The sequence below is a fragment of the Rugosimonospora acidiphila genome (assembly GCF_039543385.1).
GTDB classification, from domain to species: domain Bacteria; phylum Actinomycetota; class Actinomycetes; order Mycobacteriales; family Micromonosporaceae; genus Rugosimonospora; species Rugosimonospora acidiphila.
In genome coordinates this window covers 27988-85658 of sequence record NZ_BAABJQ010000019.1, presented here as the reverse complement: position 1 = coordinate 85658, position 57671 = coordinate 27988, and the positions used below count along the sequence as shown (strand labels likewise).

At 70.8% G+C, this 57671-nt stretch carries 25 protein-coding genes (1 of these 25 running past the window's edge); 9 read left to right on the top strand and 16 right to left on the bottom strand.

The features are described from left to right. From dgoD to ABEA87_RS27565, 6 genes are all read right to left on the bottom strand, one after another. A protein-coding gene (gene dgoD, locus ABEA87_RS27590) for a galactonate dehydratase (protein WP_345634431.1) crosses the window boundary here: on the bottom strand, positions 1 to 1140 show its 5' portion. It extends 6 nt beyond the left edge of the window; only the first 1140 of its 1146 coding nucleotides appear in the window; it begins with the start codon at positions 1138 to 1140; the stop codon falls past the left edge of the window. After that, positions 1140 to 2066: an NAD-dependent epimerase/dehydratase family protein gene (locus ABEA87_RS27585; protein WP_345634429.1), complete on the bottom strand. Its 927-nt coding sequence runs from the start codon at positions 2064 to 2066 to the stop codon at positions 1140 to 1142. Before ABEA87_RS27585 ends, dgoD begins: the two co-directional genes overlap by 1 nt. Then, positions 2063 to 2953: a carbohydrate ABC transporter permease gene (locus tag ABEA87_RS27580; RefSeq protein WP_345634427.1), complete on the bottom strand. Its 891-nt coding sequence runs from the start codon at positions 2951 to 2953 to the stop codon at positions 2063 to 2065. Before ABEA87_RS27580 ends, ABEA87_RS27585 begins: the two co-directional genes overlap by 4 nt. Then, positions 2950 to 3825, bottom strand: a complete 876-nt coding sequence (locus ABEA87_RS27575) for a carbohydrate ABC transporter permease (protein WP_345634425.1) — start codon at positions 3823 to 3825, stop codon at positions 2950 to 2952. The genes ABEA87_RS27580 and ABEA87_RS27575 overlap by 4 nt, the downstream gene beginning before the upstream one ends. A 77-nt stretch (positions 3826 to 3902) precedes the next feature. Continuing rightward, positions 3903 to 5174: an ABC transporter substrate-binding protein gene (locus ABEA87_RS27570; RefSeq protein WP_345634424.1), complete on the bottom strand. Its 1272-nt coding sequence runs from the start codon at positions 5172 to 5174 to the stop codon at positions 3903 to 3905. A 57-nt stretch (positions 5175 to 5231) separates the two neighbouring features. Then, positions 5232 to 8102 (bottom strand): carbohydrate binding domain-containing protein, encoded by a 2871-nt coding sequence (locus ABEA87_RS27565; protein ID WP_345634423.1) that lies wholly within the window; start codon positions 8100 to 8102, stop codon positions 5232 to 5234. Positions 8103 to 8224: 122 nt separating this feature from the next. On the opposite strand from ABEA87_RS27565, the gene ABEA87_RS27560 reads away from it, so the two are divergent. The 5 genes from ABEA87_RS27560 to ABEA87_RS27540 all read left to right on the top strand — a co-directional run bounded on the left by ABEA87_RS27560 (position 8225) and on the right by ABEA87_RS27540 (position 14886). Continuing rightward, complete coding sequence (locus ABEA87_RS27560) at positions 8225 to 9964, top strand: class I mannose-6-phosphate isomerase (RefSeq protein WP_345634422.1); 1740 nt, start codon at positions 8225 to 8227, stop codon at positions 9962 to 9964. 13 nt (positions 9965 to 9977) lie between these two features. Next, positions 9978 to 11021 carry a LacI family DNA-binding transcriptional regulator gene (locus ABEA87_RS27555; protein WP_345634420.1) on the top strand — a complete coding sequence of 348 codons (1044 nt, stop codon included), beginning with the start codon at positions 9978 to 9980 and terminating at the stop codon, positions 11019 to 11021. Further along, positions 11018 to 11914 carry an ROK family protein gene (locus tag ABEA87_RS27550; protein ID WP_345634418.1) on the top strand — a complete coding sequence of 299 codons (897 nt, stop codon included), beginning with the start codon at positions 11018 to 11020 and terminating at the stop codon, positions 11912 to 11914. The genes ABEA87_RS27555 and ABEA87_RS27550 overlap by 4 nt, the downstream gene beginning before the upstream one ends. Before the next feature lie 341 nt (positions 11915 to 12255). Beyond that, the gene (gene ispH, locus ABEA87_RS27545) at positions 12256 to 13200 is read left to right on the top strand and encodes a 4-hydroxy-3-methylbut-2-enyl diphosphate reductase (RefSeq protein ID WP_345634416.1); all 945 of its coding nucleotides are present in this window, start codon (positions 12256 to 12258) and stop codon (positions 13198 to 13200) included. 114 nt (positions 13201 to 13314) lie between these two features. Beyond that, positions 13315 to 14886 (top strand): AMP-binding protein, encoded by a 1572-nt coding sequence (locus ABEA87_RS27540; RefSeq protein ID WP_345634414.1) that lies wholly within the window; start codon positions 13315 to 13317, stop codon positions 14884 to 14886. 496 nt (positions 14887 to 15382) lie between these two features. Here ABEA87_RS27540 and ABEA87_RS27535 read toward each other — a convergent pair whose 3' ends face one another. Beyond that, a complete protein-coding gene (locus tag ABEA87_RS27535) occupies positions 15383 to 16591 on the bottom strand; it encodes a uroporphyrinogen-III synthase (RefSeq protein ID WP_345634412.1) in 1209 nt (402 codons plus the stop codon). Positions 16592 to 17208: 617 nt separating this feature from the next. Between ABEA87_RS27535 and ABEA87_RS27530 the strand changes: the two genes are divergently transcribed. Genes ABEA87_RS27530 through ABEA87_RS27520 form a run of 3 tightly spaced genes read left to right on the top strand, consistent with a single transcriptional unit; the run spans position 17209 to position 20896 of the window. Next, positions 17209 to 18516, top strand: coding sequence for an ABC transporter substrate-binding protein (locus ABEA87_RS27530; protein ID WP_345634410.1), 1308 nt, complete (start codon positions 17209 to 17211; stop codon positions 18514 to 18516). Next, positions 18513 to 19979 (top strand): carbohydrate ABC transporter permease, encoded by a 1467-nt coding sequence (locus ABEA87_RS27525; RefSeq protein ID WP_345634408.1) that lies wholly within the window; start codon positions 18513 to 18515, stop codon positions 19977 to 19979. The genes ABEA87_RS27530 and ABEA87_RS27525 overlap by 4 nt, the downstream gene beginning before the upstream one ends. Next, positions 19976 to 20896 carry a carbohydrate ABC transporter permease gene (locus ABEA87_RS27520; protein ID WP_345634406.1) on the top strand — a complete coding sequence of 307 codons (921 nt, stop codon included), beginning with the start codon at positions 19976 to 19978 and terminating at the stop codon, positions 20894 to 20896. The genes ABEA87_RS27525 and ABEA87_RS27520 overlap by 4 nt, the downstream gene beginning before the upstream one ends. On the opposite strand, the gene treS is transcribed toward ABEA87_RS27520, so the two are convergent. From treS to ABEA87_RS27480, 8 genes are all read right to left on the bottom strand, one after another. Beyond that, complete coding sequence (gene treS / locus ABEA87_RS27515; RefSeq protein ID WP_345634405.1) at positions 20857 to 22575, bottom strand: maltose alpha-D-glucosyltransferase; 1719 nt, start codon at positions 22573 to 22575, stop codon at positions 20857 to 20859. The genes ABEA87_RS27520 and treS overlap by 40 nt on opposite strands. Before the next feature lie 231 nt (positions 22576 to 22806). After that, positions 22807 to 23703 (bottom strand): carbohydrate ABC transporter permease, encoded by an 897-nt coding sequence (locus ABEA87_RS27510; protein ID WP_345634403.1) that lies wholly within the window; start codon positions 23701 to 23703, stop codon positions 22807 to 22809. Further along, entirely contained in the window at positions 23700 to 24683 is a 984-nt protein-coding gene (locus ABEA87_RS27505; RefSeq protein ID WP_345634401.1) for a carbohydrate ABC transporter permease, read from the bottom strand. Before ABEA87_RS27505 ends, ABEA87_RS27510 begins: the two co-directional genes overlap by 4 nt. A 73-nt stretch (positions 24684 to 24756) precedes the next feature. Then, the gene (locus tag ABEA87_RS27500; RefSeq protein ID WP_345634399.1) at positions 24757 to 26043 is read right to left on the bottom strand and encodes an ABC transporter substrate-binding protein; all 1287 of its coding nucleotides are present in this window, start codon (positions 26041 to 26043) and stop codon (positions 24757 to 24759) included. 929 nt (positions 26044 to 26972) lie between these two features. Beyond that, on the bottom strand, positions 26973 to 28967 hold the full coding sequence (locus ABEA87_RS27495) for a hypothetical protein (RefSeq protein WP_345634397.1): 1995 nt from the start codon (positions 28965 to 28967) through the stop codon (positions 26973 to 26975). Next, a complete protein-coding gene (locus ABEA87_RS27490; protein WP_345634395.1) occupies positions 28960 to 29781 on the bottom strand; it encodes a sigma-70 family RNA polymerase sigma factor in 822 nt (273 codons plus the stop codon). The genes ABEA87_RS27495 and ABEA87_RS27490 overlap by 8 nt, the downstream gene beginning before the upstream one ends. 185 nt (positions 29782 to 29966) lie before the next feature. After that, positions 29967 to 30647 carry an alpha/beta fold hydrolase gene (locus ABEA87_RS27485; protein ID WP_345634393.1) on the bottom strand — a complete coding sequence of 227 codons (681 nt, stop codon included), beginning with the start codon at positions 30645 to 30647 and terminating at the stop codon, positions 29967 to 29969. A 122-nt stretch (positions 30648 to 30769) separates the two neighbouring features. Next, positions 30770 to 33028: an ATP-binding protein gene (locus ABEA87_RS27480; RefSeq protein WP_345634390.1), complete on the bottom strand. Its 2259-nt coding sequence runs from the start codon at positions 33026 to 33028 to the stop codon at positions 30770 to 30772. 475 nt (positions 33029 to 33503) lie between these two features. Here ABEA87_RS27480 and ABEA87_RS27475 point away from each other — a divergent pair, with 475 nt between their 5' ends. After that, positions 33504 to 34058 (top strand): RidA family protein, encoded by a 555-nt coding sequence (locus ABEA87_RS27475; protein WP_345634388.1) that lies wholly within the window; start codon positions 33504 to 33506, stop codon positions 34056 to 34058. A gap of 152 nt (positions 34059 to 34210) precedes the next feature. Here ABEA87_RS27475 and ABEA87_RS27470 read toward each other — a convergent pair whose 3' ends face one another. Further along, positions 34211 to 54904 carry a hypothetical protein gene (locus tag ABEA87_RS27470; RefSeq protein ID WP_345634386.1) on the bottom strand — a complete coding sequence of 6898 codons (20694 nt, stop codon included), beginning with the start codon at positions 54902 to 54904 and terminating at the stop codon, positions 34211 to 34213. Positions 54905 to 57671: the final 2767 nt, after the last annotated feature.

Sequence of the window (57671 nt, the reverse complement as noted above, 5' to 3'; positions counted from 1 at the left end):
CTCCGCGAACCCGCCGTCGGGGTAGTGCCACACCGGCGATCCCGGCGCGAGGTGGCCGTCGTCGACCGCCGCCCGGACCGCGTCCTCGTTGACCTCGATGCCCAACCCCGGGCCGGTCAGCCGGGGTATCCGCCCGTCCACCGGGACGAGTATCCGCGGGTCGACGAGGATCCTGGTGACCGGTGAGGGCCCGAGGTGCAGATTGAGGGACTGTTCCTGGGCGTAGAAGTTCGGTACCGCGAAAGCCAGTTGCAGGCTCGCCGCGAGCGCCACCGGCCCGAGTGGGCAGTGGGGTGCCAACTGGGCATCGTACGTCTCGGCGAGGGTGGCGATCCGGAAGCCTTCGGTGATGCCGCCCGCGTGGCAGACGTCTGGTTGCACGATCGCGACGCCGGCCTCCAGGACGCGCCGGAACTCCGCCCGGGAGTAGAGCCGCTCACCGGTCGCGATCGGCACGGGAGAGCGCCGGACCAGGTCGCCGAGCAGGTCACTGTGTTCGGGACGGACCGGCTCCTCGGCGAAGACCACGCCGAGCGCCTCGAGCCGGGGCAGCAGCCGGCGCGACAGCGGGAGGGAGAAGCGTCCGTGCAGGTCGATGGCAATGTCAACGCCCGGGCCGACCTCGGCCCGCAGCCGGGTCAGGTCGGACAGGAGCCCGTCGAGGTGCTCGGGCCGATCCAGGAACTCGATCCGCTGCTGTGGTGCCACCTTCAGTAGGTCGATTCCGGCGTTGACGTGGGCCCGGGCGCGCTGCGGATCTCCGGTGCCGGCGGGGGCGTTCGCGTGCGCGTAGACCCGCGCGTGGTCCCGCGTCGGGCCGCCCAGCAACTCGTGGATCGGCACGCCCAGCCACCGCCCCTTGATGTCCCACAGCGCCTGGTCCAACCCGGCGACCGCCGAGGACAGCACGGGCCCGCCGCGGTAGTAGCCGCCCCGGGCGAGGGTCTGCCACAGTCCGGTGATGCCACGTGGGTCGGCGCCGATGAGATGTTCCGACATCCGCTCGACGGCGGCGGTCACCGTGCGAACCCAGTTTTCCAGGGTGTGCTCCCCCCACCCGACGACGCCTTCGTCGGTGGACACCTTCACCAGCGCGTGCCGGTTGCTGAGCACGAACGTGTCCACAGCAGTGATGCGCATCAGTCGTCCCTTCCCGGGTGGCGGCCCGCATGCGCGGCCGCTACCGGCTCGTGCACGGACTGGCGGGGGGTGAAGCCGAGCACCTGCTGGGCCCGGGCGGTGTCGACCAGTGCCTCGTGCCCGACGAAGCCCCTCCGGCGCGGCACCGTCGGGGCGTACGCGTCGAGCAGTTCCTCGGTGGGGCGGGGCAGGAGGGTGTCCGCCGCGCTGAGTCCGACGACGTGCGCGCCCGACAGCGGTGCCCGCAGGGCAGCGAGGACGGCCCGGGCGGCGTCGTGGTCGGTGAGGTACGCCCACCCGGTGCGCACCATGCTGACCGGATCTCGGGTCACCTCGGCCCGGATCGCGTGTAACTGGTCGCGCGTCTTGACCAGCGGAAATCGCAGCGCGACGACGTCGGTTCCCCAGGCCCGCGCGGCCGTGGCTGCCGACAGCTCGTCGACCTGCTTGGACAGCGAGTAGGCGTCGGCGAGGTCGGCGGGCAGCTGTTCGTCCAGCGGGAAGTACGCAGGCAGGGGCTGGTGCGGGTTGAGGTTGACCCCTGAGGCGTTGATGCTGCTGGCGATGACCACCCGGCCGATGCCGTGCCGCGCGGCCAGGGCGAGGACGGTGAAGGTGGAGATCACGTTGTTGCCGAACACCCGCAGCGGCGTGCCCAGCGACGGGTGCGCCAGCGCGGCGAGGTGCACGACCGCGTCGCAGCCGTCCATCGCCTGCCCCATGGCGATCTCGTCGGTCGCATCGAGCGTGAGGTACCGCACCGGGGATGGCCACGGCGCGGATTCGTCGACGGCCACGGCGGTCACCGCGATGCCGTGGGCGAGCAGGTGCCCGACCGTGGGCCGGCCGATGCCTCCGCTGGCACCGGTGACCAGTACCCGGCGGGGAAGGGGTCCGGGTTGCCGCGCGGGCGCGTGTTGGTTCACTTCACCGCCCCCTGGGTCATGCCCTCGACCACCTGACGCTGGAAGACCAGGAACAGCAGGAACAGCGGCAGCGCGCCCAGCAGGGCGGCCGGGAACAGCTGAGTCGGCTGCAGAGTGTGCGGGTCGGCGAAGGAGTACGCGTTGGCCATCACCGTGCTCTTCGACGCATCCTGCAGGAACACCAGTGGGACCACCAGGTTGTTCCAGACCTGCAGCGACACGAAGGTCAGCAGGGTTCCGGTGATCGGGCGCAGCAGCGGGAACACGATGGAGAAGAAGGTGCGCAGCGGTCCGCACCCGTCCAGCGCCGCGGCCTCCTCCAGTTGTACCGGGATCTGGCGCACGAAGCTGGTGTAGAAGAACACCGAGACCGGCAGGTTCAGCGCAGTGTAGATGATGACCAGCCCGATGCGGCTGTCCAGCAAATGCAGGTCGCGCATGAGCAGGTACAACGGGGCGATGATGACGAAGATGGGGATAGTCAGGCCGATGACGAACAGCCGGTAGACCATGGAGCTCAGATGCGAGGTGAGCCGGCCCAGCGGGTAGCTGGCCGCCGCCCCGATGATGGAGACCGCGACGCAGGACGCCAGCGTGAGCAGCAGGGTGTTCAGCACGCTGCTGCCGTACCGGATCTGGTCGATGGAGGTGCGGTAGTTGGCGATGGTGAGGTGGTGCGGCAGGCCCAGCGGGTTGCGGGCGATGTCCCCGGAGGTCCGGAAGGATGCCACGAGGGTGAACAGGAACGGCGTGATGAAGGCCAGCGCCACCAGTACCAGCAGGCAGTCGACGACCACGCCGCGACGGCGGCGGGGCCGCACCGCCACGGCCGGCGGCGGTGGCGCCGCCGGGCGGGTGACGGTGGAGGTCAGGTCGGTGTCGGTCACAGCACGCGCTCCCGTCGGCGCAGCACCGCACTGGCCGCGCTGGATACCACGACGACGAGCACGAGCAGCAGGACGGCCGTCGCCGCGCCCATCGCGAAGTCGCTGTTGTTGAAGATGTCCCGGTAGATCAGCAGCGCCAGGGTGTTGGTCGACCCGACCGGGCCGCCGTTGGTCAGCACTAGCGGGAAGTCGAACACGCCCAGCGAGCCGATCAGGCTGATCGTCACGTTGACGGTCAGCGAGGGGGCCAGCATCGCCCATTCGACCTTGCGGAAGCGCTGCCACCGGGTGGCACCGTCGATGTCGGCGGCGTCGAGCAACTCGGCCGGGATGCCGGCGTACCCGGCGAGGAAGATGACGCACGAGTAGCCGGCGAACATCCAGATGTTCACGGCGGCGATCGCGTACAGCGCGATGGAAGGGTCGCCCAGCCAGGTCTGGCGCAGCACGCCGAGGCCGACGTCGCCCAGCAGGGTGTCGATCCCGCCGTCCGGGCGGTACAGATAGGACCAGATGAACGAGGCCATCACCGGTGAGATCAGCGCGGGCAGCAGCAGCATGCTGCTGACCACCCGCCGGATGTGCGGCCTGCGGGACAGCAGAGCCGCCGCGGACAGACCCAGCCCGGTCTGCACGACGAGCACCACCGCGGCGTAGATGACGGTGTGCCGCAGCGCCTGCAGGGCGGTCGGATCGTGGATCAGCGCGCTGTACTGTTTGAGCCCGACGAAGGCGTCGGTGGGTCCGCCGGTGTTGTCGGTGAAGCTCAGCAGCACGCCCCGCACGAGCGGGTACAGGATGAACAGCCCGTACACCGCGAGGGCGGGAAGGATTAAAACGATCGACGCGTAGCGGCCTCGTCGCCTGAACACGAGACGTCCTCCGTTCTGTTCGGGGGTGGCGCCACGGCCGGCGCCACCCCCGGGTCGGTCTCATCCGAGCGGGATGGTCAGGACTTCGCGCTCGCCGCGGCGGACTGGATCGCGGTCAGGGTCGCTGCGACGTCGGTCTTGCCGAGCAGGAAACCCTGCAGGATCGACCGGATCTTCGTCTCCGGGTCGGCCAGGTCCCAGGTGTTGGTGGGGAACAGCGCGAACTTGCCGGCGCCGTAGGCCGTGGCCATCGTGGACATCAACGGGTCGGTACCCGCGGCGCCGCCCTGGAACGGGCTGATCGCCGCCTCGGCCGACAGGTACGGCGCCAGGTTCTGCGACTGCGACCAGAAGTCGACGTACGCCTTGGCCGCGGCCGACACCTTGCTCCGGGCGTTGACCGCCCACATGGTGCCGGGGAACATCAGGGCGCTGGGCGAGGTACCGGTCTCGCCACCGGGCCAGGGGACGAAGGCCAGCTTGAAGCCGGGCTTCTTGATGGCCGCGGCCAGCCACGAGCCGCCGGCGTAGAACGCGGACTTGCCGGCGATGAAGTCGGGCTCACCGGTGGTCGTCTCGTCGGTGCCGACGGCGTTCTTGAAGTTGACGTACCCGTCGGCGCCCAGCTGCTGGATCTGCTCGAGCGGGGTCTGGAACGCGGTGGAGAAGTCCACCTTGCCGGCCATGAACTGCTGGTCCCAGTCCGGCGTCTGCTGGTAGACCGTCGTCGCCGCGGACAGCAGCATCGCGAACTCAGCCATGTAGCCCTGCGAGTCGGGAAAGGCGAAGCCGGGCTGGTTGGCGGTCTTGAGCTTGCCGAGATCGGCCAGCAGCGTCGGGAAGTCGGTGGGCGCCGCGGCGATGCCAGCCTTGGCGAGGATGTCGAGGTTGACGTAGATGCCGACCGGGCTGAGTTCCATCGGCGAGGCCAGCACCTTGTTCTGGTAGCTGACGAACGGCTTGAGCGGCCCGGCGATGCCCCCGGCCCAGCTCTGGCCGCTGAGGTCGGCGAGGTAGCCGGACTTGCCCCACGTCTGGACCTTCTGCGGGTCGACCATGATCACATCGGCGGCGGTGCTGGCTAGCAGTTGGGACTGCAGCTTCTGCTGGTACACGTCGTTGGGCGGCACGTAGCTGAAGTCCAGCTTGATGTTCGAGTTCGCCTTCTCGAAGGCGGCGTTGACCTGGGCGACGTTGGCCGGTTCAGCGCCACCGCCCTTCCAACCCTCCACATGGAGGATGGTTCTGCCCGACGAGTCGGTGGACGATCCTGAGCCGCAGGCGGTCAGGGACCCGCCGGCGACCAGTAACGCGGCCGTCAGTGCGAGGGTGGGGCGGATGAAACGCATGGGAGCGACCTTCCGGAAGGGAAAAGGGAGAGCGCGAATTTCGCCGGTCGTAGCGGGCTACGACTGGTAGATGCCGACGGCGTCATAGACCATCCAGGAACCGATGGTCTTGGTCAGCGTGACGGTATTCTTTCCCGCCGACAGCCCGGACGCGGGCAGCGGCACGGTGAACTGGGTGGGCTGGTCGCCGGAGGTGAGGGCGTCCGGGGCGGCGTAACCGCTGCCGCTGCCGGCCGGCAGCGTGACGGTGGTGGGGCTGCCGCCGCCCAGCGTCACCGCGACGGCGCCCGGTGCGGTGTTGTGCGTGTCGAGCAGGAAGACGACCAGTTGCAGATCGTGGGCGGGTGCCGTGGGAAGAGTGAAGTTGAGCGTGAAGGTGTGCGTGCGACCGCCGGCCCACCCGTCGTCGGGCCCCGGGTGGATGTACGGCCAGGACTGGGCGGGATCGTCGACGCCGACGGTGAAGGAGACGTCGTCGGGGAACCGCGTCGGGTAGTCGCCGTAGCCATCGGGGGCCAGGGCCAGCTCTCGGGAGCTCCAGTCGACCGTCCCGACAGTCGCGACCGCCACGTCCGGCACCTCGATGACCACCACCGAACAGACCAGCCGGCCGACCACCCGCTGACCGTCGGTGACCTGGGTGATGAGGGTGTTCTTGCCGAGGTCGAGGTCGCCGACCGGAATCGTGGCCGGCACCTGGACCCGCTGTCCCCGAGGCGCCCGCACCGGGGTGGCCACGCCCAGGGTGGTGAAGGTGAGCTCGGCCGGTCGCGACGAGGCGCTGTTGTCCAGCACGTAGGTCAGCGTGACGCTCTGGTCCGAGGTGTGCGCCAGTTGCGGCGCCGAGACGTCCACCGTCGTGCTGGCCGTGACGAGTCCGGGCCGGTCGGCCAGACGCGGCGCCCGCAGGTACACCGGGGTACCGGTGAGGGTCAGGTACACGTGCCCGTCGTAGGGCGTCAGGGTGTGGCTGGTGCCGGCCACGTCGAGGAGGGTCAACGGCGAGGTGGTGGCCACGGCCACCGCCTCGCGCGCGTTGGTGCTCCACAGCACCGCGAGGTCGTCGTCGGCGGGGTGCGGGCCGGCGAAGACGTAGCTGCGGATCCCGGCCGACTGCAGATCGCCGGTGCTGGCCAGGGTCCGGCCGGTGAGCAGGCGGATGGCCGCCGCGTAGGCGACGAACGCGGGGCGGGGCGTGTAGTCCGGGCCGTCCTGGTTGAGCAGCCCGAAGTTCTGGTCGCCGACGAGGTCATACCAGAAGAATTTCTGCACCCCACCGGCCAGCGCGAGCACCAGGCCGCGGACCAGATATCCGGCGGTGGTCAGCGGGTCGCCGAGCGACCAGCCGAGTTCGGAGACCCAGACCGGCTTGGCGGCGCCGCCGTTGTACTGCTGGATCAGCTGGGTCACTTGGCGTTCGGCCTCGTCGAGCGGGGTGTCGTCCTCGGGTGCGCCGGTGTACGGGTGGTTGGAGACCGCGTCCAGGTGGTGGATGCCTCCGGCCTCGAACATGGCGGTGAGCCAGTCGAGGGCGGTGCCGTAGGTCACGCCGCCGACGACGGTGACAGCCGGGTCGACGCTCTTCACCGCGTCGTAGGTGCTGGCCAGCAGCGCCGCGTAGGCGGTCGGGTCGGCGCTGGCCGGGCCGGTGGTGAACCACCCCGCGTTGTACTCGTTGTAGACCTCGACCGCGGTGAACTGGTGCCGGTAGTGGCGCATGACCGCGGTGGTGTAGGCGGCGAACGCGGTCCGGCCGGCGTCGTCGTAGGGGGTCAGGCCACCGTCGTACTTGGGGTTGGCGTAGTCGAGGATCGGCAGCGGGTGGATGCCGTGGTCGGCCAGTGCGCTCAGGTACGGGGTGAAGGTGTCGAAGGTGTACCCGGTGACCAGGCCCTTCTCGAAGCCGGGGTTGGTGAGCAGGTTGGTGTCGGACCCCGCGGCCGTGACGCTGGCGTCGTCCATCCACGCGGCGGCGGTGGCGTCGCTGGACAGCAGCCGGAACGTCAGGGTGGTCTCGGTGGTGGTGGTGTACTGGAATCGCACGCGCGTCCAGCCGTAGGTGCCGCTGGGCGCGTCGGTGCGGGAGCCCCAGTCTGGCTGCAGGGTGAACTGCAGGGCCCGGACGTCCTGCCCCTTGACCCAGGCCGAGAAGGTGTAGGTGGTGTTGGGCTGGACTGTGATGTCCTGGGAGATGGTGGCGTAGTAGTTGTCCTGCTTGGCGGACCGGTTGACGATTTTGACCGAGGCGTGGCCGGAGTGGGCCACCGTCTTGTCCAGCGTCACCGACGCGTCGGCCTGGTACACGTCGGTGGTCCAGCCGGCCAGCGGGGGCGGCTCGATCTCCGTCCAGGTCAGGTCCGTACGCGCCCAGGTGATGCCCAGCGTCGCCATCAGCGGAACCATCGCGGCGGGCTGCAGGTGCGTGTTCGCGCCGAAGGGTGAGTCGGCGGGCAGCCGGTACGCGGTGAGCACGGCGAAGGAGCTACGACTCTCGGCGACCGGCGTAGCGCCGCGCACGGCCGTCACGTCCAGCGTGTAGTAGCCGGCCGCGTCGACCGGCAGGCGCAGCGTGGCTTTGCCGCCGCGTACCGGCTGCGTGCCCGCGCGCACGATCGCGCCCCACAGGTCCCGCACGGTCCACCGCAGCGTGTCGGCGTTGACCTCGACGGTGAACTGCCGGGCTCCGCCGCCGACGTACACGCCGGCGAGGCTGGCGGGGCGCACGGTCATCGTCACGCTGGTACCCGCGCCGTTTCCGGTACCGGTAACGGCGCCGTCACGGGTCGCCGTGCCGGCCCAGGCCGGTGCGCCCACCGGGGCGAGTACCGCGATGGACAGGCCGGTCAGCGAGGCGGCCAGGAAACCACGACGTGACAGCTGCCTATGTTCCGTGTCGCGGCAAGCCGCCACCTGGTCATCAGTGCCCATGGGGCCACCCTTCGACGTGATCGTTTGCGGTTGGCGCCAGGCACGTTATCGATAACGTGATTTGAAAGCAATAGGCCCAGGATAACTTGGCGGTACCGATAACGAAATGTAGAGTCGCCGCCGTGGCGCTCTCCCTTATCGATCTGCCCGATTCGTCAACCCCGTCCTACGACCCGTTACCCCACTACCCGCCGGTCGGCGCGGCCGTAGCCAGTGGCTGGGCGGCCGCGGTCGCGACATTGCCCACCACGCTGCGCACCCTCGCCATCGACGGCCCCGCGGTGCTCGACTGGGCGCAGGTCGCGCAGGCGGTGACGGCGCACCTGTCCGCACGTGGCGCGGTCGAGCTGGTGGACCTGCGTGAGGCCGGGCTGTCCTGGGAGGAGATCCAGCGGCGGACCCGCTCCGCCGAACTCGCCGACGACCCGCACTTCGAAACCCTCGCCGAGGGCACCCTCGCCGACCTGCTCGATCCCGACCGCCTACCGGGAAACCCGGTGCCACCCGGAACTATGCGCGTGCTGCTCGGCCCCGGCGCCGCCACCATCGAGGGCATCGACGTGCTGTGGTGGGCCGACCTGCCCAAGCGCTACGCCGAACAGGCCATCGCCACCGGCGGTGGACGCAATCTGCTGGCCCCGGCGACCACGCCGGCGAGCACCCGCCGCCTGTTCTACATCGACTGGCCCCTGTTGGACCGGCACCGCGACGCGCACGCCCACCGCATCGACCTCTGGCTGGACACCCAAGACTGCGCGCGGCCGACCTGGCTCTCCGGCACCGCGCTCCGGGCCACCTGCGCCGACCTCGCCCGTCGGCCGCACCGCACCCGCCCCACCTTCAACAGCACGCCCTGGGGCGGCCAGTGGGCACGGCGCGAACTCGGACTCAATCCGGAGGCGACCAACACCGCACTGGGCTACGAGCTGATCGCGCCGGAGAGCGGCGTGCTGGTCGGCACGGATCCGCGGCACAGCGTCGAGGTACCGTTCCAGCTGCTCGCCGCGCTGACCCCGCAGGACCTGCTCGGCGCCGAGGTACACCGCCGGTTCGGCACATCCTTCCCGATCCGGTTCGACTACCTCGACACGGTCGACGGCGGCAACCTGTCCGTGCACTGCCACCCGCAGCCGGAGTACATGCGTACCGTCTTCGGCTGGCCCTACACCCAGCACGAGACGTACTACGTGATGGTCGGCGGCGAGCACAACCAGGTCTTCCTCGGGCTGCGCGAGGGGACCTCGGTGGCCCAGTTCCAGCAGGCCGCCCGGCGGGCCGACACCGAGGCAATCCCCTTTGACGTCACCGAGTTCGTCCAGTCCTTTCCCGCCACCCCGCATCAGCTGTTCCTGATCCCAGGGGGCACCCCGCACGGCAGCGGGACCGGCAACGTGGTGCTCGAGGTCAGCGCGACGCCGTACCTGTACTCGCTGCGATTCTACGACTGGCTGCGCCGCGACAGCGCCGACCAGCAGCGACCGGTCCACGTCGACCACGCGTTCCGCAACCTCGACGCGACCCGCCGCGGGGACGCGGTCGCCGAGCGGCTCGTCCAGCGTCCGCGCGTGCTGGAGGCCGGCGAGGGCTGGCACGAGGAGCTGATCGGCGCGCTGCCGGAGATGTTCTTCGAGGTACGTCGCCTGCGCATCGAGCCGGGTGCGCGCGCCGAGCAGGACACCGCCGGCCGCTTTCACATCCTCACCCTGGTCGAGGGCGAGCGCGTCATGCTGCGCACCGAGGCGGGCGACGAGCATCCGTTGCGCTACGCCGAGACGATCGCGATACCCGCGGCGGTCGGGAAGTATGCCGTACAGTGCCTGGGGGCAGATCCGGCCCGACTGGTGAAGGCCAACGTCACATGAACGCGATGAAGCCATGACGACACCCGAACCGAAACCGGCACCACCGCTGACCATGCGCGATGTCGCGGCCCGCCTCGGGGTCAGCGCCATGACGGTGTCCCGGGCGATCCGCGGCGACAGCGGCATCGCCGAGCCCACCCGGCAGCGGGTCCTGGCCGAGGTCGCGGCGCTCGGGTACCGGCCCAACGATCTCGCCCGGCGGCTGCGCTCCGGCCTCGCGCACGGGCTGGTCGGGCTGGTCGTCACCAGCCTCGCCAACCCCTTCTACTCCCAGCTGTCGGTGGGCGTCGAGCAGGTCGCGACGGAGCGCGGCGCCGGGCTGCTGGTGGCCAGCGCCAACGGGGACGCCGATCGCGAGCGCGAACTGGTGGAGGACATGTCGGCGCGGCGCATCGCGGGGCTGATCGTCGTGCCGGCCGGCAACGATCACCGGCACCTCGATCCGCGCCAGCTCGAAGGGGCCCCGGTCGTCCTCGCCGCCACTCCCCCACGCGACATCGATGTGGACTGCGTGCTCGTCGACGACTTCGGCGGCACATACGCGGCCTGCCGCCGGCTGATCGAGCGGGGGCACCGGCGCATCGGATTCCTCGGCCTGCCGGCGTCGCTGTGGACCGGCTCGGAACGCTACCGCGGGTATGCCGCCGCGCTGGAGGACGCGGGTCTACCGGTCGACGACCGGTACGTCAGCCGGCACCGGGGCGACATCGAACTCGCCGAGGCCGCCACCCGGCACCTGATCGGTCTCGCCGAACCGCCCACAGCACTGATCACGGCCAACAACCGCAACACCATCGGGGCGCTGCGGACGATGCAGCACAGCCCCACCCCCGTCGCGCTGGCCGGCTTCGACGACATCGAACTCGCCGACCTGCTGCAACTGCCGCTCAGCGTGGTCGCCTACGACGCGGCCGAGGTCGGCCGCGAGGCGGCGCGGCTGCTGTTCGATCGCATCGAGGAGACCACCACGCCGCAGACCGCCGCGCGGCCGGCCCGCACCCAGCGGGTAGTCATCCCGACCAGGCTGGTCGACTACCCCCGGGTCCCGGCACCGTGACAGCGCTACCAGTACTGGAGATCGGCGGTTCGCACGTCACCGCGGCCCTGGTCGACATGGCTGACGGAACCGTCGCGCACCGCGGTCGGGGCGGCCTGCGGGCGACCGACCCGGTCGGGATGCTGCTGCGCGACATCGCCGAAACGGCCTGCCGGCTGGATGCCCCGGCCGGGGCGACGTGGGGAGTTGCCGTGCCCGGCCCGTTCGACTACGACACGGGAATCGGCCGCTTCCACGGCGTCGGCAAGTTCGCCTCCCTCAACGGCGTCGACGTCGGCGCGGAACTACGCGCCCGGATCCGGCCGCACCCGCACGCGCTGCGGTTCCTCAACGACGCGGCAGCGTTCGGGTGCGGCGAGTGGCAGTGGGGCGCGGCAAAGGGACATGACCGGGCCGTGGCCATCACCCTCGGTACCGGGGTCGGCTCGGCCTTCCTCGACCGGGGGCGGATCGTCGCCGACGGCCCCCGGGTCCCGCCTGAGGGCCGGGCCGATCTGCTGACCATCAACGGGCAACCACTGGAGCAGACCGTCTCGACCAGAGCCGTCCTGGCCGCGTACCGCCGGGCCGGCGGCGAGGCGTGCGACGGGGTGGCCGAGGTGATGGCGCGCGTCGCCCACGGCGATGAGCGTGCGGCCGGCGTAGTCGACGAGGCGTACCGCCTGCTGGGCCGCGCCCTGGCACCGTGGCTACGGCGCTTCGAGGCCTCGGTCCTCGTGATCGGCGGCGGGATCAGCGCGGCCTGGCAGTTCGTCGCCCCACCGCTCGGGCAGGGCATCCAGAGCGCCGACGCGGAGGTCGCCGAGCGCGTCACCGTGGTCCGCAGCCCGGACGCGGAGACCTCGGCCTTGCGCGGCGCGGCCCTGCGCGCGAGCGCGCTCGCCCAACGGTAACCGCCGAGGTGCCCGGGTCGATCCACCCACCCGGGCACCTCGGGCGCAGTTCGGGTCGAGCCTGTAGTGACTGGGTCCCCGTGAAGTGGTCCATCGTTTATGAGCCTGATGCCCCATGATGGGGCTGGGAGGAGCTCAAGTCCGCCTCGATCTTGCCAGCGCTCGATGCAACGGGGCCCGCACGTGTCGTGCGCCAGCGGCCGGCCCGATCTCATGCCTCTCGAAGAAGTTGCCTCGGGCGATGAACGACGGCGCGCGGCTGGTCGTTAAAGATGTCTAGCTACCCGCGGGGCGCATCGCGGGTGCGTTGGGCAGACGCGATGCCGCGGAGGTGAGCAGCCATGTCGACCGCTGGTGTTCAACAACATCGGGTGTTACTTGCCGCGCCACGGGGCTTCTGTGCGGGTGTTGAGCGCGCCATCAGGACGGTCGAGGAGGCTCTCGACCGGTTCGGGCCACCCGTCTACGTGCGCCGTCAGATCGTCCATAATCCGCAGGTCGTGGCCGATCTGGAACGGCGCGGCGCGGTGTTCGTCGCCGAGACGGACGACGTACCGAGGGGGGCCAGGCTTGTGCTGGCGGCGCACGGCGTACCGCCACGGGTACGCGAGAGGGCTCACGCACGAGACCTGCAGGTCGTGGACGCGACGTGCCCACTGGTCACGAAGACCCACCGGGAGACACAACGCTTCGCCGCCGCCGGGTACACGGTGGTCCTGATCGGCAACCTCGAGCACGACGAGGTCGTCGGCACCCGGGGCCATGCCCCCGACCACGTCGTCGTGGTCGCACATCCGGCAGAGGTCGATGAGATCTCGGTACCGGATGAACAGCGCGTGGCCTGGGTTTCGCAGACGACATTCCTCGCCGAGGACGTCGCCGCCATCGTCGAGCGGTTGCGCCGTCGCTTCCCGGCTCTGACCGATCCGCCGAGCGAGGATATCTGTTACGCGGTGTCCAATCGCCGGGCAGCGGTCCAGATAATCGCGGCCCGCAGTGACCTTGTCATCATCGTGGGCGCTCGGAACTCACACAATTCGGCGAACATGGTGCCGGTCGCACTCTCCGCGGGTGCGGAGGCCGCCCATCGTGTCGAGTCGGCGAGTGAACTGCTGCCGGATTGGCTGGACGGCGTCGCCACTGTCGGCCTGTCCAGCGGCGCCTCCGTCCCCGAGCGGCTGGTGCGGGAAGTACTGAACTGGCTTGCCGCTCAGGGCTACGTCGAGGTGGAAGAGGTGGTCTCCACCGTCGAAACCCAGATCTTCGCCAAGCCTCGCGAGACGTAGTGGGCAGGGCAGTCGCTGGTATCCGTGGCAAGCCCGATGAGCTGCGCCCGCGACCTGCTTGAAATCGTCGATGGCCGAGTGCAGACCCGGAACGTCCGCCCCGAGGAGTCGCAGATGGCTCAGCTGATCACAGCCCACGTTCAGGTACGTCCAGAGGCGACCGCTGTGCAGGACGAGCACGGCGCCTCACTCACCTGGCAGGCACTCGACACACGGGTCAACCGCTGGATCGACCTCCTGCGCGGCTACGACCTGGAGCCGCACAGCCGGGTCGCGGTTTTGGCGGGCAACCGCACACCGGCGCTGGAGATCCTGCTCGCCTGCCTGCACAGTGGACTCATCGTCGTTCCCATCAACGTGCAGCTGACGCCGCCTGAGGTCGGGCACGTGCTGCGGGACTGCGGCTGCCAGGTGGTACTGGCCGACGAGCAGCGCGCCGCGACTGCCCGGGAGGCGGTCGGCTTGGCCAGCATTCGACCACGGCTCGCCGCGGTCTTCGGACACCGACCGCTGGCCGGCCTCGAGGCCGTGGAGCCCCTACTGGAGGTCGCCCGCGCCGACGAGCCGGCCAGCCAGTCCTCGGGTGCCGTGATGCTCTACACCGGCGGCAGCACCGGCCATCCCAAGGGGGTCGTCAACCGGCTGTTCATTCCGTCCGCACCGATCGGGCACATCGAGGCGATGCTGGCCAGGATGCGTCGGGCACTGGACATCCCCACCGAGGGCACCGCGCTGCTCGTCGGGCCGTGGTACCACGCCGCACCGTTCATGTTCTCGCTCCTGCCGTGGCTGTCCGGCTGCCGGCTGCTCGTGCACCAGCGGTTCGACGCGGCCCGCACGCTACACACCATCGACGCGGAGCAGGTCGCGACCACCCATCTGGTACCGACCCACCTCGTCCGCCTGCTGCGGCTGCCGCCGGAGATCCGGTCGAACTTCCGCGGTACCAGCCTCCACCGGGTATGGCACGGCGGTGGCCCCTGCCCGGTGGAGGTCAAGCGGCAGATGATCGATTGGTGGGGTCCAGTGCTGTGGGAGTACTACGGTGCCACCGAGGGAGGTCTCGCCGCGGTCATCGATCCCCAGAGCTGGCTGCAGCGGCCCGGCAGCGTGGGCCGCGCAGTCCCTCCGGACGGCTTCCTCGTTATCAGTCCGGACCGGACACCGGTGCCGGCCGGTGGTGAAGGCACGATCTACCTGCGCCGCGACCCGGAGCGCGACTTCGAGTACCACAACGCGCCGGAGCAGACGGCGGCCGCGCACCTCGGACCGGGCGTTTTCACCTACGGAGACACCGGTCACCTCGACGAGGACGGCTACCTGTACCTCACGGGGCGGGTCGGCGACTCAATAATCTCCGGGGGCGTGAACATATACCCGTCCGAGGTCGAAGGGATCCTTCAGGAGCATCCTGCCGTCCGCGACGCGGTGGTGTTCGGTATCACCGACGACGAGTACGGGCAGCAGGCCGTCGCGTTCGTCGAATTGGACCCGGCCGTTCCTCAGGACGGGCGAACCACCGAGATACTGGACCAGTTCTGTCGGCGGCGGCTGGCCGGATACAAAGTGCCGAGGGCGTATCGGTTCGTCCGAGCCATACCGCGCGAGTCCACCGGAAAGACCCGCCGCCATCTGCTACGCGAACAGTGGCTTTCGGGGACCGCGTCGCCTTCCCGTAGAGCCTGACAACTCCTCCGGGCGCCATGCCGCGTGGCAGTCAGCATCCGTGCGGCGTGGCGTATGGCCCGGTGGGCAACGGCGACGGACGCTGCGCCGAGGCGCTGGAGCGGTACCTCGAGATGTACCACCTGGCAAGCGACTGCAGCCGGGATGATACCGGGCATCGCGGCATGGGAGCCGCTGAACGCCTACGCCGTTCGTCCGCGACGGAGTTCGCCGGACCGGCGATCACGCTTTCCCGGACCGCGGCCACCCCCGCCGGTCGGCGGCGTCGTGGCGCGGTCACTGGTGCGGCCCATCGTGGACAGCGACGCGCAGACGGCCAGGGCGAGCACAATGACGCAGGCGTGTCTGCGCGTGGCGGCTCTCCGCTCTCGGGACCGGGAACGCACGTGTGCCGGAAGGTAAGAAACGGAATCCGGCATCGATGAGGTCATCCCGTCCGGGACCGCGGGCCGCCGGCCGCTGACCGGCGTACGTCAGTCCGACTGCGCAGCGCAGCTCACGCGGCAAGCCGGTAGCCGCGCTTCATGACCGTCTGGATCAGTTCGTTGTCCTTCAGCGAGCGTCGCAGGCGCGATACCGCCATTTCGATGGCGTGGTCATCCACCCCGGCCCAGTTCGGGGTCGCGCGGCGGATCTCCGCACAGGACAGCACCCGACCGGGGTGGCGGGCCAGGGCGCGCAGCACCGCGATCGGCCCGGGCTGCACCGCAATCAGCTCACCGTTGAGCACCACCGCCTGTCCCCGTACCTCAAGACACAGCCCGCCCGCGACGACCCGCACCGCCCGCCGCGGCACCGTCGCCGCCGCAAGCGCCACGAACTCTTCGAGAAAGGGCTGAACAGGTAGGTGAACCGGCACTCCGTGGGCGCGCAGCGGCGCTGCGCCCAGCTCGCTCAGGCACATCGCGGGTACCTCGTCGGACATTGCGTTGAGCAGCTCGTTGAGGCGCCGGTCAGCGACGGCCTGGGCGAGCAGGTTCTCCACCGATGCGGGGTTGGTGAACGCCACCGCGTCCACCTGCCCCGCGCAGATCTGATCGCCGAGACGACGCAGCAGATCGGCATGCGTCGGCGGGAAGGCCTGATGGGTGACCACCTCGACGACGTCGGCACCGGCCACGCGCATCGCGTGGCACAGCTCGGCCACAGACGGGTTGTCGCTCTGGACCACCACCCGGCGACCGGTCATCGGCTGCGCCAGCAGGTAGCGAAAGAGCTCCTCGGTGCTGCCGGCGGCCGTGGACCAGATCTCGTCCAAGCCGATCTCGCGCATGGCATCGGCGGCTCGGGGATTACTGGCCAGCCGCCGGGCGCCGGCGAAGCGGGCGGACAGCGCGTCCGCGCGCTGCCACTGGCGCGCCAGCCGTAGCCACGAGCGAAACCCGAAGTCGGAGGCGACGACCAGCTCGTCGATGGGGGCGGCGAGCACCTGTGCGGTCTGCGTCTGAAGCGGCTGACTGTCGAGGGTGGAGAGTGTGCGCACGCCCTGAACCGCGACGGTACGGGCCCCGGCCGCTTCCAGCAGATCGCACAGCCGGTGGCGGCGGCGGTCCGAGACGACGGCGACGGCGTACCCCGCCAGCGCCGCCGCCGGCTCCGGCGGCGGCTGGGTGACGGCGGAGTCCCGCGGGGCCGGCGGCACACAGGCGAGGGGTACCGCCGGCAGTGGTGCGATCGCAGCCGGCGCGTTCCTGGGTGGCGCCACCCCAGCCTCCTTCCCCGCCGGGCACGCACATCGCTGTCGTGCTGATGCCTTACAGATTTACGTTGGCAGGTGCGCGATGTTTCAATCACGCCCGATTCATCGAACGTCGCACCGATCCGCAAGCCGGCCGCCTCGATGCGGCGGTATTGCGACTCAGCGTCGCAGAAGGTGCGCGGCCATTGGCGTCACGACTTGGTAGAGTTTCGCTCACATGCTCAACGGGGCTGGCGCCAGCGCGGCGATCCTGGCAGGTCGCAGGGCAGCTCCCGGACTGGTCCACCCACCACGCCATGCGTTCGGCGTCGCACGGGTGCGCGGCATCGCACGACGAGTGACCGGCTGCCGACATGTCGATCTTGTGAGGACTTTCTCGTTTGGGTTGCAGTGTCAGTGGCGCTCTGGCTCTGGCGCTCGCACCCCGGCAACATTCGGTTCGTCTCGTTCGGAATCGACGGCCGGCCATGCCGTCCGGCGGCGCTGTGATCCGATCGCGGGCGCAGACATGCTGGTTGCACACGGAGCGGCCAAGCTCGCGGTCGACGTCGACGGACGGCATGCCTGCTGACCGGACTGTCCGACGGAGTGCTGTCGAACCGACCGCGACTTCGGAGGTATTGATGTCTTGGAAGCTTCACCACGGCGCGGCGATCGCCGCCGTCGCGCTGGCGATGGTGGCCGGCTGCGGCGTCACGGCAGGGGCCGGTTCGGGGTCCGCGGGCAGTGACGTGAGCGGCCGGAGCCTCGAGGTCATCGGTGAGTGGACCGGGGAAGAGCAGGCGAACTTTCAGAAGGTCCTGAACGGCTTCACTGCCAGGACGCACGTCAAGGTCACCTATACCTCCGGGGGTAACAACGTCAACATACTGCTCAACAGCCGGCTGACCGGTGGTGCGCCGCCGGACGTGGCGTTGGTTCCCCAACCGGGCGTGGTCGCCGAGTACGCCCGGAAGGGCATGCTGGTTCCCCTCACCGGTGATGCGGCTGCGGCGGTATCGACGAACTACAGCGACGCGTGGAAGCAGTTGGGCGTCGTGGACGGCAGGCTTTACGGCTTTTTCTTCAAGGTCGCCAACAAGTCCGTTGTCTGGTACCGCACCGACGACTTTCGTGCGGCGGGCGCGCGGCCACCGTCCACCTGGGACGACTTCATCGACACCTCGAAGACCCTGGCCGACTCGGGCGTGACGCCGATCGCCGTGCCTGCGGCCGACGGCTGGCCGGTCACCGACTGGTTCGAGAACGTCTATCTGCGGGTGGCGGGCAGCGACAAGTACGCCGAGTTGGCCGCGCACCGGCTAGCGTGGACGGATCCGACGGTGGTGCGGGCGCTGAGCGTGCTCGGCGGCTACTTCGGTACGCCCAACATGATCGAGAAAGGCGCCACCCAGTTGACCTTCACCCAGGCGGTCGCGGACGTGTTCGGCGAACGGCCGAAGGCCGCCATGCTGTACGAGGGCGACTTCGTCACTGGTGAAATCGGCAAGCTGGGCGCGGCCCGGATCGGCGGCGACGCCAAACTCTTCAACTTCCCGTCCATCGACGGCTCCGCCCCCGCCGTCGTGTCCGCCGGCGACGAGGCAGTCCAGTTCAGGGACTCCCCTGGTGCCCGAGCGCTGATGGCCTACCTCGCCTCGCCGGAGGCGGCGAGAATCTGGGCGCAGGCGGGCGGCTTCCTGTCCGCGAACAGCGAGCTCGACCTGTCCGCGTACCCCGACGACTCCACCCGGGCGATGGCGCAGGCACTGGTCACGTCGTCGGTGGTGCAGTTCGACATGTCCGACCAGACGCCGCAGTCCTTCGGCGGCCAGGCCGGCGCGGACGAATGGCGGCTGCTGACCGACTTCGTTGCCCACCCGGGCGATCCCGCCGGTACCGCGGCCGCGCTGGAGGCCGCGGCCACCAAGGATTACGGGAGCCGCTCATGACCGGCACGGGCAAGCCGGTCGACGGCCTGGTGCGTGCCTCGACCGCGACGGGCACCGACCCCGCCCGCGATCCGGCGACCACCGCCGGGCGGCGCGTGGCGACCGTTCCCCGGCCCACGGACCCCGACAGCCCGGACCTCGACCGCTTGGGCCGCGCCCCGCAGGGAGGGCCGGAGGCCACGGTCCGGCGCGAGCGCCGGACGGTCGCCGCGGTATTCCTGGCCCCCGCGCTGATGATCCTCGCCCTGCTGGTGGCCTGGCCGATCTTTCGCACCGTCTGGCTGAGCCTGCACGATTCGGCCGGGCAGCACTGGGTGGGGCTGCGCAACTACCTCGCGATTTTTTCTGCGGCCGACACCCGACGCGCGCTGCTCAACAACGCGGTCTGGGTTGCCGTCGCACCGACAGTGGTGACCGTGCTCGGGCTCATCTTCGCGGTACTGGGTCAACGGGTCCGGCTGGCCACCGTGTTCAGGACGATCCTGGTCATGCCGATGGCCGTGTCGCTGGTGTCCACCGGGATCGCGTGGCGCCTGGTCTACGACGCGAGCCCCGACCGGGGCGTGCTCAACGCCGCGATCTCGGTCGTGCACGACGTGTTCCGGCCGGCCTCCCCGTACCCGGGAGCGCGGCCCCGGGACGCGAGCATCCTGTCGACAGCAGGCGACGGCGGGTACGCCTCGACGCACACGTTCGCGTCTGGCACCGAGGTGACGTTGCCGCTGGTCGGGGTGGCCCGGGACACGGTACCGAACACGGCGGTTCAGGCCGCCGCTCCCGGCACCACGGACGGTGCGCTGTCCGGCGTGGTGTGGCTGGACTTCACCCCGGGTGGTGGGCGGGTCGGAGCGATCGACCGGGGCGAGCAGGGGCTGCCCGGCATCCGGGTGCAGGCGGTACGCGATGGCAGGGTGGTTGCCAACGCGATCACCGACCACGCGGGGCGGTTCGCCTTCACCGGGCTGCACGGCAGCGGCTTCACCCTGGCCCTGCCCGCGTCGGACTTCGCCGCCCCGTTCGGCGGGATCGGCTGGCTCGGGCCGTCGCTGATCACTCCGGCGATCATCGTGGCGTATCTCTGGATCTGGGCCGGATTCGCCATGTTGATCATTTCTGCCGGGCTGGGCGCACTGCCCCGGGAGACCCTGGAGGCCGCCCGGGTCGACGGGGCCAGCGAGTGGCAGGTGCTCCGCAAAGTCACGATCCCACTGGTCCGACCGGTGCTCATCGTGGTGATGGTCACCCTCATCATCAATGTGCTGAAAATCTTCGACCTGGTCTACGTGATCGCCCCGGACTCCTCCCAGGACGCCGCGACGGTCGTCGCCGTGCAGATGTACAAGGTGTCCTTCGGCGGCAGCCTGGACAAGGGGCTGGGCAGCGCACTGGGTGTGCTGCTGTTCGTCCTCGTGATACCCGCGATCGCGTTCAATGTCCGTCGTCTACGGAGGGACCCGTCGTGAGTGTGGCCGTCACCCCGCGGGTGCCGACGCTCGTGCCCGCCGGTACCGCTGTCACCGTCCCGCCCCGGCGCAGCCTCGTCGTGCGCGCCGCCGGCCGGTTCGGCAAAGCGTTGCTGCAGATCTGCGTGTGGACCGTGGGTCTGTTCTGGTTGCTGCCCACCCTCGGGTTGTTCATCGAGAGCCTGCGCGCTCCGGCGGACAACAGCGCCACGGGCTGGTGGACGGTCCTGCGCCGGCCGGCTCAGCTCACGCTGTCCAACTACGTGAACCTCATGCAGAACAAGGACATCCTCGGCTCGCTGTGGAACAGCGTCCTGATCACCGTGCCGTCCACCGTGCTCGTCGTCGGCCTCGGGGCGCTGGCCGCCTACGCCCTGGCCTGGATCGACTTTCCCGGCCGGAACTGGCTGTTCGCCTTGACCGTCGCGCTCATCATCGTGCCGGTCCAGGTGGCCATCATTCCCGACGCCGCCGTCTTCCGCGCCCTGCACATCTACGGCGACGTGCCCGCCGTCGTCGCCTTCCACGTCGCCTTCGGCCTACCGTTCGCCATCTTCCTGCTCCGCGACTTCTTCGCCGGCATTCCCCGCGACCTGCTGGAGGCGGCCCGGGTCGACGGCGGCAGCGAGCTCGCCATCTTCCGCCGGGTCGTGCTGCCCATCGGCCGGCCCGCCATCGCGGCGCTCGCCGTCTACGAGTTCATATGGGTGTGGAACGACCTGCTGGTCGCGCTGGTCTTCGCCGACTCCGCGCACGCCCCCATCACCTACCAGTTGCTCTCGCAGATGCGTACCTTTTCCTCCAACATCGACCTGATCGGCCCCGGCGCGTTCGTGTCCATGCTCGTACCGCTGGTGGTGTTCTTCTCGTTTCAGCGCTACTTCGTGCACGGCGTGCTCGCCGGCTCCGACAAGTGAGCCGGGTGACCCACCACCCGGGCGTGACGGCGCGAGGGAACGATGCGGAACCAGTAGGAGCCGTAACCGGGCAGAGTGAGCAGGTACGGGCGCAGCCCGATGGCGGGGAAGATGGTGCTGCCGGTCAGTTCGACCGGGATCTGCCCGCGGAAGCGGGGGCCCAGCGGAAGCAAAACGGGTTCCGGGTGCCGGGACAGGTTGTGCACGCACAGGATGACCTCGTCGGCAGTTTCGCGCAGGAACGCCAGCACGGCCGGGTTGGAGCCGCCGAGGTCGTGGAAGTCGCCGAGGGCGAGCGCGGGGTGCTGTTTGCGTACCTCGATCATCCGGCGGGTCCACTGCAGGAGTGAGGCCGGCTGGTCCTGCTGGCGTTCGACGTTCACCGCCTGGTAGCCGTAGACCCAGCCGGCGTTGACCGGCAGGTAGAGCTGGCCGGGGTCGCAGCGCGAAAAGCCTCCGTTGCGGTCGGGCGACCACTGCATGGGGGTGCGTACCCCGTCGCGGTCGCCGAGGTACACGTTGTCCCCCATGCCGATCTCGTCGCCGTAGTAGATGACCGGGGAGCCGGGCAGCGACAGCAACAGGGAGGTGAACAGCTCGATCTGGTTGCGGTCGTCGCCGACCATCGGTGCCAGCCGGCGGCGGATCCCGGCGTTGAGCCGCATCCTCGGATCCTTGGCGTACTCCGCCCACAGGTAGTCGCGCTCCTCGTCGGTGACCATCTCCAGCGTCAACTCGTCGTGGTTGCGCAAGAACGTGCCCCACTGGCAGCCGGACGGGATGGCCGGGGTCTGCGCGAGGATCTCGGTAATCGGCTGCCGCGACTCCCGGCGCACGGCCATGAAGATGCGCGGCATCAGCGGGAAGTGGAACGCCATGTGGCACTCGTCCCCGCCGACCTGCGGGTCGCCGAAGTACTGCACCAGGTCGGAGGGCCACAGGTTGGCCTCGGCCAGCAGCACGCAGCCGGGGTACTCGTCATCGATCACCTTGCGCAGCCGCTTGAGGTACCCGTGCGTCTCCGGCAGGTTCGCGCAGTCGGTACCCTCCTGCTCGTACAGGTACGTCGCCGCGTCCAGGCGGAACCCGTCGATCCCCAGGTTCAGCCAGAACCGCACGATGTCCAGCATCGCCTCCTGCACAGCCGGGTTCTCATAGTTCAAGTCCGGCTGGTGATGGTAGAAGCGGTGCCAGTAGAACTGCTGCCGCACCGGGTCGAACGTCCAGTTCGACGGCTCGGCGTCGTTGAAGATGACCCGTACCCCCGCGTAGTCGGTGTCGCTGTCGCGCCACACGTAGAAGTCGCCGTACGGGCCGTGCGGGTCACGCCGCGACTCCTGGAACCAGTGGTGCGTGTCCGAAGTGTGGTTGAGGACCAGGTCCGTGATGACACGGATCCCCCTGGCGTGTGCCTCGTCCAGCAGTGTCACGAAGTCGTCGACCGTACCGCACTCAGGCGACACGGTGTAGTAGTCCCGGATGTCGTAGCCGCCATCGCGGCCCGGGGAGTCGTAGAACGGTGGTAGCCACAGGCAGTCCACCCCCAGCCACTGCAGATAGTCCAGCTTTCCGGTCAACCCGGGCAGGTCACCGTACCCGTCGGAGTTCGAGTCCATACACGCCTGTACCAGCACCTCGTAGAACACCGCCCGCTTGAACCAGTCCCGCTCCACGGGCATTCGACGAGCTGTCCGCGCCGGCGGGGGCGGGCTCGAGACAGGGTGGATCATCACGCGATCTCCAAGGGATGGCCGGGGCGACAGCGGATCGGGTGCAGACCGCCTCATGGGGTACCTTCGCTTGATTACCATGGCTACGACGCGCCCTCGGGTCACCGACGTTTGCCCCCGGGGTGCGCGACGCGACCCGTTGCCGGGCCGCCGCGCGCGGGCAACGGCCCGTCGCCGGGCTCATCCCTTGACCGCGCCGCCGACAATTCCGCGGACGAAATAGCGCTGGAGACCGAAGAACAGTGCCAGCGGCAGGGCCATCGACACAAATGCCGCGGCACCCAGCAGGTACCAGCCTCCGCCGAGGGAGTTGACCAGGTTGGCGATGGTCGCGGTCATCGGAAGGTTGTCGGGGTTCGCCAGTCCTATGTAGATCAGCGATACGAGCAGGTCGTTCCAGACGAACAGAAACTGAAAGATAGCCAGCGCGGCGAAGGCTGGCACACTCATCGGGACGGCCAGCCGGAAGAACGATGTCACGTGGGAGGCCCCGTCGATGGCGGCGGATTCGAATACCGCTCGCGGCAGCGAGCCCATGAAGTTGCGTAGCAGATAGACGGCGAACGGCAGCCCGTAGCCGGTGTGCGCCAGCCACACCGCGAGAAACTGGCCGGTGAGCCCCCAGTCGGCGAACAGCTTGAGGACCGGGATCAGGGTCGTCTGCAGCGGAACGACCAGCAGGCCGACAACCACGACGAAGAGTAGGTCGCGACCGGGAAACTGCATCCAGCTGAAGGCGTAGGCGGCGAAGGCCGCGACGAAGAGCGGAATGACCGTGGCCGGGATCGCGATGAGCAGGCTGTTGACGAACGCATGCCCAATACCCGCCTGGTTGAACACGTCGCGGTAGTTGGCGATCGTGAAATGGTACGGCGGCGCGAACGCGGTCCACCAGCCGCTGCTTGACAGTGCCGACTGTGGCCGAAACGAACTGACCAGCAGCCCGACCGTCGGTACCGCCCAGATAATCATCAGGACGACCACGGCGAGATTCAGGACGAGCCGGCCCCGCCGCCGCGCCATTGGCCGCGGAACAGCTGTGACGGCGGGTGCCGTTTGCTTCACGAGCGTGGTCATGACATCGACTCCTGGGATCGAAACTTGCGGATGTTGAAGCCCATGATCGGCAGGATCGCGAGCAGGAGGATTACCGCGACGGCGCTGGCCCGGCCGAAGTCTCCGAACGTGAACATCTCCTTGATCATCAAGTTCGCTACGACGTCGGTGTTGTAGTTGCCATTGGTCAGGGTGTAGACGATGTCGAAGGTCTTCAACGAGGTGATGATCATCGTGGTGGACACGACGGTGAGGGTGGGGCCCAGCAGCGGAAGCGTGATCCGCCTGAAGACCTGCCATTCGCTGGCGCCGTCCATGCGCGCGGCCTCCAGCAGCTCGGCGTCGATGCCCTTCAGGGCGGCCGAGATGATGACCATGGCGAAGCCGGTCCACATCCACACCATGATCGCGATGATCGCGAACGTACTCAGCCGAAACCCGGGCGACTGTAGCCAGCCGATGGGGCCCAGCCCGACATTGCCGATCAGCGCGTTGAGCGTGCCGGTCTGCGCGGATCCCGCCGGCCTGTAGTCGTACATGAATTTCCAGATCACGCCGGCCGCGACCATGCTGATGGCCAACGGAAGGAAGATGATGCTCTTGGCCCAGGCCTCGAAGCGGACGCGGTCGACCAGCACGGCCACGAGCAGACCCATGCCCACCGTGAATCCGGTGAAGAACACGAGCCACAGCACGTTGTTGAACAGAGCCCCGAGCGCGTCACCGTTGGTGAAGAACCATTTGTAGTTGGCCAGCCCGACGAACTTCGGATTCAGCGAGTCCTTGCTCTGCAGGCTGCGGATGGCGGTGAGGACCGTCGGGTAGATCAGGAAGAAACCGAGGAAGGCGAGGGCTGGAGCGAGCCACAACCAGGGCCTGATCACCCTTCGCCAACGGGCGTTGAGCAGGGCGACAAGCCGCTCGCTGGCCCAGATGTATCCAATAAGGACGACTGGAACGCCCACCACGACTTCGATGGCGGTGACCAGGCGTGTATCCACACGAACCTCCCGGGTCGGGTCGTTGTCGGGGTCCGGTGGTGGGGGCGGCAGCACCGCCCCCACCACCGCGTAGTCAGGAGGTGTAGGCGTCCTTCTGCGCACGGTCCAGGTCGGACAGCACCTGGTCCACCGTCTTGCTCCCGTTGGTCAGCGCCACCATGGCGCTCCAGAAGGCGTCGTTCATCGCCGTCGGCATGCTGTCGGAGGCGTCGAACACGAAGCTCTTCGCGTGGGCCAGGATGGCCGCGGACTGCTTGCTGACCTCGTCCGGATAGTCGATAGCGTCCTCGTTGGCGGAGAGAGCCCCGCCGATCTTCACCCAGATGTCCTGCGCGTCAGCCGTCACCAGGTATTTCATCAGCGACTTCGCGGCCGGGGTGTCGTGGAACATGCCGAACAGGTCGCCGGCGCCCTCGACCGCACCGGCGTACTGGGGGTCGATGTCGGGGAACGGGAAGAAGTTGTAGTCCGTGCCCGCGGTGTGCGACTTGAACTGGCTGAAGGTAGTGATGAAGCTCGCCTGGTGCAGCAGCTCGCAGCCGGGCGGGTTGGCGAACATGGGGTCGCCGGCGTTGCCGAAGTTCGTGGCGACCGCGTTCTTCCCGCCGCCGTAGGACTTGCCGACCACGTCCGTGACGTACATCTGGAACGCCTTCTTGATGGCCGGGTCAGTCCACTTGACCTTGCCCTCGTACCAGTTCGTGTAGACCTGCGGCCCCGCCGTGCGCAGGACCAGGTCTTCGATCCAGTCGGTGCCCGGCCAACCCGAGGACGCACCGGACTCAACGCCGAGGCACCAGACATCCTTGGCCGCGCCCTGGTTGGCGCTTGCCTGGCTCATCAGGTCCGTCCACGTCTTCGGCGGATTCGCACCGTAGTCATGGACCTTGGTGTTGTACCAGATCAGGCCCTTGACCGCGGCCTTGATGAAGACGCCGTACACCTTGCCGTCCGACTTACCCAACTGGGCCAGCGCCGGCGCCGTCTCGCTCTGGTAGGTCTTGATGTCCAGCACGTTGTCCAACGGCTTTAGCTTGCCCGCCTTGGCATACTCCGCGAGCTGACCGGGCCCGGGCAGTCCGGCCAGGTCCGGCAGCACACCGGAGGCCACGCCGGTGGTCAGCACCGTGTTGATGTCGCGGGTGCCGGTGTACTTCACCTTGGCACCGGTCTGCTTCTCCCACGGCTCGACCATCTTCAGGAACGCGGTCTGCTCGTCACCGCCCCAGGTGCCGATCACGTTGACGGTCTTGCCATGGAGGTCGCTGTCGTCACCCGACGAACTGTTCGTGCTGACGCAGCCCGCCGCGACGACCACGACGACGGCCAACGGAGCAAGTCTTCGTAGCCACAAGCTCACTGGTACTCCTTCGAGGACTCACGGGCGCCTGGAGAGAGTTCGTGCAGGCACCCAAGGATCTGGTGTTCGCCGGCGCGGCGGGCGGCCGCGCTGTGCTGTCGGACGCGCTGCCCGTCCGACGGCACGCCGGCCAGCGTGATGCGGTGGTGGCGCCGACGGATCGCTCGCGGGGCGGGGCGGCTCGGTCGCCGCGGGTGCCTGCCGCGACGGTGGAGCTACTTTTCGAACACAACCTCGGCCAACGTGTCTCCGTCGGCCGTAGCGAAAAGCGGCCGCCGGGCTACCGCACAGGTAACCCGCGGAAGGGACGAAGCGATTGTTGCCGGCACGTGAACACGAAAGCCAGAGCAGAATTCGGAGTGCAATCCGAACGAGAAAGTGCTCACAAGGTCAACACTTTGATGCCTGGGAAGGGCGCCCGGTTGGAGTGGATTCATCCGCGCATGTCGCTGCGTCTCGCACCTGTTCTGGCGCGCACTAAACCCCAGGCCTGTTCTACGACCTGCCGCTATTCTGCGACCGGCGGATTCCGCCGACGAAGCGTGTGAGCGGAACTTTATCAAGTCGTGATCGGCATGGTCCTGTGTAGACGGTCGGATCGCCCACCCTGCCGGTGCGCTTGTCCGCCTCTGTCAGCCCAGGCCGGGGTGCTCCGCGTGTACCTCGCCGCCGAACGGCTCCCTCGAAGGCAGCGACGACACCCTCGATGTCCGCATGCTCGGCCGCCATCAGCGGCGGCCGGGCAGCACGGACCACCGCCCACACCCACCTCCGCGTCGGCGCGGTGTCGACGAGTGCGGCCAACTCCAGGTCACTACAGGAGGCAAGGAAGCCCGGAATGCTGTCGTAGCCGGCGCGCCTGGCAGTGACCATCGATCACTCATGCCAGCGGCCACGACCCATTCCCGCGGCCGGCCGCAGCGGTACCGCTACTCAAGGTTGCCGGTGTTCGTCGACTCGGTGTCGTAGTAGTTCTGGTAAGCCGTCCTCATCCGGTTGACGGCATCGTTCAGCAGCTCGACCAGTCCGTCGGTGACCATGTTGAACGTGTTCACCAGTGGCGGGAGGCTCATGCCGGCGGGGCTCTCCCAGAGTCCCTCGACGGTGTTGAAGACCAATTTCAGGCTTGCCACGTTGTTCGCGATGATCGCCGCCTCCGCCGCGACGGCGCTGGCCGCGGAGTCGAGCGCCGGCAGATCGACCGCCCAGGTGATTTCCGTGCCGTCCGGAGTCCACGTCTTGATAACCCTGCCGTGGCTGTCGTACTCGATGGTCGATCCGTCGGAGAAGTGCTCGAAGACGTCGCCTTCCGCGTCGTAGGTGATGGTGACGTGGGTACCGTCGGGCAGGGTGCCGGAGGTGGGCCGGCCCTGACCGTCGAACCCGTCGAACGTCGTCCCATCCGGGGTGATCTCTTTGATCACCTTGCCGTCCGGGGAGTACTCGACAGTGGTGCCGTCGGCGAAGTGCTGGAACGAATCACCCTCCGCGTCGTAGGTGATGGTGAAGCGGGTACCGTCGGGCAGGGTGCCGGAGGTGGGCCGGCCCTGACCGTCGAAGCCGTCGAACGTCGTCCCGTCCGCCGTGACCTGCTGGAGCACCTTTCCACCCGGCGAATACTCCACGGTCGTACCGTCAGCGAAATGCTGGAACGAATCACCCTGCGCGTCGTACGTAATCGTGAAGCGGGTACCGTCCGGCAACACCCCCGAATCCGGCCGACCCTGACCGTCGAACCCGTCGAACGTCGTCCCGTCCGCGGTGATCTGCTCCAGTACCTTCCCACCTGGCGAATACTTCACCGTGCTGCCATCGGAGAAGTGCTGGAACGAATCACCCTCCGCGTCGTAGGTGATCGTGAACTGGCTGCCGTCGGACAGCGTGCCCGAGGTGGGCCGGCCCTGAGCGTCGAACCCGTCGAACGTCGTCCCGTCCGCCGTGACCTGCCGGAGCACCTTCCCACCCGGCGAATACTCCACCGTGCTGCCACCGGAGAAGTGCTGGAACGAATCACCCTCCGCGTCGTACGTGATGGTGAAGCGGGTACCGTCCGGCAACGTCCCCGAATCCGGCCGACCCTGAGCGTCGAACCCGTCGAACGTCGTCCCGTCCGCGGTGACCTGCTGGAGCACCTTCCCACCCGGCGAATACTCCACCGTCGTACCGTCAGCGAAATGCTGGAACGAATCACCCTCCGCGTCGTACGTGATGGTGAAGCGGGTACCGTCCGGCAACACCCCCGAATCCGGCCGACCCTGACCGTCGAACCCGTCCAGGACCGTCCCGTCCGCGGTGACCTGCCGCACCGGCTGGCCGCCCGGGTCGACGGTCGCCGGTGTGCCGGGGGGCTGCCGCACTGGTCCATCCGCCGTGTACCGAAGCTGGAACGCGCTGCCGTCGGGCAGCGTGCCGCTGATCGGCCGCCCCTGGCTGTCGAACCCGTTGTAGACCGTGCCGTCCGGCAGCCGCTCGGTGAGGAGCTGACCCACCCCGTTCTCGGTGGTCACCACGCCTGTCGAGTAGCGCACCACCCGGCTGCCGTCCGGCTGGTACTCGTACCGCGCGAGGGTACCGTCCGGAAAGGTCACGCCCATCGGCCGACCCTGCGCGTCCGGCCGGTCCGTCACCAGGTTCGCGGGGTCCGCAGGCGGATTCCGCTGCGGTGGCGGCTGCTGAGTACCGTCGGCGGTCGTCTCCGTCACCGGATTGCCCTGGGCGTCGAAGCTGACGATGCTGCCGTCCGCGTTCCACTGCCGGATGGGCAGGCCGTCGGCGCCGTAGAGCACTCTGGTCCCGTCCGGCATGGTCTCCACGAACGTCCGCGACTGTGGCAGCGGTGCCCGTGCCGCCACGCTCGGGGTCAACGGGCCGGCTGGCCGGGGCTCCTCGAGTTCGGGATGGCGCGGTACGGCGATCTCAGACACCACGCCCCCCTCCGGCGAGGGCCGGTACCTGTTGGGCCGGCCGGGAACCGACGGAGCGGCGCCGGCCTTCCTGCGTCGGCTTCGGTCGGACCTTGGTGGCCGGCTCCGGCGACGACGTGCGACGATCCGGCCGGCGATCCGTCGCCTCGGGCTGGAGGCGTACGCTGCCGAGTTCCTTCAGTTCTCCGGCCGCGGCCGCCGCGCGCAGTGCCCGGACCGCGTAATGGGCCCGGGACTTGACGGTCCCCTCGGGTACGCCCAGGATCTCGGCGGCCTCCTTGGCCGTACGCTCGTGATAGAAGATCTCGATCAGCGCCGCGCGGTGCTCCGGGCTCAGCGACATCAGCGCGCTGCGCAGGGCATGCACCTGGACCAGCCGGTCGATGTCGGTGTCCGACTGGGCCAGCCGGCTCAGGTCGGTCGCGATCACCTCGGTCGGCCTGGCCTGTTTGGCCCGGACACCGTCGATGACGATGCGCCGGGCCACGGTGTAGAGCCACGGTCGCGTCATTTGCGGGTCCACCGTGTGCTCCTGCAGCCAACGCCAGGCGCGCAGAAATGTCTCTTGTAGATAGTCCTCGGCCTCCCGGTGGTCGCCGAGGGTCAGGCGCAGCAGGTAACGGAACAGCGGCCGGGCATGCAGCCGGTACAGCAGGTCGTAGTTCTCCTCCACCAGCCGGCGCCGGTCCTCGGAGGGGGCCCCCTCCGGCTGCCTGACGGTCTTGACGTCGGCGTATTCCCAGGCGGTCGTCGGTACCGTTCTCCCCGACTTGCGCCGGGTGGTGCTCGGAACGCCTCTTCGATCTCGGCTCATGAACGGCCTCCTTCGGGGACTTGGACGACTGTCAGGGACGCTACGGAGGGCATGTTTGGACCAAGTGCGCATCAAGTGACCGCTCGGGCGTGGGCCGGCCGCCGCGGGACCGGCGGCGGCCGGTGACACACCTGGGACGTGTGCGGCACCGGCTTGTGCCAGGAATCCCCGTGGACGGAGAGTGGTCAGGTGGCGGCCTGGCGGATGACCTCGGCGACCGCGGCGGGCTGCGAGACGTAGACGGCGTGGCTGCCGATCACTTCGACGACCGACGACCCGGCGCGTTGGGCCATGCTGCGTTGTGCGGCCGGCGGGATCATGCGGTCCTCGGTGGAGACGAGGTACCAGCTGGGCCTGTGCCGCCAGGCCGGTTCCGTTACGGCCCCGTTGAGGGCGTCCACGCCCCATGGGACCTGCGCATCGGCCATGAACGCGGCCAACCGCGCCGGCAGGTCGGCGGCGAACGCCTCGTGGAACTTGTCGCGGTCGAGGTACAGGAGACCGTCGCTCGGCGGCAGGATCGGCGGCACCGGCGCCCCGGCCGGCGGGTCCGCGATCAGCGTGCTGACCGACTCACCCTTGTCGGGGGCGAACGCGGCGATATAGACCAGTACCGCGACGTTGGGGTGCGTACCGGCCTGGCTGACCACGACCCCGCCGTAGGAGTGGCCGACCAGTACGGCCGGCTCGTCGAGGGCGTCCAGGACCCGGCGGGTCGCGGCGACGTCGCCGTCCAGCGACAGTGTCGGGTTCTGCACGATCCGCACGTTGAAGCCGTCCCTGGCGAGGTCGTCGTAGACCCCCTGCCAGCCGGACCCGTCCACGAAGCCGCCGTGCACAAGCACCACGTTTTTGATCGTCGTCACGGTCGCTCCTGACCTGAACGGACAGGCCCAGCGCCTGTCCTATGTTCTTCATTCAAGTCAGGCGATGGAGTCCGGACCACGCAGAACAGCACGCAGAAGTTGCGCAGAATCGGGTTCGCGCGTCAGTGGGCGGCGGGGGCCAGATCGCGGCAGCGGACGCTGGCCTCGGCATCGCCGATCGCCTCGAACACGTCCGCCGCCCGCGCGTACGCCTCGCGGCTCTCCCCGGCACGGCCCTCATCGGCCAGAACCGCGGCCAACGCCTGCAGGCAGCGGGCCTGCGAACCGGACCTAGGGAACTGCTCGAACAAGCTGATCGCCTCGGTGAACGTGACGATCGCTTCTGCCCGGCGGCCCAGCAGTCCCAGACACAGACCGGCGGCGGCAAGCGCGTTCGGCAGCGTCAGCGCGGCGATGGTCGGCGTCATCCCGGACCCCTCGTCGCCAGCGAGGTCGAACATCTCAAGGTATCGCTCCAGTGCCTCGGCGTAGCGGCCGTCGCCCCGAAGGCATTCGCCGGCCGTGCCCAGGCACTGGCAGTACGCATCGATATCGCCGATGGCCTTGAAGATCTGCGCGGCCCTGGATACCGACTCGGCGGCTTCACCGAGCCGTCCGAGTCGTAGTAGTGCGCGCGCGACGTACGTGTGCCCCCAGGCAATCTGCGCCGTCGCGCCGCTGCGGGTAGCGGCGTCCAACACCTGCGCCGCGTACCGCATCATGACGTCGGGGTCGACGGGCGGCGTCGCATGAAAAACCCGGGCCAGATAGGTCAGCTGCGCGGCCTGGTGGGTCGGGTCTCCCAGGGCGGCCGCCGCGTCCGCGCCGAGACCGAAGATCTCCTGCCAGGGCCAACCGTGCATCCACCGGGCGGAGAACCAGCGCATGGACGTGGCGCAGTCAAGCACTACATCGTGCTGGCCGCGGCTCGCGGCATGCCGCAACACACCCAGCCAGTTGTCCACATTCACCCGTAGCCATCGCTCAGCCTCGTCCTCGGAGGACAGATCGGCGAGATCCTCGTCAGCTCGGTCGGCACGGCCGACCGCGGATTCGAACCGCCGGCCAGCGGTGGTGGCCATGCGCAGCAGCCATGACGTCATTCTCTCGGTGACCGCGTCGCGCTCGGTCCCGGTGTCCTCCTCCTGAAGCCTGTCCCGGGCGAAGAGTCGGACCAGGTCATGGAAGCGGTACCGGCTCGACGTACTGTCCTCGAGCAGGCCGAGGTCGACGAGTTCGTCGAGGGCGTCCCAGGCGTCCTCGATCGAGGCGCCGCCGAGCACCCCGGCCAGGGCGGCGTCGAAGTCCCGGCCGGGCACCAGGGCGAGCCGGCGGAAGATCCGCCGCGCCGGTGCCGGAAGCTGCTCGTACGACATCCCGAACGCGGACGCGATCTTGAGGTCGCCGGCGCGGAGCTGGTCCAGGCGGCGGTCCTCGTTGGCCAGCCGGGCGGCGAGATCGGCGGCGTTCCAGCCGGGCCGGCTGACCAACCGGTTGCCGACGATCCGCAGGGCGAGCGGCAGGCCCCCGCAGAGCTGCGCGAGCTGCGAAAGCGCCGGTGCGCCGTCGGCGGCGGCGCGGTCGCTCAGAATCCCGGTCAGCAGTTCGGTGGCCTCCGGCAGCGGCAGAGGTCCGAGGCTGAGCCTGCGTACGCCCTCCAGGCCGGCCAGCAGCCGCCGGCTGGTGACCACAACCCTGCCCGCGCCGCCCGGCAGCAGCGGGCGGACCTGCTCCTCGGAGGCGGCATTGTCGAGCACGACCAAGACGCGCCGGTCGCGCAGCAACGACCGGTACAACGAGGCCCGTCCGGTGGTGTCGCCCGGGATCTGCTCGTCCGCCACGCCGAGCGCACGCAGCAGCAGGCCCAGCGCGTCGTCGACGGCGAGAGGATGCTGGGACATGCCGTAGAGGTCGAGGAAGAACACCCCGTCCGGGAAGTTCGGCCGCAAGGTCTGCGCCGCGCGTACCGCGAAGGTGGTCTTCCCCGATCCGGCCGCGCCGGTGATGAGTCCCACCACGGCAACGCCCGCGGAGCTGTCGACGTTCAGGAAGTCGCTCGTCCAGTTCAGCTCCGCGGCCCGGCCGGTGAAGTCGTCGACAGACCGGGGCAGCTGGCACAGGCCGGTCGGGCGCGTCCAGTGGTCGCGCAGCCGGCCCTCCCGCGCCAGATCGATGAACCGCCTGCGGGCGGGCTCATCCAGCGCGAGCGCGTCCGCGAGGGCGGTCACCGTCCGGTGCTGAGGTCCCTTGCTGCGTCCCCGCTCCATGTCCGACAGCGTCCTGGCGCTGACCCCCGATGCCGCCGCGAGCTGCTCCAGCGTCAGGCTCGCCGCGCGCCGGCGAAGCCGCAGTGTTTCCGCGAAACTGGGCTGTGCGGACATCGCGGCGCCTCCTCGGCGGACGACAACGATCGCCATGAGTGCCTGGAAGCGTACGCGGTTATGGCCGCCGCGCCGAACGGCCCGCGGGGCGGCGGGCGCCGCGGGACGGCGGGCGCCGCGGGGCGGCGGGCGCCGCGGGGCGGCGGCAGCGGTGCCCGAATACCAGTCGCGCGCAATCCGGACTCGGCGTCAGTATCGCTGGTGACGCCCACTGCCCCGGCGCTTTGCGTACGCGTTACCGGCGAGTGAACAAACGCTTGACTATCCGGTGGATCACGTCATACGCTGCGCTGCGTTCACCCCTGCCTGGTCGTCGAAAGACGACTCTGTGGCGTTGCGGTCTGCGGCGGATTTCGACGTGGCGTTGATTGGCCGCAGTTACGCCGACGCCCGGCGTGCTAACCCGAATCACCCGTCTGCCCGCTGGCCATGAAGACCAGCATCAAACATCCCTCACCCCAGGAGATGTACGAAGATGCGTGCTCGGAAAGACGCTACCGCACACGAGTCCCTGCGCAACCGCTTGGTCCGCCGCCGCTTTCTGACCGGCGCGGGCACTGTGGGGGCAGCCGTTGTCGCCAGCCAGGTGGGCACCTCCGGCGCCCCGGCAACCGCGATGGCCGCGTCCAAGCGGACCGATCTCCTCTACTACTGGGAGTCCCAGCAGAAATCGCTCGGCTTTTCGCAGGGCGTCCAGGTGGACAACACCCTTTGGCTGTCCGGCACGGCGGCCCTCGACAGGGACTTCAACCCGGTGTCCCCCGGCGACCTGGCTGCCCAGATGCAATTCATCTACCAGCGCATCAGGGAAAGCCTGGCCAAATACTCCCTCGATTTCCACCACGTCGTACGGGAGAACATGTACGTCACCGATATGGCCGCCCTGACCGATGCGCTGCCCTATCGCAAAAACGTCTACGGCACGGGGCCATTCCCGACGTCCACGACGATCCAGGTGAGCCAGTTGCTTCTTCCCGGACTCATGATCGAGATCGAGGTGACCGCCTCCCGGGCCCTGCCGTCACAGTAGGGCCCCGAGCCTCCGGCTTGCCCGCCTAGGCCAACCGGAGCGCCGGAAGTGACCCCGGAACCTACGGGTCGCCTTGGGGGCCCGGACCCGGCACTACCGAAGTCGCACACCGGCGCCGGGCGTGATCGTCCGGCGCCGGTACGCGTCCCCGATCACCTGCTCGGTATGCCGCAGAGGATGAGTTCCTCGCGCATCCCGTTGACGGGTACGGCGTAGGCGGTCCGCGCATCGATGAGCCCCCGGAGCCGGTCGAGCCAGGACAGCTTGACCGCCCCGGGCACCTGGCCGCGGATCCCCCGGACCAGCCGCCGCGCCGCGTCGGTCTCGCCGGCTAGGGCGTGCCCGGTCGCCCGCAGCAGTACCGCGTGGTAACTCGGCTCCCCGCGCCTGGCCGCGGTCAACTCCACCAGCCTCGCGGCGGGCTCGAACAGGTACGGGTGGTCGACCAGGTCGGGCAGGACCAGGTCGATCCCGGCTTCGATCGTGGGCGCGGTCAGGAGACGCTGGCCGATTTCCCCGAGGTCGTGGAGATCGCCGCGCGGTAGCACCTCGTGGACCGCCAACTGGTCCGGCTCCGTGCGGCCGGTAGGCGGCAGCTGCGCGCCGGCCGGCGGCCGGCCGAGGCCCTCGAGCCGCCACGCTCCCCGGTCGAACTCGGCGGGCGAGAGAACCTGGTAGCTGATCGTCGGTCCCGAAGCCACCTGGGCGTGGACTCCGCCGTACCGGCCGATGTGCACGACGGCGAACTCCTCGCCGGAACGATGGACCTGTTCGATCTCTTCGGGATGGTCGGCGATCTGCGCCAGGGCGAAGGCGAGCCGGTACTCGTCCTGGGCGGCCGGCGGAAGTACCACGCGCTGCGCCGGATGCGGACCGCCACCCGAGCGCACCGCCTCCACCAGATCGTTGAAGTATCTCGGTGCGGCCGGCGCGATGTCGCTGAGCACCTGGGTGCCGCTCGCGTCGGTCCGCACGGTGATCCGGACCGGGAGCGCGGGCAGGCCGTCGAGGTGGCGGACGGTACCCGGCGCGGCGGCGAGCTCGGCCCGGGCGAGGACGCGCTGTGCCGCGAGACGCACGTCGTCCAGCGTCCAGTCGGCCGGGAACATCACCACCGGCGGGTCGGCCGGGCGGCCTGCAACCTCCGCGAGGTAGGTCTGTTCGTCGGAGCCGGCCAGCACCGGTCGCGGCGGGGGTGGGTCCTGCTCGGTCCGGCCACGGGTGAGGTACCGGCCGGCCGCGTGCAGGGCCGGGCCCAGCAGCGTGTCGATCCGGTCCCGTTCCGCCTGGGACAGCTCCATCCTGGGTAGTTCGGCGGCGGTGCGCCACACCGGGCCCTCGGGTACCGGGTGCGCCCGGCGCAGCGCCTCCAGCGTCCGGGTCAGCGTGAGCTGATCCTCGGCCAGCCACGACCGGATGTCGCGCTGGTCCAGCAGCGGCAGGACGTCCGAGCGCAGCGTCGAGAGTTCGCGGTCGAACTGCTCGGCGGCCACCGTCAACGGCAGCCGGCGGAGCAGGTCGGAGATCGGGGCGGCCGGCCCCTCCGCGATCGACCAGCGGCCGTCGGGGCGCACCCTGACCACCACCGCGTCGAAGCCGGCGTCCTCGATGGCGCCCACGGTGACGCGCCGGCCGAAGATGACGTCCGGATCGGCCAGGGCGCGCGCGTTCAGCCGCGCCAGCGAGCCGCGGAACTCGGCCATCACCTCCTCGCTGGTGTCCGGCCCGGCGATCAGCCGTACCGGACTGGCGAGGTGGTAACCCAGCCGACCGTCGTCCAGCAGGACCGCGTGCGCGACGAACGGCTGCCACCGGTTGTCCAGCCAGAGCCGCAGCCGGCTGTCCGGGCCGGTGGCGACCATCCGGGGCGTCGCCGAGGCGCCCAGCGCCGGCGGCGAGCTCGGCTGGACCACCGTGGGCCGGACGGCGATGATCCGACCCTCGGCATCATCGATGCCCTCGATGCGCACCCCGCGACCGGTGCCGACCCAGGTCGTGGCCCCGTCGTCCGCGCGGCGGTACGCGCCCAGCCCGTAGCCCAGCGCCCGCGCCTCCAGCAGCGCGTCGACCAGCTGCGCCGGAGCCCACCAATCCGGGAACATGCGGTGGGCAACCCCGTCGGCGTGCGGGTGCCAGTAGCGGTCGAGCTCCGCGCGCCCGCTGCCGGGCCGCACCCGCGGGTCGAGGAACTGCACCTCGGCCAGGTAGGTGCCGTTCTCGCGGTCGGTGCCGTCGACCGGACGGATCCGGACGCCCGGGAAGACCCGGTTGGCCGGGAGCCGATAGTAGGCCCCGGAGCGACTCGCCCGGTCGCCGTAGCCCAGCAGGTCGGCACCGCGGTGGGAGATCAGCGGTGGCCGCGCGGCCGGACGCAGGTCGGCGGGTAGCCGCAGGACCGGGTGCAGCGGTGGTGCGCCGGCCGCGTCGATGGCGCGCTGATCGGCGGCGGGCCGGAACCAGACGATCTCACCGGCCCGGACCTCACCCTCGGTGCGCACGCCGTTGTAGACGCCGGTCCACCGTTGCCGGGCCGGGGACTGCACCCGCCCGCCCCGTACCGCGTCCAGGAATGCCTGTTCGACGTGGTACCGGACCTCGTCAGCGGTCCACTCGGCCGGGTACCGCCAGCCGGCGTCGACCGGAGCGCCCAGTGCGGTGTCGTCGACCGACGAGCCGGGCACGGGCACGGGCACGGGCAGCGGGCGGTAGACCCCGTTGTCCAGCCGCTCGGCGGGGTGGCCGGCGTCCTCAGGCTGGTGCCGGCGGTCCGGACCGGACAGGACGTCCCGCAGCACTCCGTCGGCGAAGGCCACCCGCGGCGCGCCCGCCGGCGCACCGGCGCGCGCCACCAGTGCGCCGAGCCGCCGCAGGTCGCGGGGCATCAACCGGATGTCCGGCCGGACACCGGAGACCGGGAACGGCCGGTCATGGTCGGTGTACGGGAGCCCCAGCGGCGCCTCGAGGATGATGCCCATGATCCCGCCGTCGGCGTAGGTGACCCGGGTACCCGACGCCATCCGCTCCCGGTACTCGTCCGTCGCCTCCATCAGGTGCAGGACTTCGTGCAGGTACTGCGGACCGGCGTTGCCGACCACCCAGTTCCCGGAGTCGATCCGGCCGGTGGCGCGCAGGTCGACGACGTGCAGGGCGATCGACGGGTCGGCCACGAACAGCAGCTCGAATGACAGCGGGGCCCCGTCGGGCAGCCGGTGCCCCACGTTGCCCAGCTGCTCGGCGGCCAGCAGCGCCTCGCGGACCGTCTGCTGCCGCAGCCGCGTCACCTCGATGTTCAGGGCCGAGCCCGAGAGTCGCTCGGCCAGCTCGGTCCGCAGCGTGGTGGTGTCCAGATAGATCGGTATCGTCAACCGCACCGGAGCGGGATCGCCCGGCACCGGCGGTCGCAGCCAGGAGACCGAGAACCGCACCCGCTGGCTGAACCTGCTGTAGGTCTGCGGAAGCAGCTCGTACCCGGGATGGTCGACGTCCGCCATCCGGGTGACCCCGCGGTCGAAGTGCGCCAGGCCCGGCCGCCGCAGCGCCGGCAGGTAGTGATCGCCCGTGCGCACCAGGTACAGGGCCGGGCTGTCGCCCGGGCCCCGCTCGAGCGGCTGCTCGCCAGTACCGATGGTGACGATGCGGACGTTGAGCAGCTCGGGCAGCGTCTCCACCAGAGCGTCGAACAACGGATGCGCCCACCTGCCGGGCGTGTCCAGCTCGGCCCGCAGCTCGCGGTACTGCTGGTCCGCCGGAGCCTCCCCGTCCGCGAATTCGATCAGCCGCCCCACCAGTGCCGGACTGTGGTCGAGGAGCTCCGCCACGTACGCCCGCAGGTGCCGCGGGGTCATCGCGGCCAGCATGGCGATCTGCGGGGAGGGCTCGGCGACGTCCTGCGCGGCCCGGATGATCGAGGCGAACAGGCAGTCCCCGTCCGGTGGCGTCCACCGGGCGAACCGGCCCAGCCCGTCAAGGGCGTCATTCTGCGATTGCTGGGTGCGGTTCGGGCCCGTCGGCTCCGACTGGCGCACACCCGCCCGGGCCGGCATGCCCAGCGTCCGGCCGAACAGCTGGGCCTGCTCCTCCGCCCGTGCGTACCCCAGCAGCAGCGACTCGGCCACCCGTACCAGCGGCTCCCGGGTACCGGTGACGAGCTCCACCTGCTCGACCAGCGACAACGGCCGGTCCTCCGCGGTACCCACGCCGGCCAGCACCGGGAACCGGTCGGCCATCGCGACATCGTCCGGTACCCCGAGAGACTCCCGCCCCACGATGCTCGCCGCGTCCTCCAGCAGCGCGTGGTAACCGTCCCAACCCAGCTCCGCCACCAACGCCCGTTCCCGGTCGGTCAGGGCCCCCTCGGTCTCGGACACCGGTTCGGGCTGGTAGGACGGCGGCGGGGTCCACGAGTACCGCGGCGGAAGCCAGACCTCCCGCGGCTGCGCCATCGGTTCGGGAGTGATCGCGACGCTGTTCCCCTCGGGGCTGGCCGTCACCGTCGATGCCGACTCGCGCAGGGCCGAGGTGTCGATCAGCAGGATCCTCGAGTCGTCGATGGCGGTGGCGGCGCGCGCGAACCGCGCCGGCACCTCGACGCGCAGCGCTGGCCCGGACACCGGCCTGGCCGCGACCGCGACGAGGTCGTGCTGGGCCAACCAGCGTTCGAGGTAGGCGACCGGATCGGGGGGCAGCACGGCGACCGGCACGGACAACTGCTGCGGACCGGCCGCGACAGGCACGGGTTCGCGGTCGTACAGCCGCCGGACCGCGGCCACCATCCCGGGTGGGGGTGTGCGCAGGCCGGCCGAGGCACGGGTCAGCGCCAGCAACGCCTCCTCGGGTGTGCCGATCCAGTCGTCGGCGGGGGCGCCGGTGCTCGACCGCACCACCGCGGCGAGCGTGTCGTCCCCGGCTCCCTCGACGTGCCAGTTCGCCGGTCGCGAGTGCCAGTCCGGGGCGAGCCGGCCGTGAGCGTCGGTGAGACGCTTGTTCGGCATGATCACGGTCGCCCGGCGGCGCAGTTCGCGCACGAACGTGGAGTCGCCCTGCGTCACGCTTAGCAGAACCACGACGGGCCGGCCGTTCTCCCGGACCGGCAGGTTCTCCGCGAACCTCTCGGCGGTCAACCACCGTCCACCCGGCGAGTAGGGGTCGACTGCTTCCTCCGGATCAGACGGCAGCTGCTCGGGTCGTGACCAGAGCAGGGTACCGGCCGGGTGGCCGGGCACCCGGTCGTCGTTGAGGACTCCGAACTCGACCACCACCAGGTCGGCGGCGTGCCGCGGGATGCTCTGCTCCAACCCGTCCCGGAAGACCTCGTCGACCAGCTCTGCCGCGTAGCCCGACCGGTACCGGTTCACCCACAGCGCCGGCACCATCCGGGGGTCGTCCACCGCCTCATCGACGGCCGGCAGCGCCAGTACCCGGGTCGGTGGCCGCGTCGCGGTGGCCGGCAGCCACACTCCCAGCCGCAGCGCGGCGCTCAGCATGCGCTGGTAGCGCACCCAGGGCGCCATGAGGGGGCCAGGATCCTGCTCATCCTCTTCGTCCGACAGCGGGAAGGCCGCCCGGACTCCGACCACGGTCTCGCCCTCGGCCGGCCAGGCCCGCACCGCACCCAGCCGCAGCCAGTCGCGCACCGCGAGCACCTGCGCGGCCGGGTCGGCGGTGTCCGGCCCGCCGGGCACCGGCACCATCACCGGGTCGCCCCCCTGGTCGGCGACGACCCTGGGCGCGTACCTGTCGTAGGTGGGCATCAGGGGCAGCGTCTGTGCGGCCAGGCGGGCCAGCGCCGCGGGAGTCAGGAACCACTCGTTGGACACGCCGGCCAGCAGGTCCGACAGCGCCTCGGCGACGTCCAGCGGCGCCTGGGGATACATCCGCGCGTGTTCCAGGGCGGCCGGCAGGTCGGTGAACTCGTAGTCATCGGCGGCCCACACATCGCCGGCCAATCTCGCCGTGTTGCCGCCCAGCGGCGACGGCCAGTACCAGCCGGCGGGCGCCACGGTCCCCCAGCCCAGCGACACCACCAGCCCGGGCGGCGCGGGCAGCGAACGCCGCAGCCGCTCGTCGATGCGCGAGCGCACCAACCGGGCCACGCGCTGGGACCGCGCCGCGCTCGCGTCGACCACCAGCAGCACCAGCGGGCCCCCGACGGCGCCCTGCGCGGCCAACTGGTCGAGCCACGCGTCCACCTGCTGCGCCCGGTACGGCTGCTCGGGAAGCCTGCGGAGCATCGCCACCACGGTCGTTCCCGGCGGGACGGCGAAACCCTCCACCTGGCGGAGCACCGCCGGCGTGGGCAGCGCACCCTCGCCGCCCGGCGGCGTGAACCAGGCGCCGTTGCTCGCCAGCCGCGACAGCGGGTACGGCACGCGCCTGGTGTTCGTCCGCCATCCGTTGCTGGGCTGGCTGTCCTGGCCGATCGTCCACCCACGTCGTGCCGGTGCCGCGACCGTCTCGCCACCCACCAGGCCGCGGGCCACGATCGCGACGATCTGGCGGTGGTCCGCGAATCCGGACACCACCAGCAGCGGCGAGACCGGCCACTGCCCGAACAGCCGGTCCAGGACGTGCAGCACGGCCCGGGCCACCTTCTCCGGACTGGCATCCGGACCGGCCGCCACCACCAGCGTCGGCGACGTGCTCGGGGCAAGTGTCGGCGCGTACTCCGGCACCGCCGCCGAGCCGAGTCGCAGCAGCAGGCCGGCGGGGATCGCGCTGACCGTGTACCCCTCCGGCGCCGACTCCGCGAGCCGGGCCGGATCGAGGAACGCGTTCCACGGCGGAACCGCCCGCAGGGTGTCCGGCGACAGCGCGGTGGGCCGCGGCCAGAAGCTGGCCGTTTCGGGGTGGCCGCCCGCCTCCGCGGTCAACTGCACCACCACCCGCAACTGGTCGGCCAGCCGCGCAGCCGGCACCGGCTCGCCGTCCGCCCCGCCGACCGTCCCGGCGCCTTCCCAGATCAGCGCCAGCGGCCGGGCCAGTGGCCTCGCCGCGGCGGCGTGCGAGGCGATGAGATCGGCCACCAGGGCGACCATGGCCGGACGGTCTGCCGGCGCGTCAACCAGCACCACCTCTCCCGTCGCGGATCCCCGCCGGCCAACCGCCGCGCTGGCCCACGAGGCCGGCTCCGGCGCGTGCGCCTGACCGGGCCGCAACGCGAGGACCACGAGATGGTCGCCGGCGACGTCGTGCCAGAGCACCGCGCTCACCGCGGGGTGCCCGAGCAGCTCATCGAGCGAATCCGAGGAGCCCCAACCGTCGCCGGTGGCGTAGACCACCACGGGCAGCCCGCCCGGGTCGAGGGTCTCCAACCGCTCCACGGCCCACGTCACCGACGCGGCGCCCGGTTCGGCCAGCACCATGGTGTACCGGTCCCGGGCGTCGAAGAGCCCGTCGGGCCCGTACGGCGGCGTGCCGATCAGCTCGCCGCCGGGCCGCGTCCCGTACCCCGAGTGCCATCGGGAAAGCCGGTCGCCCAGCCCACGCTGCCGTGCCCCGGGCCGGAAGCGTTGCCACCCGCCGCGCAGCCCGTCGCCCCCGACGGTCACCGCGCTCGCGGGCGCGTGTACCGCCGTACCCCACCGATCCGCCCACCGCTGCGCGATCGGCGGCGTCCCGTCGTCCATCACGGCGCCCGCATGGTCCCACACCAGCACCGTCGGGCCCGGCGTCGGTGGCCGGACGAGCGGAGCGCGGGTGAGCTCAGACCAGGTCGCCTCGGCGATGCCGGCGACCGCGTCGGCCGCCGCCCGGTCCGCCGGGACGGACCGGACCAGCACCGCCTCGCTGGGCGCGACGCCCGCCGACCGCAGGTGCCGGGCGACGCCGTTCCCCCACTGCCGGGGATCCGCTCCCCCCGGCTCCAGGGCGCCCACCAGCGGGAAGCCCGTCCGGGTCTGGCCGGTCCACACCACGGCGCCCACCCGCTGGTGACCGATCAGCTGATCGAGCCGGGTCCGCACCACTTCCGCATCGCGCGCGTAGTCGCCGTACTCTTCCAGCTGGTCGTTGACGCCGTCGGTGTCGAGCACCCTGCCGAACACCATGACCACCACCGGCGGCCCACCGGCGGGCAGCGACTCCACCCGCGCCAGCGCCAGGGACAGCTGGTCCGCCGCGAGCGGGTGCGACAGGGGCACGGCCGCCACGATCGTGTACCGGTTGTCCGGGTCCAGCCAGATCTCCGACTCGGAGACGTCCTCGCCGGCCTCGTCGATCACCACGCCGCCGGGCAGCGACACCTCGATCAGTCCGGGTCCGCCCTCACCCTCGGGTGACGAATCGGCCGGATCTTGTTCGTCGTCCCGGGACCCCTCATCTCCGGACTCGTCGTCCCGGGAGGCGGCGTCGCCGGGGGCGTCGGGGGTCTGCGACGACGGGGAACCCTCCGCACCGTCAGCGCCGGAGCCCGCGCGCGACGTGGAGGTTTCCCGCGTCGAGCCCTCGGAGCCACCGGGAGCCGGCTCGTTGTCAGCGGCCGGCTCAGATTCGGTGGCCGGCTCGTTGTCGGCGGCCGGCTCATTGTCGGTCCGCGGTTCGGAACTGGCCGGATCGTAGGTCTCGCCCAGTGGGGGCGGGACCGCCACGACGTACAGGTGTGGCGCCGGACCTACCCAGTCCGGGAAGGCGGCGGCGGGGATGGTCCGGACGGCGGGGCGGTCATCGACGGCGGACGGATCGAAGATCCGGTAGTCGCCGTCGCCCAGCACGTACGCGGCGCGGGCGATACCGTTGTCGGTCGCCAGCCAGATCCGGGTACCGGGCGGTCGTTCGGTCGGCAGCGCCTCGACGGGTTCGCCCACGTCCAGATCGAGCTGATCGAAGATGAGATACCTCGACACGAGTGCCGCCTGGAAGCTCAGCGGCTCGCTGGAGAACTCCCTCGCTTCCTGCTCGTACGGCGACAGGTCCAGCCCGCTGCGACCGGTCTCCGGCGCGCCGTCGGCCAACCAGCGATAGGCCAGGTAGCCGAACCGGACCGGGCCCGCGACGTCGTCCTCGTACTCGAGGCCGCCCGCGTCGTCGGCCACCGTCGGTGTGGTGACCCGGCTCGGGCCCGACGGCCCCGCCATGACGGGAGGCAGTGCGGTCACGGTCGAGGAGGTCGCGACGGTGGACGGTCCCGCGACGGTGGATGGGTCGGGGGCGGGCCGGCTCACGTCGGGAGCCAGGGTTCGCGTCCTCGTCATCGACAGCGGCACGTCGGCCAGGTTCGCCGGCCGCAGCCCGACGGCCGATCGCTGCGGTGCCGGCACGGCATCCGGACCGGGGTCGACGGCTACCGTGGGCAGGTCGGCAGCGGTTGTCCGCACCCCCGGCTCCGTCCCGACCGGCGCCGGATCCGACTGCAGGATCGCCGGCGCGGAGAGGGGCCTGGGCCGGGGCCTGCGCTGCGGCTCCAGCGGGATGTCCTCGCCGGGCAGCGACGGGCGCGGCAGCAGCAGCGACAGCGTGTTCGCCCACCGCCGCCGGGAGAGCGGACGCGACCGGACGGTGTCATCCTCGATCGGCAGGTCGGGCCGCCCGGCCTGCCCTCGTGGCGGCGCCACCGCCTCGTCCTGCTCCTCGTCCACCTCCGGCACGTCCTCCAGGACGCCGACCGATGCGAAGTCATCCCGGAGCCTGCCCCGGCCCGCTCCCGCTGCCCTGGACGGACCCGGCCTCGGGCGTGAAACGGGGGGCGTGGTCGTGATCGGCCCACCCCGCGGCAGTGCCATCGGCGCGGGACCCTGGGCCATGCGGCGCTGAAGCTCCTCCACCTCATCGGCGAAGATCTCGGCGTAGACGTCTCCCTCGAAAGTGTCGCTGACGAAGAGGCGCTTGTTCTCCTTCGACCACCCGACGCCGTGCCGGGACTTGGTGGCCTCCAGGTGCATCACGGCGCGCATCCTCACCACGTAGACCACGCCCTGCTGCTTGACGTGCTGTTCCCGACGGAACGCGTCGGCACCGGTGCCGGCCCGGTTCTCGCCCCAGGATCGGGAGGCACCGGTCGAGCCGTCCATGTTGTCACGGGCCCACTGCTGATCGGAGTTCGCGCCGTCGCTGTGCACCATGCCCGCCTGGTCCACCCCGCCGGCCACGAAGAACCGGCCCGGGTCGTCCGAGGCGCTGGTCGCCACGCCGCTCTGGTACTTGGCGTATCGCCCGGTACCGGTGGAGTTCACTATCGTGGCGAGGATCTCCAGGTCGTACAGCTCGCCGGTCAGCCACATGGTGGCCCGCTGGCCGGTGCTCCGCGGCATGGTCAGGTTGTCGGCCAGCATGAATCTCTTGCCGTTCAGCGCCTTCGGCAGATGGTTGGCGAGATGGTTGCGGGACAGCAGCACCGGGAGCGACAGGTTGCCCTGGACGTACTCGTCGTTGGCCTTCGATCCCCACATCCTGGCGAGCAGCTGCCTGGCCGCTGGCAGGGCATCGTCGAGCAGTGCCGCCGTCACGTACGCGTCGCCGGGCAGCTCGGGCACTCGCAGCCGGTTGGCGGGCGCGTTCTGTGGCTGCGTGCCCGGCGCGACCTGCGCGGCCTGCGGGACCCGTGCGCCCTCGGCGCCCTCGGCGCCCTCGGCGGGCTGAGCGGGCTGGGCGGGCTGAGCGGGCTGAGCGGGCTGGGCGGGCTGCCAGGGCTGTGCCTCCGCCAGACCCTTGGGGATCTTCAGGACGATGTCGCCCTCGTAGGTGTAGCTGCTCTGCGTGGGAACGCCGACGAACTGGCGGTACCAGGAAGTCAGCTTGTTGTTGATCGGCCGGCCGGCCATCTGTTGCCGGGTGATGGTGACGATGAGCCGGTACCTGGCTCCGGCCCGATAGCTGCCGGTCCAGTCGTAGACCGTCTGCTCCCGGGTGTCGACATCGTTGCGCGTGGTGCTGCGGTGGCTTCCCTGGGAGTGGTGCAGTTCCGGGCCGCCCGAGGTGGCGTGGTCGCCGGCCAACCCCGTGGTGAACGCCCAGCTCTTGCTCCGGTCCTGCCCCTTGGTCCTGGCGGTTTCCCGGTACGCGTGGCCGTAGTTCTCCAGGCCGTTGTCCGGCACGAAGTCGGTGAACTCCGGATCCGACACCAACTCCAGCCTCAGGTTGACCTTGATCACGTCGGAGAGGAACCAGCCGATCGGGTTGACCAGATAGAGGGAGAACCCTTCCCGGTGCATCAGGTCCTCGGCCATCGGCTGGAGCCGGTCGCCGGCGAACAGCGACTGCAACGCGTCGGCGCCGTTCGGCAGCCTCCCGATCATCGGCTCGCCGCGTCCAGGGATCGGCAACCACGCCTGCGTGCGGGGCTGCCGCCAGTTCCGCGCCTGCGGGCCGAGCAGCCCCGACACGGTCTGCTCCACCGCGTCGTGGATGGCGTCGTAGACGGTCCAGGCCCGTCCGTCTCCGGCGCGCGGAACAGGCGTCGCGATGCCGTTGTTCACCACGGAGTCGAGAGTGAGGCTGTGGATGCCGCTGTGCCCGAAGGAACCCTGCCCACCCTGCTTCAGGTACGGCGCGACCCAGAGGCTGCGGAACGGGTCGCGTGGGGCCGGGCCCGCCGCCGGCGGGAGCGGCACACCGAACGTTCTGGCCAGGTCCTGCCGGAGGCTGTCGCCGACGTCCCTGGTGTCTGGCGTGGTCACCGGGATCCGCTCGCTCAGCTGCCGCGCCCACTCCTGCTGCTGAACCGTCGGCGTCGCCCCGTTGGGGGTACCCGCCCACCGGATGAGTACCCGGGCCATGAGGCTGCGGCTGAGCTTGAGAAGGCCGTTCTCCCAGCGGTCGAAGACGTCCGCCAACTGCTCGTCACTGATCGGCACCCGGCCCGCCGCGTAGTGCTCGAGCGCGTCGGGCTCGGCGAGCAGGTAGACGACCTCGCGCGGCTCAAGGTCCTCGGGCTCCGGGACGCGCACCGACTTGTTGAACAGCTTCGCCTGCCGCTGCCGGGCGGCCCGCACCCTGAAGTTGATGTCGGTGCTGAAGGCGTACGCGCGGTTGAAGTTGAGTTCCAGGTACTCCTTGCCGCCGGTGGTCTTGGTCATCTGCGATTCGTTCCGGGCCCAGCGCAGGAGGCTGTCCATGGTGCCGGCCACGTCGGTGAGCTTGTGCGATCCCGCCGGGTCGGCGTCCGGGACGCCACCGAGCCGTACGTTGAAGCGGTCCCAGCTGATCGCCGTGGTCTTGCTCGCGGTCTGGCTGGCCTGGGACAGGTACAGCTTGATCAGGCCGAGGACGTACTTGTCGGGGGTGGCGCCGACGAAGGTGGTCTCACCCAGCCTGCCGGAGATGTCCAGCCCACCCAGCCGGTTGCGCAGTACGCCCGGCTTGAACAGCGTGTTGGTCGTGTACGAATCGCGGACGATCTCCTTGAGGTGCGCGGCCACGTTGATCCGGCTGGTGAAGTTGATGATCTCCTGGTCCGCGCCGCCCTCCGGACTGGTGAAGGTCTGTTTCAGCACGCGCCTGGTCCGGCCGACGACGCCGGGGCGCCGCGGCGGGACCGGCGGCTGCAGACCGACCTGCTGCTGAGCCGGCTGCTGCGGAACCGGCTGCTGCTGACCGGGCTGCTGCGGAACCGGCTGCTGCTGACCGGCCTGTTGCTGACCGGTCTGTTGCGGGAAGGCCTGTCGCACTGTGCGCCGGATCCGGCCGAGGACGCCGGGCCGCGGGGCGGCCGGCTGCGGGTCGGCCTGCTGCGGGTCGACCTGCTGCGGGTCGGCCTGCTGCGGGACGACCGGCTGCGGGACGGCCGGCTGCGGGACGACCGGCTGCGGGGCGCGCTGGCGTGGGTCGACGCCCGCTCGGGGCCTGACGAACGCGGGCTGTAGTTCACGCGCCTTCGCGAGTAGTCCCGTGGCGTCGACGTAGTACACGACCGCCTCGTCGAGCACCCTCGCATCGGTCGTGGCCGCAGGCTGCCCGGCGGCCGGCCCCGCCACGGTGGATCCGCTCGTTGACGGGTCGACGCCGGTCTGCCCGGCGGCGGCGGTCGGCGGCGGAGCGACGTTGAAGTGCGGCATCAGGTGGACGGTCGCGTCCGCGTCCTGCTCGGCGGTGAACCGTCTGCCGCTGTCGTACTCGACCGTGACGACGAACCGGCTGGGTAGTACGAACTCGTCGACGTCGCCCGGGTACTCCAGCAACTCCGGGCGGTTGTTGATGTACGTGACCGCCTCGCTGGAGCTGATCCCCTTCTCCGCCTGGACGCCGAAGCCCAGTCCCTGGTCGCTCACGCCCAGCGCGCTCAGCAGGCTCCCACCGAGCTGTAGCCGCGCGCCCAACGTGACCCGCTGGCTGCCGCTGGTGCTGCTGCTCGCCTGGTCCAACCCCATGCCGAGGTTCACCACGTGGTACTCGCTGGTGCGGCGCTGGAAGTAGATGGAATTGCCGTCCGGATTGCGCGCCTGGCCGTCCAGATCCTGCTCCGCTCGCACGGTGATCCGGGCGGTCCGCAGCGCACCGGTGTCGTCGCGGTGGGCGAGCTCGAAGGACATGCCGTCCTGGTGGATCTGGTCGTAGTGCGAGTCGATACCGCTGCCCGAGATCATCTTGTGCAGCAGCGCCCAGTTCTCGAGCTGACTGGCCACTCCGCGACGGCCCGGACGGACCCGCAGTTTCCGCGAGCGCCCGCGAGCGTTGGCCGGCAGCAGTGGGTTCTCCCGGTCGTGGGCGGGTCGCCTGAACGGACGCTCCGGGTCGTCGGGCAGGAACCGGGTGAGCTTCAGCTCCGGGATGACCTGCTGGAGCAGGGCGCGGATGCCCTCCCGGTCCACCTTGGCCAGGCCCTGGCCGACGCCGTGGCCCCTGACGACGTGCGCCGGCAGCATGATTCCGGGCGGGTCGTTCGGCCGCGGCGCGGTGTTGCGCACCATGCCCGGCTGGTGTGGGATCTGGCTGCCCGCCAACGCGCCGGGAATCGCGTCGGTGTCGATCTCGAAACCGTGGTCGAAGGCGGCCGGCTCGGGAATGCGCAGCAGGGCCTTGCCCGTCACCGCGCCGGTACGGCGCGGCTGCGCGTCCGGCTCGGTGCGGATCGCCACGCTCGCCTCGTGCTCGAGGTCCAGGTGGTAGGCGACGGTGTGGCCGGCGTACCGGGACACCAGCACCCACAGGCCGACCCGGCCCCCGCCGTTGCTGTCCGAACTGGACAAGGTGAACCCGCCGGAGAGCTGCGGGCCAAAGTTGATCAGCTTTCCTGGTACCAGGTCGGCCTCGGCGCGCAGCGAGACGCCGGTGCTGTGGCTCACAGACTGCCCGGCGAGCTGACCGCTGATCGCGGTGCGCACCTTCTCCAGGTGGGCCTTGTCGCTGGTCGCTCCGACCCGCACCGCGGCACCCCGCCAGGTGGTGCGTACCTTCACCGTCGCGATGATCTGACCCAGCCGGCTGACCGGGAACTCGAACGCCCTCTCGTGGTCGTTGATGGCCTCGTCGAGGTGGGTGTCCAGGTTCGACAACTGCTGGGCCAGCTGAGCGCGGATCTCACCGCCGGGCGGGGCCTCGACGCGGGCCTCCCGCAACAGGCCGACGATGCGGTCGGCCAGTTCGTTCATGCCGGTGATCCCGGACGCGAAGAATGTGTCGGGGATCGACCGTGCCGGAGCACCGGTGCCGTCGTTCGCCGCCCCCCGCGGTGCGGGCGCCGGGAAGTTCAGCGCGGACACTCCGGCGCCGTGCTGTTCCAGGTACGGGTCCGGGATCCACAGCAGCAACTTCTCCGGCGGTACCGTGTCCGACACCCGGACGTTCCGCAGGCCGACCGCGTCCCAGCGTTGCGTGGGGGTGGTGCGCAGCTTCACCGTCCACCGAGTGTCGAAGCTGACCAGCGTGGAGTCGGCGCGGTAGTCCTCCACGTGGCCGGTCTCGGCGTCCTTGACATGAGTCACCGACCGGCCCACCTGGTTGGCCGTACCGCTGATGCTGATGCCCACCTTGGCGACCTGCAGCAGGTTCGGGTCGATGCCGAGGGCCCAGCCGAGCGAGAGGGAGGCCCGGAACGCCCCGGCGGTGGCGGCGTAGGTGCGCGAATGCGCCCCGACCTCGAAGGTGCCCTGGGTCGCCTGGTTGGCGTGGAACCGGCCGTCCGCCACGGCCAGCAGGCCGGTCCGGTCGTCGACGGACTGCCCCGTCGCTGGCCGGTCGTACGCGCCGGCCGGGTTGTCGTCGATCAGTTGGGGTGCGCTCAGGTGCAGTTTGACGAGTGCGTCCGCCCGGCCGAGCGGGATCCACATCCCGTCGCCGACCACGTGCCGGTAGTTGCTCAGCAGCCGCTGCGGGAGGGCCTCCCATACCTTGGCGTTGACCCGCAGCCCCTCGCGTCGGGCCCATTGCCGCAACCGATTGACCAGCTGGTCGACGTGTGGCAGCTGCGCCTTCGGGATGCCCATGGGCGCGATGACATCGACCCTGCGCTGGTCGAGCAGCGGTCCGGGCGGCGCCGCGGGAAGCGGTGGCCCGGGCGGCACGGGCGGCACTGGCGCCGGCGGTACCGGCAGCGGGTTCAGGTTCGCGGCCGGCTGGATGGTCGGATCGGCCGACGGATCGACCGTGTCGCTCACCCCCGCCACCGACACATCGGCACCGACGGACACCGACGGCAGCGCCGGGCTGATGGAGCTGTAGGCGGGCAGGTCCGGCAGGGGCTGGCGCGGCTTGCGGACGGTACCGGCGCCGTCGGGCACCGGGACGACCGGCATGGCGTGGCCGCCCTCGGTCACCACCAGGCGCAGCGCCGGGGAGTCGGCCGCGTCGCCGGCCGGTTTGAGACCGTCGAGCAGCCGATGCGGCTCGATCAGCTGGACCTGCACGCCGAACACGGCGACGACGCTGCGGGCCAACCCCTCCGGCACGAACTGCGGTGCCGGCGTGCCCGGCTTCGCCAGCTGGCCCAGCCAGTCCCGCAGCGCCGGTTCGCGCTCCGACAGTTCCTGCGCGTCGGCGTTGAGCAGGGGCCACGCGCCGCCACCGGTGACCAGGTCGGCCTTGAGCAGCGAACTCCACAGCCGGCGCTGGTCGGCCGCCGACCAGGTGCCCAGGCCGCCGAGGAGGGGCTGGTCCAGCGCGCCGGCGGACTTCAGCGCCTGGAAGAAGGAGTCGGGGCCGGGCTGCGTCCAGACCGCCGCCAGGCCGTGCTCGCGCAGGTAAGCGGACTGGAACGGGCTGAGGGCATTGGGATCCCCGGGCGCAGCCTCGGCCTCGGCCCACTCCATTCCGCCGGCACCCGCCTCGGGAGCTACCTTCGCGGCGATCGCCTCGCGGACCTTCCCCAGCAGCTCCGCCATCCCCGGTACGGGCCGGCCGGCTGCGGCGGCCTCGACGGACTCGGGATCCGGTACGGCGTCGGCCAGCTCCGGCGGTAGCTCCTTCTCCCCGACCAGCGACGCCAGGAACCGGCGCACGTCCGCCAGTGCCTCGCCGGCATCCAGGTCAAGCGCGGGTGCGCTCTCGGGGGCGGATTGGCTCTCGGGCGTGGGTTCGTTCTCGGACGTGGGTTCGTTCTCGGACGTGGGTTCGTTCTCGGACGTGGGTTGGCGCTCGGGCGTGGGTTCGTTCTCGGACGTGGCCGGCGCCGGGGCGGCGGGGACCTCGGCCGGGGTGTAGCCGGGTGGCCGGTTGTCGGGCAGCACGTAGCCGTTGCCTATGGCGCGGACCTTGTCGCCGGTGAATTCGAGCCAGCCGGCGCTCGGGTCCTCCTTGATGGCGGGCGTTTTGCTGTCCGGATCGAGGACGCCGGACAGCAGCCGCCAGTCGGCGCTGACGGCGACGGTACCGACCGGCGCGGCCACCGGTACCTGCAACCTCGCGGCCAGTTCGGCGGCGAACGACAGGGCCGACCCGGTGGCCGTCGCCGCCCTGCCATCGGTGAGGATCACCCCGCCGGGCAGGCCGAACGGCAGCGCGTTGATCAGGCCGACGAGGTCGACGGGCGTGAGGGTGCCGGCCGCAGTGGTCACCGTACGCGTGGCCGGATCGACGCGGCCGTCGACCAGCAGCGCGGTGGTCAGCGGGGACACCGAGCCGGACACGCCGGCCCCGGCGGCGTACGCCCGGAGCAGAGCCTCGGTGGTCGTCTTCCGTCCGGTACCGGCGGGCAGCGCGTACAGGCCGCCGACGGTTGGCACCTCCACTATGCCCGGCGGCAGCGGCCGGTTGCCGGCCAGTGCGCCCACCTGCCCGGGCGAGCCGTGGATCATCAGGTCATGCTGTGCCGCCGGCGGCAGGCCGTCGCGCATGGCCAGGGCGAGCTCGATCGCCTCGGGTGGGGGCGCCAAGCCTGGTGCCCCCACGACGATCCGGGGACCGGGCCGGTCCGCGGGGCGATCCGGGGGCTGCTCCTCGCCCGCCGGTCGGATCCAGATCCCCGCCCCGGTCTGCTCGGCCACCCAGCCATCGGCCACCCGGTACCGGCCGGGCTGGTCGGCGGCGGCCAGCCCGTACGGGGTCCGCTGCTCGGCCGGAGGGTGCTGCGGCGGGTACACGTAGTAGTGGTCCGCCAGCTCCGGGAAGGTGACCCGGTTTCGGGCGTCGATGGGCACCACGTGTGCCGTCCGCTTGGCGGTGGCGGGTACCGCGTTTCCGGGAACGGACAGCACCGCGTGCCCGGAGACCCCGTCCAGCAGCCGCCCGGCCAGCCCCACCACGTCGCCCGCCGGTACCCGCAGAAGCTGGACCAGCAGGCTGGTGCCCTCCGGCACCTGCAGCGCCGAGATGGCCCGGGCCACCGCCGCCCGGTTGGTCACGGACGGGTCCACCACGAGCCGCAGCCAGCCGCCCGGCGGCAGGGCGGCGACCTGCGCCAGCGCCTCGGCGCTCGGCGCGTCCCCGCGGTGCAGCACCAGCCCGCCGGGCCCGGCGTGCAGCCGCAGGCCGTCACCCAGCGGCACGGACGGCATGGCCCCGGCCGGGCCGGTGTTGTGCACCACCAGGTCGGGCCCCGCGTCGCTGGGCAGGCCGCGCAGGATCCGGGTCACTATGCGGGCGACCCGCCCGGGCACCGCCACCCCCGGCGCCCCGACGGTGACCTGCGGGCCGGCGGCCGTTGCCTGGCCGGTGCCCGGGCGCGGGCCGGCTTCGTGGTTGGCGACCTGCTCCGGGCGGAACCACAGCCCGTTGCGGGTCTGCTCCATCACCCAGTCGCCGGGGAGCCCGTAAACTCCCGGCTGCTCGGTCGGCGGCAGCCCGTACGGGGTGATCCCGCGCGCGGCCGGGCTGTCCGCCGGCAGCACCGCGTACTCCCGCGCCAGCGCCGGGGCGGTCGGCCGGTTCTCCCCATCCAGCGGCACCAACCGGCCGCTGACCGCCGGCAGTTCGTTGAGCATCGCCGTCGGCAGCAACATCATCGCCGGGCGGCCGAGGCCGCGCAGCAGCCAGGAGGCCAACCGCGCGGCTCTGGCCGGCGACATCGGCGCGGTCGGGTCGACCAGCCGGACCAGCACGCCGGTGCGCCCGGGCAAGCCGGCGACGGCGTCGCGCACGACCCTCAGGTCGGTGACCGACGGGTGTACCAGCACGGTGAGGTCGTCACCGACCGGACGGACGAACCCGTCGACGACGTCACTGACGTCGACACGCTCGCGGGCGAGCACCACGCCGCCGGGAACCCGGTGCAGCGTGTACCCGTCCGCCAGCCCCCGTGCCAGCTCGGCCAGTTCCGGATCGGGCCCGTGCCAGACGATCGACGAGCGCACCTCGTCCGGCCACTGATCGAACATCCGCTCGAGCTGCAGGCGGACCGCCGGCGGCACCTCCATTCCTGGAAGCCCGACGGTGATCCGGGGACGGGCCGGCAGGCCGCCCGCCAGCTCGTCGGCCGCGGCGTCGTCGGGCACGGCCGTATCGGACGCAGCCTCGTCGGCCACCGGCGTATCGGCCACCGGCGCATCGGGCGCGGGCGCGTCGGGCGGGGGCGGCAGCGTCTGCGCGGCCACCGACTCGGGCCGGATCCACAGCCCTGCCGGCGTCTGGTCGATCACCCACCCGTCGGACAGCTGGTACGCACCCGGCTGCTCGGCAGGCGGCAACCCGAACGGAGTCCGCTCCGCCCGGGCCGGACGATCCGATGGGTGCACCAGGTAGGCGTCGGCCAACTCCGGGAACGTCATCCGGTTCTCGGCATCGACCGGTACCAGCCGGGTGTCGGCCGGTGGCCGGGTGGTCAGCCGGTCTCTCGGAATCGCCACACCGGTCCGGCCCGGAAGGCCGTTCAGCACCCGGTCGGCCACCGCGGCGGCCCGCTCGGGATCGATCGGGGCACGTTCCCCGGCGAAGTGCACCACCACGCGTCGGCGGTACTCGGGCGGCAGCCCTCTGATGAAACGCGCCACCTGCCGCAGGTCGGTCACCGCGCCGTCGACCACCACGTTGATGGCATTCTGGCGGGTATTCGGGCGGACGGTCGACGGCGTGGGCGTCGCCAGCCCGGTGTCGGCCCGATACAGATAGATATCGTTGCCGTTCATGGTGATCCGCAGGGCGGGATCCAGCCCCTCGGAGAGCTCCGGAGTCGGGTCCGGTCGCGTGGCCGCGGGAGCCGGCGGCACGCGTCGTGGGTCCCCGATCCGCGGCGGCCGGCCGGCGGCGATGGCCTCGTGGTGACGGGCCAGCGCGAGGTCCGCCCGCTCCTGCGCCGTCAACTGGCGCACCGGCGTCGCAGACGCCACCGCCGCCACGTCCGCCGGTACCCGAACCCCGGCCGCCTTCCGCCGCAGATACTCCTCGACCGTCAACTGATGCGACCGCCGACCGGCAGCCGCAGCCTCCGCATCGATCGCCCGCTGATGCAGAGCGAAATCAGCCTCGTCCGCGGCCGTCGACGCACTACGGTCCGGCACAGAGTTGACCGCGGTCGCGCGGTTCACCTGCAGGGTTGCTTCGGCCCGGTGGTGGCGGGCCAGCGCGATGTCGGCCCGCTCCCCCGGCGTCAACCGGTGCACCGGCGTCGGGTCATCCACCGCCGGCACGTTGCGAGGAACCCGAACCCCCTCAGCTTTCCGCTTCAGGTACTCGGCGACCGTCAACTGATGCGAAGGCCGACCGGCAGCCGCAGCCTCCGCGTCGATCGCCCGCTGATGCAACGCGAAATCAGCCTCATCCGCGGCCCGCTGCCACGGCGCGGAGGCCGCCTCACGGACAGCCGGAGGCTGGCGCGTGGGCTCTGGAGCCGGAGCGGGCTCGTTCGGCGTCTGCTCGTTGTCGACCCGCGGCGGGTCCTCGACGACGGTCGCCGGCGACTCGGACACCTGCGGACCAGCCTCAACTCCAGCCGGCGACGCCTGCTCGCTGTCAGCCCGCGGCAGATCCTCGACAACGGTCACCGGCGACTCAGCCGCCTGGGGACCGGCCTCATCCGGAGCCGGCGGCGTCTGCTCGCTGTCGACCCGGGGCAGATCCTCGACAACGGTCGCCGGCGGCTCAGCCGCCTGGGGACCGGCCTCGTCCATAGCCGGCGGCGCACTGTGATCCGCCGCGGAGACAATCCCCCGCGGGGTCCTGGTCATCGGCGGCCGGCCGGCGGCGATGGCCTCGTAGTGGCGGGCCAGCGCGAGGTCGGCCCGCTCCTGCGGCGTCAACCGGTGCACCGGCGTCGGATTCTCCACCGCCGGCACGTCCCGGGGAATCCGAACCCCCTCGGCCCTCCGCCGCAGGTACTCGTCGACCGTCAACTGATGCGACCGCCGACCGGCAGCCGCCGCCTCCGCATCGATCGCCCGCTGATGCAGAGCGAAATCAGCCTCATCCGCGGTCACGGGCGCGCGGTGCTCCGCCGCGGCCGCGGGCTCGACCGGCGACTGCCGTGCCGGACTGGCGGCGCGTTGACGCGCCAGCGCGATATCCGCCCGCTCCTGCGGCGTCAACCGGTGCACCGGCGTCGGATTCTCCACCGCCGGCACGTCCCGAGGAACCCGAACCCCGTCAGCCTTCCGCCGCAGGTACTCGTCGACCGTCAACTGATGCGACGGCCGACCCGCAGCCGCCGCCTCCGCGTCGATCGCCCGCTGGTGCAGAGGGAAATCAGCCTGATCCGCGGTCGGGGGCGCGCTGCGATCCGCCGCCTGAGGCTCCACCGACGGCTGCCGCGCCGGTCCATGATCCTCCGACAACGGCGACCGACCGGCCGCGGTCGCCCGATGCTGACGGGCCACCGCGATATCCGCCCGCTCCCCCGGCGTCAACCGGTGCACCGGCGTCGGATCATCCACCGCCGGCACGTCCCGGGGAACTCGAACCCCGTCAGCCTTTCGCTGCAAGTACTCATCAACCGTCAACTGATGCGACGACCGACCGGCAGCCGCCGCCTCCGCATCGATCGCCCGCTGATGCAGAGCGAAATCGGCCTCATCCGCGGCCGCCAGCGCGCTGCGATCCGCCGGAGGCAAGCCGGCCCGCGTTCCTGCCGGCGCGGGGTCCCCCGCGTCCGGGGTCTCGACCGAGGGCTGGCGCGCTGGCGTCTTCAGCGGTATCCGCTCCGGCGGACGCGAGACCATGAACGATCTCGTCGTCGATTCCTCGTCCGGGCCTGCCCCTGGCCACTCCAGTTGGCCCCCGCCGCCCTCACCGGAACGCTGCTGCCCGCCTGGCCGGCCGCCCGGCCGGCCCGCGACCGGTCCGCCCTCGGATTCGGGCAGCTGGCGCGCTGACTCGCCGGCCTCGGAGGCGGGACCGCGGGAACCGGCCGCGCCGTCCGAGCGAGCCGTCACCTCGTCGGTCGCCACGGCCGTTGTCGGGTCGGCCCGGCCCGGGGTCGACTGCGTCGTCCGGCTCGTCGTCGCGGTCTCGTCGGCTGTCGTGGTCGCGGTCCGATTCACCGTATCGGTATCGGTCCGGTCCACAGTCTCGGTCCGATTCGCGGTTCCGGTCTCGGTCGTTGGCCGATCCACGGTTCCGGTCGCCGTCCGGTCCGCAGCGTCGGTCGCGGTGCGATCCACGGTCTCGATAGCAGTCGGATCCGTCGTATCGGTCGCGGTCCGGTCGCCGTTGCCGGTCGAGGTGCGGTCCGCGGTCGTGGTCCGCCCGTCGGTTTCGGCGGTGGTGGTCCTCTCGGTTGATCGCGTCGTGGTGGTGTCTGTGGGCCTGCTCCTGGCCGAAGACTGTGACTCCTCCAGCTGGGTGACGGTGCGGGAGCCCACGCTGCGCGCTCCGCCCCCACCGCCACGTGCCGGAGGCGGGCTGACATCTGATCCGCCATTGTCCATGGTTCGCGAGGCCGAGCCGTTCGATTCGGAGGCCTTCGCGCGCGGGAGATCGTCGATCGTCGCGGGCCGGTCGTACCCGGGCCTCGACTGCTGCGCCCGCTCCGCCGCGTTCGCCGCCCAGTCCCGCGTGGCGGCAACTTCGTCCGCCCCCGCCGGCCTTCCATCCGCCAGCCGCGTACCCGACTCGTCGTGCACACGCCACGAGCCGGACTCCGGCCCACCCAACGACGGACCGTCCACCGGACCAGGCCGATCGGAACCCACATCCGACCGCTGCGCCCGCGCCGCCGCCGCACTCTCCGCCCACTCCCGCGTCGCGACAACCTCATCCGCACCCACGGGCGCCCCATCCCGCAACTGCGTGCCCGACTCGTAAGGCACGTTCCGCGAGCCGGGCCCCGGCCCGTCCAACGACGGATCGTCCACCGGACCGGGCCGATCGGACCCCGTATCGGGCCGCTGCGCCCGACCCGCCGTCGCGTTCTCCGCCCACTCCCGCGTCGCGGCAACCTCGTCCGCACCGACCGGCCTGCCGTCCGCGTAACGGGTACCCGACTCATAGTGCACACCCCGCGAACCAGCCTGCACCGGCACAGTCCGCGAAGGATCGCCCATCGTGGCGGGCCGGTCATACCCGGCCCCCGACCCCGGTGCTCGCGACGCCGCCGAGTTCTCCGCCCACTCCCGCGTCGCGGCAACCTCATCCGCACCGACCGGCCTGCCGTCCGCATAACGGGTACCCGACTCATAGTGCACACCCCGCGAACCAGCCTCCACCGGCCCACTCCGCGAAGGATCGTTCACCGGGCCGGGTCGATCGGAACCCAGATCGGGCCGCTGCGCCCGTGCCGACGCCGCATTCTCCGCCCACTCCCGGGTCCTGGTCACCTCGTCCGCACCGACCGGCCTGCCGTCCGCATAGCGGGTACCTCCGCTGGGACCGTGGTCGCCTGCCATGTTCTGTCCACTCCGGACTGCCGGCTCCGCCTGCGGCCTTCCGGCGGCGGGATCCCCGCCGCCCGGTCTGCCGAGGCGAGCGGGGACCACGGACCGCTGGTCCGGCATCGCCGGACGATCGCCGCCGCCCGAGCCCAACGCGTCCGGCCGTTCCGGCGTCCCCGACGGCGGCCGCGAAACCGTCGAACCCCCATCACCATTCACACCCGGCCTCGACGTCACCGTCGACGGATCACCCGGACTCACCACACGGTTGCCACTATCACCGCTACCAAACGAATTCGACCGCTGCGGCTCCACCGACGGCGGCCGCGAAACCGTCGAACCCCCATCACCATTCACACCCGGCCTCGACGTCACCGTCGACGAGTCACCCGGACTCACCACACGGTTGCCACTATCACCGCTACCAAACGAATTCGACCGCTGCGGCTCCACCGACGGCGGCCGCGAAACCGTCGAACCCCCATCACCATTCACACCCGGCCTCGACGTCACC

What these genes read in the sequence shown, in the direction of transcription:
- ABEA87_RS27555 (WP_345634420.1), top strand. Translation starts at nt 9,978, where the DNA reads ATGACGACACCCGAACCGAAACCGGCACCACCGCTGACCATGCGCGAT.
- ABEA87_RS27565 (WP_345634423.1), bottom strand. Translation starts at nt 8,102, where the DNA reads ATGGGCACTGATGACCAGGTGGCGGCTTGCCGCGACACGGAACATAGG.
- ABEA87_RS27570 (WP_345634424.1), bottom strand. Translation starts at nt 5,174, where the DNA reads ATGCGTTTCATCCGCCCCACCCTCGCACTGACGGCCGCGTTACTGGTC.
- ABEA87_RS27480 (WP_345634390.1), bottom strand. Translation starts at nt 33,028, where the DNA reads ATGTCCGCACAGCCCAGTTTCGCGGAAACACTGCGGCTTCGCCGGCGC.
- ABEA87_RS27540 (WP_345634414.1), top strand. Translation starts at nt 13,315, where the DNA reads ATGGCTCAGCTGATCACAGCCCACGTTCAGGTACGTCCAGAGGCGACC.
- ABEA87_RS27530 (WP_345634410.1), top strand. Translation starts at nt 17,209, where the DNA reads ATGTCTTGGAAGCTTCACCACGGCGCGGCGATCGCCGCCGTCGCGCTG.
- ABEA87_RS27525 (WP_345634408.1), top strand. Translation starts at nt 18,513, where the DNA reads ATGACCGGCACGGGCAAGCCGGTCGACGGCCTGGTGCGTGCCTCGACC.
- ABEA87_RS27510 (WP_345634403.1), bottom strand. Translation starts at nt 23,703, where the DNA reads ATGACCACGCTCGTGAAGCAAACGGCACCCGCCGTCACAGCTGTTCCG.
- treS (WP_345634405.1), bottom strand. Translation starts at nt 22,575, where the DNA reads ATGCCCGTGGAGCGGGACTGGTTCAAGCGGGCGGTGTTCTACGAGGTG.
- ispH (WP_345634416.1), top strand. Translation starts at nt 12,256, where the DNA reads ATGTCGACCGCTGGTGTTCAACAACATCGGGTGTTACTTGCCGCGCCA.
- ABEA87_RS27490 (WP_345634395.1), bottom strand. Translation starts at nt 29,781, where the DNA reads ATGAGCCGAGATCGAAGAGGCGTTCCGAGCACCACCCGGCGCAAGTCG.
- ABEA87_RS27475 (WP_345634388.1), top strand. Translation starts at nt 33,504, where the DNA reads ATGCGTGCTCGGAAAGACGCTACCGCACACGAGTCCCTGCGCAACCGC.